Origin of the sequence: Micromonospora sp. C41, from assembly GCF_018070485.1 — a bacterium.
Lineage (GTDB): Bacteria > Actinomycetota > Actinomycetes > Mycobacteriales > Micromonosporaceae > Micromonospora > Micromonospora chalcea.
The window spans coordinates 1-56,628 of sequence record NZ_JAGPXP010000026.1 but is presented as its reverse complement, the minus strand read 5'-3'; the positions used below and the strand labels follow the sequence as shown (position 1 = coordinate 56,628).

Genomic DNA, 56,628 nt, shown 5'->3' with positions numbered 1-56,628 from the left:
CACCAGCTCCAGCCAGCACTGCTCGGCGCGGGCCGCCTCGCCGAGCCGCCAGCGGGCCTCGGCCGGCACCGGGTCCGGCCAGAACGGCGCGCGGTTGCTGAACCGGCGGCTGATCGCCCCGTACAGGCTCTGCTCGGTCGGGGTGGGGCGGCGCGGCACGTCCGGCACGAGCCGGGCCACGACGTCCGGGTCGGAGGGGTACGGGCGCAGCCGCACCGTGGCCGGGGTGCCCGCCACGGCGAGCGCGAGCCGCAGGTTGAACAGCGCCGCGCCGGCCGCCATGCGCGCGCCCCAGCCGGTCGGGTCGGTGGCGGGCAGGCCGCGCAGCGGGTCGACGGACACCTCGATGCCGCCGTCGACCACCCGGAACCGCCACGGCTGGGTGTTGTGCAGCGACGGCGCCCGGACCGCGTCGGCGACCGCGGCCCGCAGGTCCGCGGTGGTGTATTCGGTCGTCATGGTGGTGCTCCCTCTCGTGCGGCGCCGGCTCCCCCGTCCGGTACACCACTACGGTGCGTCAGCGGGCGGCGCGGTGAGCAGGGCCGGAGGTCCCCACCTGGGCCCGGCCGTCGGTCCCGGCCGGCGCGTGCAGGACGGGACTTTCGACCCGTGCTACTGACGCGGGAAAGCGGGTAGAAAGGACTGATGATCCGGGTGTTCCTGCTCGACGACCACGAGGTCGTCCGTCGTGGCCTTGCCGACCTGCTGCAGAGCAGCGGCGACATCGAGGTGGTCGGCGAGTCCGGCCTGGCCCAGGAGGCGGCGCGCCGCATCCCCGCGCTGCGCCCCGACGTGGCGATCCTCGACGCCCGGCTGCCCGACGGCAACGGCATCGACGTGTGCCGGGACGTCCGCGCCGTGGACTCCTCGATCAAGGGGTTGATCCTCACCTCGTACGAGGACGACGAGGCGCTGTTCGCGGCGATCATGGCGGGCGCCGCCGGGTACGTGCTCAAGCAGATCCGCGGCACCGACCTGGTGGACGCGGTCCGCCGGGTGGCGGCCGGGCAGTCCCTGCTCGACCCGGCGATCACCACCCGCGTGCTGGAGCGCATCCGCAGCGGCGTGGAGCAGCCCCGGGAGCTGAAGTCGCTCACCGAGCAGGAGCGGCGGATCCTGGAGTACGTGGCGGAGGGGCTCACCAACCGGGAGATCGCCGGGAAGATGTTCCTGGCCGAGAAGACGGTGAAGAACTACGTCTCCAGCGTGCTGGCGAAGCTCGGCCTGGAGCGGCGCACCCAGGCGGCGGTGCTGGCGACCCGGTTGCTCGGCAAGAACACCTGACGCCGCCTCAGCCGAGCGGGACGCTCCAGCGCACCTCGGTGCCGCGCGGCTCGGCCCGGCGCAGCGAGAACTCGCCGCCCAGCCGCTCGGCCCGCTCCCGCAGGTTGACCAGACCGCTGCGGGCCGCCTCCGGGTCGCAGCCGATCCCGTCGTCGGTGACGGTGATCTCGACCCGGCCGGAGTCGACGCGTACGCGCACCGACACCCGGTCGGCCTGCGCGTGGCGTACCGCGTTGGACAGCGCCTCGCGCAGCACGGCGGTGAGTTCGCCGCGCAGCTCGTCCGGCACGGCGCTGTCGATCGGGCCGACCAGCTCCAGGTCGGGCCGGTAGCCGAGCGACTCGGCGGCCACTTCGATGGCCTCGCGGATCTCGGTGCGCAGCGCCGCGCTCATCGGGGTGCGCAGCTCGAAGATGGTGCGGCGGATGTCGCGGATGGTGGCGTCCAGGTCGTCGACCGCCTGGTTGATCCGCTTGGCGGCCTCGGGGCGGGCGTTCATCGCGCCGCTCTGCAGTTGCAGACCGGTGGCGAACAGCCGCTGGATCACCACGTCGTGCAGGTCGCGGGCGATGCGTTCGCGGTCCTCCAGGACCACCAGCAGTTCCCGCTCCTCCTGCCCGCGGGCCCGTTCCATGGCCAGCGCGGCCTGCCCGGCAAAGCTGGCCAGCAGCGCGAGGTCGTCGTCGGCGGCGGGGCCGTGGTCGGGCCGGTAGCCGATCACCAGGACGCCGTGCAGCGTGTCGGCGGCGGCGAGGGGGGAGACCACTGCCGGGCCGGCGACCACGGGCCGGGGCCAGGGCGCCGCGGCGGCGAGGTTCTCCACCTGGTCGTGCCGGCCCGACGTGGCGGACGCGGCGAAACTGGTCTCGGCGGCCGGCAGCACCGCGCCGACCAGTTCCCGGGTGACCGGGTCGGCGCCGTCGACCACCTCGACGGTGAACTGCGCCTCGTCCTCGTCGTAGAGCAGCACCAGCGCCAGCTCGGCCTCGGCGACCTCGCGGGCGCGGCGGGCCACCAGCGTCAGCGCGTCGGTACGGCGTACCTCGCCGAGCAGCACCGAGGTGATCTCGGCGGCGGCGGCGAGCCAGCGTTCGCGCCGGTGCGCCAGCGCGTAGAGGCGGGCGTTCTCGATCGCCACGCCGGCCGCGGCGGCCAGCGCCACCACGATCTCCTCGTCGTCCTCGGTGAACTCGGCGGCGCCCTGCTTCTCGGCCAGGTAGAGATTGCCCCAGACGTGGTCGCGGATGCGCACCGGCACGCCGAGGAAGCTGTGCATCGGCGGGTGGTGCGGCGGGAAGCCGTACGAGTTGGGGTGCTTGGTGATGTCCGGCATGCGTACCGGCTTCGGCTCGTCGATGAGCAGGCCCAGCACGCCGCGGCCGTGCGGCAGCTCGCCGATCTTCGCGTGCAGTTCGGGGCTGATGCCGTGGACGATGAAGTCGTGCAGCATCCGGTCGGGGCCGATCACGCCCAGCGCGCCGTAGCGGGCGCCGGCCAGCTCGCACGCCGACTGCACGATCCGCTGCAGCGTGCTGCGCAGGTCGAGGTCGGAACCGATGCCGACGACGGCGTCCAGCAGCGCCCGGAGCCGCTCCCGGCTGGTCACCACCTCGCCGACGCGGTCGAGCATCTCCTGGAGCAGTTCGTCCAGGCGGACGCGGGACAGCGGGGTCAGCCCGAGCGACGGCGCGACGTGCTCGTGCTGGGGCTGGGGTGCGGCGGCCACCGGGCGATGGTATCGCCCGGCGGCCGCCCTGATCGAGACCGGTCAGGTGAGCCGGTCGCGGACCGCCGAGGTGTCGACGGTCTGCGCGACGTCCAGCCGGGGGGTGTGCGGCGGGCCGGCGTGGTTCGGGTCGGCCACACCCAGCCGCATGCTGATGTACGGGAACCCCAGGCCGGCGAGCATCTGGCGCAGCACCTCGCGGGTGCCTTCGACCTCCACCACGCCGGACAGCGGCACCAGCGACACCCCGTGCCGGGTGGCGGTGAGCCAGGCGGCGGAAAGCGCCTCACCGGCGCGCAGCCAGCTCATCAGCTCGTCGTCGGCGCCCCAGAGGATCCCGTACACGGCGGTCTTGTCGTGGCCGGGGCCGATCGGCAGCGATCCGGCGCGGCCGAAGTCGCGGGCCGGAACGGTCGTCTGGGGGGCCTGCTCGGGCAGCACCTCCGGCGGCAGCCCGGTGCCGGTGCCGGCCCGGCTGGTCCAGTACGCCAGTTCCTCGCGCAGTTCCGGGCTGTCCGCCTCGACGGCGGCGGCCTGCTGGGCGGCGGCGGCGAGCTGGATCTTCTGGGTGTCGTCGAGCAGTTGCAGGTTCACGCCTTCGCGGGTGGCGGCCCGGTCGATGTCATCGAGCGCGGCGGTCGGGATCGGCTCGTCGCTGACCGGCCGCCGGTCGGTGTGCCGGACCTGCATGCACTGCACGACGCGCATGGCGTCGGGGTCGGCGCCGGTGTGCTTCAGGCTGGTGATCCGGGCCAGCAGGTCGGGTTCGGCCGGGTCGGGCAGCCGCTCCACCACCGGGGTCCAGCCCTCGGCGGCCAGCGCCACCCGGGCGTGGTGCAGCGCGGCGCCGCAGCTCACCACCAGCAGGTGACCCTCCGGGTCCATGGCGCTGAGGTGCCGTTCGCGTACCACCCGCAGCTCCAGCGCGTCGGGCAGGACCGTCCAGTGCCACGGCTGCGTGTTGTGCACCGAGGGAGCGTGGCCGGCCATTCCGGCGGCCTCCGCGAGCGCGGTGGTCAACGGGCGATCGCCGGCCGGCGTCTCGTGGCTCATCGTCACGACCTTTCCTGTTTTCCCCATCGTGCCCCACGCCCGGGTGGGGACGCCGTTCCATCCCCCGGATTACCCGTGTCGGCCCGCCCGCCCCACGTCCGGCTGAGACGATCCACACGTGGGAAGCGAACCACGCGAGTGCGTACCCGAGCAGCCGGCCCGTGCCCGGCGGTGGGCGTGGGCCGAGTGGGCGCCGCTGGTGCTGCTCACCGCGGCCGTGCTGGCCGGGGCGGCGCTGTGGTTCGTGGGCGCGCACGACGCCGCCCGGCTGGTCTGGGCGGCGGTCACGGTGGTCGCGCTCGTCCCGGCCGCCTGGACCACGCTGCGCCAGCTCTGGCTGCGGCAGTTCGGCGTGGACGTCATCGCGGTGCTGGCGCTGCTCGGCGCGCTGCTGGTGCGGGAGTTCCTGGCCGGCGCCGTGATCGCGGTGATGGTCGCGACCGGGCGGGCGCTGGAAGAGTACGCCCAGCGCCGCGCCACCCGTGACCTGCGGGCGCTGCTGGAACGCGCGCCCCGGCAGGCGCGGCGGCGGACCCCGGACGGCGGGATCGAGGTGGTGCCGCTGGACCGCGTCGAGGTGGGGGACCGCCTCGTGGTCGGGCCGGGCGACGTGGTGCCTGTCGACGGCGTGGTCGAGGAGGCGGCCACGCTCGACGAGTCGGTGGTCACCGGCGAGTCGCAGCTGGTCACCCGCGCGGCGGGCGACGAGGTCGCCAGCGGGGTGGTCAACGCGGGCGCCGGGTTCGGGCTGCGGGCCCGCCGCAACGCGGCGGAGAGCACCTACGCCGGCATCGTCCGCCTGGCCGGCGAGGCCACCGCCCGCAAGGCGCCGATGGTACGGCTCGCCGACCGGTACGCCGCCGCGTTCGTGCCGTTCACGCTGGTGCTGGCGGGGCTGGCATGGCTGCTGTCCGGCGAGTTCACCAGGGCGGTGGCGGTGCTCGTGGTGGCCACCCCGTGCCCGCTGCTGCTGGCGACCCCGATCGCCGTGGTGTCCGGCCTGTCCCGGGTGGCCCGGCGCGGCGTGCTGGTGCGTGACGGTGGCTCGCTGGAGCAGCTCGGCCGCGCTCGTACGCTGCTGCTGGACAAGACCGGGACGCTCACCGCCGGGCGGCCCCGGGCGGCCGAGGTGGTGGTGGCGCCGGGCGGCGACCGGGACGAGGTGCTGCGGCTGGCCGCCTCGGTCGAGCAGCTCTCCCCGCACGTGCTGGCCGCCGCGCTGGTCCGGCAGGCCCGCGAGCGCGGGCTGCCGCTGGCCGAGCCGACCGATGTCACCGAGGAGCCGGGGCACGGCGTGAGCGGGCGCGTCGACGGGCGGACGGTGCACGTCGGGCAGTTCGCGGGCGAGCCGCCGGAGTGGGCGGGCCGGCTCGGTGAGCGCGCCGAACGGGCCGGGCGTTCCGCGGTCTGGGTCAGCGACGACCACGGGCCGCTGGGCGCGATCCTGCTGGAGGACCCGGTGCGCCCGGACGCCCGGCGGACCGTGCGGCGGCTGCGCGAGGCGGGCCTGACCCGGCTGGTGATGGTGACCGGCGACCGTCCGGGCACGGCCCGCCAGGTGGCGCAGATCGTGGGCGTGGACGACGTGATCGCGCGCTGCTCGCCGCAGGAGAAGGCCGAGCGGGTACGCGAGGAGTCGGCGCAGGCGGTGACAGTGATGGTCGGCGACGGCGTGAACGACGCGCCCGCGCTGGCCGAGGCGCACGTCGGGGTGGCGATGGGCGCGACCGGGGCGACCGCCTCGGCCGACGTGGCCGACGCGGTGCTCACCGTGGACCGCCTGGACCGGCTCGCGGACGCGGTCGAGATCGCCCGGTACGCCCGCCGCATCGCGGTGCAGAGCGCCACCGTCGGGATGGGCCTGGCGGTGCTGGCGATGCTGGTGGCGGCCGCCGGCCGGCTGCCCCCGGTGGCCGGCGCGTTCCTGCAGGAGGGCATCGACGTCCTGGTGATCCTCAATGCGCTGCGCGCGCTCGGCGGTGGCCTGCGGCGGCGGGACCTGCCCCCGCACACGGCGGAGCTGATCGACAGGTACGCGGGCGAGCACGGTGGCATCCGGGACGTGCTGGCCCGGCTGCGGGACACCGCCGACATGGTGGCGACCCGACCGGACGACCCGGCGTGCCTGCCGGCGCTGCGGGAGGTGCACCGGCGTCTGGTCGACGAGGTGCTGCCGCACGAGGCGGCCGAGGACCGGCAGCTGTACCCGGCGCTGGCCGGGCCGCTCGGCAGCGACGAGGCGACCTCCACGATGAGCCGGGCGCACGTGGAGATCGTGCGGCTGGTGGAGCGGATCGGCGGGCATCTCACGGCGCAGCCGGACGGGCGGCTGCGCCGTGACGAGGTGCCGGATCTGCTCGCCGCGCTCTACGGCCTGGACGCGGTGCTGCGCCTGCACCTCGCCCAGGAGGAGGAGGACTACTTCTCGCTCAACCCGGAGGACGGCTCGACCGCGCCCGGCCGCTGACCACCGTCCTCGCGGCAGGTGCTCCACGAGCCAAGCGCGCCCGTCTGGTCAGCGCTCGCGTACCACGGCGACCGGGCAGTGCGAGTGCTGGATGAGCTGCTGGCTGACCGAGCCGAGCAGCATGCCGCGCAACCCGCCGCGGCCCCGGCTGCCGACCACCACGAGCTGCGCCGACCGGCTCGCCTCCACCAGCAGCGCCGACGGGCTGCCGGGAACGGCCTCGACCTCCATCGGCACGTCGGGGAAGCTCTCCCGCCAGGTGGCCAGCTCCGCCTCGGCAGCGGCCCGCTCGGCGGCGGCGGTCTCCTCCGGGTCGAAGCCCGGCGGCACCCACCTGTCGCCGGGCCGCTCCCAGGCCCGCAGCACCCGCAGCGGCACGTCCCGCTGGGCGGCCCGCTCGACCGCGAAGCCGAGCGCCCGCAGCGCCGTCTCCGAGCCGTCCGAGCCGACCACCACCGGCCCGGACGTGGCGGCCTGACCGTCGCGGACCACCACCACCGGGCAGTGGGCGTGCGCTGTCACCGAGACCGCTGTGGAGCCGGCGAGCAGCCCGCCGAAGCCGCCGTGGCCGCGGCTGCCGAGCACCAGCATCCCGGCCTCGGCGGACCGTTCCTGCAGCACCAGCGCGGGCGGGCCGTCGAACACCTCGCCGTGCACGGTGAGGCCGGGCCGGTCGGCGGCGGCGTCCGCCGCCGCCTTGCGGACCAGTTCCTCGACCTGCCGGCGGGCGGCCTCGTCCGGCCACACCCCCGGGGCCACCCCGGGACCGATCCAGCCGGTCACCGTCAACCACTCGAAGACGTACGCCAGCCGCACCGGCCAGCCCGAGCGGCCCGCCTCGTCCAGCGCCCAGTTCAGGGCGACAGCCGCGTCAGGGGAGCCGTCGTAGCCGACGAGGATCTCCTCGTTCATTCGCCACTCCTTACCGCCGGATCGTTCTCGCGGACCCAGCGCCACTCGGCGACGCGGGGGTCGTCCTCGCCGTAGCGCCGGGTGTAGTCGCGGCAGGACTGGCGGGCGTCCACCATGTCCTGACGCAGGTGCGCGGCCCGCGACCGCAGCCCAGGTACCCGGTCGATCACGTCGATGACCAGGTGGAAGCGGTCCAGGTCGTTGAGCATCACCATGTCGAACGGCGTCGTGGTGGTGCCCTCCTCCTTGTAGCCGCGTACGTGCAGGTTCTCGTGGTTGGTCCGGCGGTAGGTGAGCCGGTGGATCAGCCACGGGTAGCCGTGGTAGGCGAAGATGACCGGCTTGTCGCGGGTGAAGATGGTGTCGAACTCGTTGTCCGGCAGGCCGTGCGGGTGCTCCGACGGCGGTTGCAGGCGCATCAGGTCGACCACGTTGACCACCCGCACCTTCAGGTCCGGCAGGTGCCGGCGCAGCAGGTCGACAGCGGCGAGCGTCTCCAGCGTCGGCACGTCGCCGGCGCAGGCGAGCACCACGTCCGGCTCGACGCCGTCGTCGGTGCTGGCCCAGTCCCAGATGCCCAGGCCGCGGCGGCAGTGCTGGATCGCCTCGTCCATGGTCAGCCAGTTCGGCGCGGGCTGCTTGCCGGCCACCACCACGTTGATGTACTGCCGGCTGCGCAGACAGTGGTCCATGGTGGACAGCAGCGTGTTGCCGTCCGGCGGCAGGTAGACGCGGACCACCTCGGCCTTCTTGTTCATTACGTGGTCGATGAAGCCCGGGTCCTGGTGCGAGAAGCCGTTGTGGTCCTGCCGCCACACGTGGCTGGACAGCAGGTAGTTCAGCGAGGCCACCGGCTCCCGCCACGGGATGCCCCGGGTCACCTTCAGCCACTTGGCGTGCTGGTTGACCATCGAGTCGACGATGTGGATGAACGCCTCGTAGCTGGTGAAGATGCCGTGTCGGCCGGTCAGCAGGTAGCCCTCCAGCCAGCCCTGGCACAGGTGCTCGGAGAGCACCTCCATCACCCGGCCGTCGGGGGAGAGATGGTCGTCACCGGGCACCTCCGCGCCGATGAACGCGCGGCCGGTCACCTCGAACGCCGCGCCGAGCCGGTTCGAGGCGACCTCGTCCGGGCCGAACAGGCGGAACGTCTCCGGGTTACGCGCGATCACGTCGCGGACCCAGGGGCCGAGCACACCGGTCGCGCCGGCCATCGGCTCGCCCGGCTTCGGCACGTCGACCGCGTAGTCGCGGAAGTCGGGCAGCTCCAGGTCGCGCAGCAGCCGGCCGCCGTTGGCCACCGGGTTCGCGCTCATCCGGCGGTCACCGGTCGGCGGCAGGTCGGCCACCTCGGCGACCGGGCCGCCGGTGGCGTCGAACAGCTCCTCCGGACGGTAGCTGCGCAGCCAGCGCTCCAGCTCGGCCAGGTGCTCCGGGTTGTCCCGGACGCCGGAGATCGGCACCTGGTGGGCGCGGAACGTGCCCTCGACCTGCTTGCCGTCGACCCGGGACGGCCCGGTCCAGCCCTTCGGCGTACGCAGGACGATCATCGGCCAGCGCGGGCGTTCCACGCGTCCGCCGGAGCGGGCGCGGCGCTGGATCTCGCCGATCTCGTCGACCGCCCGGTCCAGCGTGGCGGCGAGCGACTGGTGCACTGTCGCCGGGTCGTCGCCCTCCACCACGTACGGCTGGTAGCCGAAGCCGCGCATCATCTCGCGCAGATCCGCACGGGGGATCCGGTCCAGCACGGTCGGGTTGGCGATCTTGTAGCCGTTGAGGTGCAGGATCGGCAGCACCGCGCCGTCGCGGGCCGGGTTGAGGAACACGTTCGACAGCCAGCTCCCGGCCAGCGGGCCGGTCTCCGCCTCGCCGTCGCCGATCACGCAGGCCACCAGCAGGTCCGGGTTGTCGAACGCGGCGCCGTACGCGTGGCTCAGCGCGTACCCCAGCTCGCCGCCCTCGTGGATCGAACCCGGCACCTCCGGCGCCACGTGGCTCGGGATCCCGCCCGGGAAGGAGAACTGGCGGAACAGCCGCTGCATGCCGGTCTCGTCGCGGGGGATGTGGTGGTACAGCTCGCTGTAGGTGCCCTCCAGCCAGGTGTTCGCGACCAGCGCCGGGCCGCCGTGGCCGGGACCGGTGACGAAGATGGCGGACAGGTCCCGGTCGACGATGACCCGGTTGAGGTGCGTGTAGAGCAGGTTGAGCCCGGGGCTGGTGCCCCAGTGGCCCAGCAGGCGCGGCTTGACGTGCTCGGGTCTGAGCGGTTCGCGCAGCAGCGGATTGTCGAGCAGGTAGATCTGGCCGACGGTCAGGTAGTTCGCCGCCCGCCAGTAGGCGTCCAGCCGGCGCAACTCGTCCTCGGTCAGGGGGCTGTGCAGGTTCACCGCGGTGTCCATGCTGCCTTAGCCTCTCGTGGCTCGGGATCTGCTGCCACTCGGGGACCACGTCTTCTTCCCCGGCGGGTTCAGCTTCGCCCCGGTCCGGGGCCGCCGGTCAGGGCCGTAGGTCCCGCCTCGGGTGGGCGTCACGATCCGTCCCCGGCGCCCGTGTCGAGTCCCCGTACGACGATCAGCGGGGCCGGCGAATGGTAGAGCAGGGACTGGCTGACCGCGCCCAGAGTCGACCGTACCGGCCCGTCGCCCCGGGCGGCGACGACTGCGAGCTGCGCCGCGCGGGACCGGTCGAGCAGGACGGATGTCGGCTCACCGTGGACGGTGAGGCAGTCGGTGGTGACCCGGGGGTGCCGGACGGCGTGCCGGTTCACCGCCTCCTCCAGCAGCCCGTCGTCGCCGTCGCCGCACCCGGGCTCGATCACCCGGACGGCGAGCAGGCGGGCGCCGCGGCTCTCCGCGCAGTCGAAGGCGTATCCGAGTGCGGCGCGGGAGCTGGCCGACCCGTCGAAGCCGACGACCAACGGTCCGGGCGGGGCCGGCTCGGCGCGGCCGACCAGCACCGGGCAGCCCGCCCGGGCGGCCACCTCCACGGCCGGCGTGTCGGTGGGTACCGAGTGTGGGCGGGTCGACATGCCGCCGTCACCGAGCGCGATCAGGAACGCGGTGTCGGCGGCCCGCAACAACGCCTCGACCGGTGAGCCCTCGACGATCTCGCCGCTGACCGGCACCTCCGGCGCGCACTCGGCGGCTGCCTGCCCGGCGGCCTCCAGCAGGTTCTCCGCGTCCGTGCGGGTACCGCCGGCCGGGGCGGGCCCGGGCGTCGCGGCCCAGTTGAACGCGTGCAGCAGATGCAGCGGCCGGTGGTGGGCGGCGGCCTCGGCGGCGGCGGTGCGGACCACCGCCAGATCCTCCGCCGACCGGCCCACGCCGACCACCACCGAACCGTGGCTGGGTGCGGCCACCCCGGCTCACCTCCCGACCCCGCTTTTCACTCACCGTAGTCGCGGGACCGGGTGCGCCGGACCGGGTCGGCGGAAACCGGCGGTCAGCGCGGGGCGGGCAGGGCGGGGTGGACGCGCAGCACGACGACTGTGGCGTTGTCCTCGCCGCCCTCGTCGAGGCTGGCGGCGAGCAGGGCCTCGGCGGTGCGCGCCGGGTCGCGCCGGGCGGCGAGCAGGTCGCGCAGCCGGTGGTAGCCGAGCTGGTCGCTGACCCCGTCGGTGCACAGCAGCCAGGTGTCGCCCCGGCGCAGCGGCACGGCGAGCAGGTCCGGCTCGGGCCGGTCCGGGTGTCCGACGTAGCGCAGCAGCTGGTAGCGGGCCCGGGCCGCCTCCGGCGAGTCCGGCGGCCACCAGCCGTGCAGCAGACCCAGCCAGGCCATGGTGTGGTCGACCGTCACCAGCTCCAGCAGCCCGTCGCGCAGCCGGTACGCCCGCGAGTCGCCGAGCTGGACCAGCCAGCCCTGGTCGCCGTCGGGCTGGACGACGAGCGCGGTGAGCGTGCATCCGGTCAGGCCGGGCTGCGCCGCTCCGGCCTGGCGTACCCGCCGTTGGGTTTCGGCGACGGCGGCGCGCAGCCCGGTGGGGCCGACGGCGGGCCAGTCGGCGCGGACCCGCGCCACGAACGTCTCGGCGGCGGTGGTGCCGGCGATCCGGCTGCCCTCGCCGTCGCCCATGCCGTCGCAGACCACCGCCAGCGGCAGCTCCGGGTCGACGTGCAGCACGTCGTAGTTCTCCGGGTAGCGGTGCCCGACGACGCTGCCCCCGGCGATCTCCAGGGTGAGGCGGCCGGCGGTGAGCCGGCGCGCGGGCTCGACCGGCCGGTCCAGCGGACGGCGGCGGAACACCAGCGGACCGTAGCACCGCCGCGGGCCGCGGGTGGCAGGCCACGGCGGGTGTCAACCAGGGTTGACACCCGTCGTGCTGTCAACCTACATTGACAGCATGAGTCAGGCGACGGAACTCGCGGCGGCGGCCGGCAGCACCGACCCCAAGGTCGGCCTGCGTGCCGTGCTCGCCCTGCGCCGGCTGCTGGAGCGGCTGGAGGTGATCCAGGTGGACAACGCCCGGCGACAGGGCTGGTCCTGGCAGGAGATCGCCGACGCCCTCGAGGTCAGCCGGCAGGCGGTCCACAAGAAGCACGCCGGGCGACCGGCGGTACGCGACAGCTGGGAGGCGTGATGTTCGAACGATTCACCGACCGGGCCCGTGCCGTGGTGCACCACGCGCTCGACGAGGCCCGCACCGAGGGACGGCGGCCGGTCGGCACCGAGCACCTGCTGCTGGGCGTGCTCGCCGACCGCGACAACCTGGCGGTACGGCTGCTCGCGGCCGGTGGCGTCGAGGCCGACGCCCTGCGCGCCGCGGTGGCCCGCCACACCGCGCAGGGCGTGGACGGGCTCGGCGCGGCGGACGCCGCGGCACTGCGCGAGATCGGCATCGACCTCGCCGCGATAGTGGCCCGGATCGAGGAGTCCTTCGGCCCGGACGCGCTGCGTGAGGCGACCCCGCGCCCGCGCCGGTGGTGGCGTCGCGGGACGCACCACGGCACGTTCTCGCCCCGCGCCAAGAAGGTGCTGGAGCTGTCGCTGCGCGAGGCGCTGCGGCTGCGCCACCGGCACATCGGCACCGAACACATCCTGCTCGGCCTGCTGCGCGAGGGCGACGGCCTGGCCGCCGCGGTGCTCACCGAGGCCGGGGTGGACATCGACGACCTGCGACGCCGCATCGACACGGCGCTGCGCGAGGCCGCCTGACCCGTACCCGGTTTTCAAACCTGTTTGCGGTCATCGCAACGTCCCGCTGCGCCGGGTCGCCGTCACGCCCCGTGTCCTGCACACTGACGCCGTGGACGGTGCAGACGACAAGCGCCCGGTGAACGCGGAGAACCGCACCCCGCGCTCGGCAGTGGTGGTCAACCCGGTCAAGGTGGCCGACCTGGACGAGTTCCGCCGGACCGTGGAGGGCGCGCTCGCCGCCGCCGGCTGGCCGGCCCCGACCTGGTACGAGACGACAGTCGAGGACCCGGGCCGCGGGCAGACGGAACAGGCGGTGAAGGCGGGCGCGGAGGTCGTCTTCGCCTGCGGCGGCGACGGCACGGTGATGGCGTGCGTGACCGCGCTGGCCGGCACCGACGTGGCGCTGGCGGTGCTGCCCCAGGGCACCGGAAACCTCCTCGCCGCCAACCTCGGCCTCTCGAACGACCTGGCCGCCGGGCTCCAGGTCGCCGTCGAACGCGGGATGCGCCGCCTCGACGTCGGCGTGGTCGGCGACCAGTGCTTCGCGGTGATGGCCGGGATGGGCTTCGACGCCCAGATGCTCGACTCCACCTCCGAGACCACCAAGAAGCGGATCGGCTGGCCGGCGTACCTGATGGGCGCCGCCCGCCACCTGCGCGACCGGCCGATGCGGGTCTCGGTGCGCATCGACGGCCGCCCGCCGCTGCGCCGCCGGGCCCGGTCGGTCCTGGTCGCCAACGTCGGGCGCCTGCAGGGCGGGGTACGCCTGCTCACCGACGCCGAGCCGGACGACGGCTGGCTCGACGTGGCGGTGCTGACACCGCGCGCGCTGCGTCACTGGCTCGCCATGGGCTGGGCGGTGCTGCGCCGCCGCGACAGCGTGCCCCGGATGGAGGTGTTCCGGGCCCGCTCGGTCGAGATCACCAGCACCCGGGCGCAGCCCCGGCAGCTCGACGGCGACCTGATCGAGCCGGGCCGCTCGCTGAAGGCCACCATCCGCCCCGAGTCGCTCTGGCTCTGCGTACCGCGCCCCGAGGAGCACCCCGACCTGGCGGTGGACGCCGACGCGGTCGGCGAGCGCGGCGAGCACCTGGTCGAGGAGGCCCGCCGTGAGTAGCACCAAGCTGGTCCCCGAGACCCGGTTGATGACCGAGAACGAGCTGTCCGCCGACGACGCCTGGCACACGCTGCGCCGGCACGGCGGCTGGTGCCTGCTGCGGGACGCGTTCGTCCGGTTCCGCTACGGCGACGGATTCAGCCACTCCCGGGCGCTGGGGTTGCAGCTCTGCCTGGCGGTGGTGCCGTTCCTGATCGCGCTCACCGGCCTGATCACCGACCTGGGGGTGGACGAGGGCGGCAAGGTCGTCGCGGACACCGTACTGGCCATCACGCCCGGCCAGAGCGAGGCGATGGTGCAGGACCTGCTGACCGACAGCGAGCGCAGCGAGGACGCCGGCGAGCTGGCGCTGACCCTCGGCCTGCTCACCGGGCTGGTCGCGCTGACCACCACGATGGCGCAGATCGAGCGGGGCGCGAACCGGATCTACGGCGTCGAGCGGGACCGCCCGGCGCTGGCCAAGTACCTGCGCGCCACGGTCCTCGCGGTGGTCGCCGGCGTACCCGCGCTGGCCGGCTTCCTCATCCTGGTCGGCGGCCGGGCGATGGGCGAGTCGGTACGGCGGCACTACGAGTGGGGCGACGCCGCGATGGCCGGATGGGACGTGATCCGCTGGCCGCTGAGCCTCGGCCTGACGGTGATCGCCGTCGCGGTGCTGTTCCGGCACGCGCCGCGACGCCGGCAGCCCGGCCTGTCCTGGCTCGTCTTCGGCGCGGCCATCGCCATCGCGATCTGGTGGCTGGCCAGCCTGCTGCTGGCCGCCTACGTGAAGTACAGCGGCGGATTCGGCCAGACCTACGGCGCGTTGACCGGCATGATGGCGCTGTTGCTCTGGGCCAACCTCACCGGCATGGCGCTCTTCGGCGGGCTGGCCTTCGCCGCCCAGCTGGAGGCGATGCGCATCGGCGTGGAGGAGCCGGCCCAGCCGGATCTGTGGCAGCCGGAGGCGCACCGCGAGGACCTGTTCGACACCGGTGAGATGACCTCGCTCTGACGCCGCGCCGGTCCGGCGTGTACGGGACACGCCGATCGGGTACAGCGCGCCTCGCAGAGGAACGAGGGAGGTGCGGTGTGACCGCGGTCAAGGAAGCCGGGCGCCGGCCGCTGGGCCATTTCGCCGAGCGGAGTCTGGCGGGCCTGCTCGCCGTGGCCGGTGCGGGAGTCGGGTTCGGGCTGCTCCTGATGCTCGTCCGGTTCCGCTGGAGCCCGCTGCGCGACGCCGATCATGCGGCGGCCGAGTGGTTCAACGGCCTGGTGGCGCCGCACGGCCCGCTGGTCACGGTGCTCCAGGCGATCACCGACCTGGGCGGCCGGCCGGTGCTGATCTGGCTGGTCACCATCGCGGTGGTGGGTCTGCTGATCCGCCGCCAGTCCCGGCTGGCGGTCTACCTGATCGTCACCGGCGTGGGCGGGCTGATCCTCGACCCGTCGCTCAAGGCGCTCGTCGGCCGGCTGCGCCCGGTGGTGGACGTGCCGATCGCCGACGCCCCCGGCAACAGCTTCCCCAGCGGGCACGCGCTCGGCTCGTTCGTCGCGTACGGGGCGCTGCTGCTGGTGTTCCTGCCGGCCATGTCGCCGCGCTGGCGCAAGCCCGCCATCGCCGTCGCCGCCGTGCTGGTCTTCCTGGTCGGGCTGACCCGGATCGCGCTGGGCGTGCACTTCGTCTCCGACGTGATCGGCGGCTGGCTGCTCGGCGCGGCCTGGCTGGGCGTCACCGCGTACGCCTTCCGGTTGTGGCGGCGCGAGCGCGGCCGGCCGGTGCCGCCGCTGCGCGAGGGCCTGGAACCGGAGGCGGGCGAGGAGCTGGCGCTCGCGCCGGACGAGGAGAAGGTGCTGGAGCACCCCCGCTCCGCGGTGGCCGAGCTGCTGGTCGGCTGGGTGCTCGTCTTCGGCGCGCTCTACGCGTTCGGCATGTTCGTCAGCTACCACGCCAAGGGCACGTTCTTCGACACGCTCGACACGAAGGTGCCGCGCTGGTTCGCCGAGCGGCACACCGACGCGCTCACCGACCTGAGCTGGTGGTGGAGCAAGTTCGGCGACACGCACGCCATCCTGCTGGTGTCGCTGGTGTTCTGCCCGATCGTGCTGGCCGTGTGGCGGCGCTGGCGGCCGGTGCTGTACGTGGTGCTGGCGATGTTCGGCGAGCTGAGCCTGTTCCTGGCCAGCGCCCGGGTGGTGGACCGGCCCCGGCCGCCGGTGGAGAACCTGGACGGGCAGATGCCCACCTCGTCGTTCCCCTCGGGGCACATCGCGGCCACCATCTGCCTCTGGGCGGCCATGGCGGTCATCGTGTTCCCGCGTACCGACAGGTGGTGGCGGTGGCTGTTCGTGGGCATGGCCGTGCTGATGCCGGTCGGCGTGGCCACCTCCCGGATGTACCGGGGCATGCACCACCCGACCGACTTCATGGGCGCGATCCTGCTCGGCGCGCTCTGGCTGTCGCTGCTGTACTGGGTGATCAAGCCGAACGCCGACGTGGACGAGGGCAACCAGCCGGCGATCGAGTCCGAACAGGTGGACGAGCTGGACGACGAGCTGGCCAAGGCCGCGCGGCCGGACTGAGCCGATGCTGCGGGTGATGACCTGGAACATCCGGACCGGCGGGCGGGACGCGGGCGGCGCCGACCGCCGGGACCGGATCGTCTCGGTCGTCACCGCGCAGCGCCCCGACGTGCTGGCGTTGCAGGAGCTGCGCGGCATGGACGCCACGCTGGGCGGGCTGGCCGAGCGGCTCGGGATGGCGGCGTACCTGGCCCGGTCCTGTCTCGGCCAGCCGGTGGCGGTGCTGGTCCGCCCGCCGCTGCGGGTGCTGCGCGCCGGCCGGGTCCGCCGCCCGTTCCACCACGCCGCCGCCCGGGTGCAGGTCGCCACCGGCGCGGGACCGCTGACCGTGCTGAGCACGCACCTGTACCCCTACTCGGGTGGGCGGCGGCGGATGGAGGCGGACTGGCTCGCCGCCGCGCTGCGGCGGACCGGGGGAGAGCTGGCGCTGCTGGCCGGGGACCTGAACACGCTGGAGCCCACCGTCGACCACACCGCCCGGCTGGCCGGGCTGGCCACTCCGTACCGGCGGCGGCACCTGCGCCGCGACGGCCGTACCGTGGACACCCGCGCGGTGGCCCGGCTGCTCGACGCCGGGCTGGTGGACCTGTGGCCGCGTTCCGGCGGCGACGAGCCCGGCGGCCGGACCGTGCCGACCCGGCACGGCGGCGCCGAGTTCGCCGGGATGCGGCTGGACTATCTGCTCGCCACCCCGGCGCTGGCCGACCGGGTACGCGCGGTGCGGGTGGTCCGCGACGGTGACGCCGACTCGGCGTCGGACCACTATCCGGTGCTGGCCGAGGTGGACCTCACGGCCGGCTGAACGACGCGCCAGCCCAGACCGAAGGCGTACGTGGGCCGGGGGCGCAGCCACCCCGTTCTGGTGCCGCCGCCGAGCGCGCCGGGCCGGGTGCTACAGGACCAGGTTGAGCAGCACGGTGAGCACCACCGAGGCGACGATCGAGAAGAGGATCATCAGCAGGCAGCCGAGCCCGCCCCCGGCGGGCCGGATCTCGGTGTTCCCGATACGCATGGCGTCAACTCCTCAGCGGTCACAGCTCCCGCAGCCGGGGCAGCAGCTCCTCCTGGGCCCAGTCGAGGAACATCGGCTGGGTGTCGCCGCCCACCTGGACCAGCGCGACGTGGGTGAAGCCCGCCTCGACGAACTTCTTGAACGCCTCGACGTGCCGGTCGGTGTCCGGGCCGCAGGAGATGCCCTCGGCCACGTCCTCCTCCCGGACGAACCGGGTGGCCGCCTCGAACGACTCCGGGCCGGGCAGGTCGGCGTTGACCTTCCAGCCCAGGCCGAACCAGCGGAACTGGTCGTGCACGATCTTGCGGCACTCGTCCTCGTCCGGGCCGTAGCAGATGGCCACCTGCCCGTAGCGGGGGCGGCCCGCGCCACCGGCCTCCTCGTACATGTCGATCAGGTGCGACAGCGGGTCGGTGGCGATCATCGCGTCGGCGTACTCGGCGGCAAGCGTGGCCGACTGTCGCCCGGACGCGGCCACCGCCATCGGCACCGGCCGGTCCGGGCGGTCCCAGACGTACGCGTCGGGCACGTCGAAGTGGTTGCCGGAGAACGTCAGCGTCTCGCCGTTGAGCAGCGGCCGGATGATCTGCAACGCCTCCTCGAACATCTCGTGCCGCTGCTGCACGTGCGGCCATCCGCCCACCACGTGCTCGTTGAGGTTCTCCCCGGCGCCGAGGCCCAGCGTGAAGCGGCCGTCCGAGAGCACCCCGATGGTGCTGGCCTTCTGCGCCACCACGGCCGGGTGGTACCGCCGGATCGGGCAGGTCACGAACGACATCAGCTCCGCCCGGCTGGTGGCGTGCGCGACCGCGCCGAGCACCGACCAGGCGTACGGGGAGTGGCCCTGCGATTCCAGCCAGGGGTAGTAGTGGTCGGACATGACCAGATGGTCGAAGCCGGCGGCCTCGGCGCGTACGGCGTGGTCGACCAGTTCCTTCGGGCCGGCCTGCTCGCACATGAGGGTGTAACCGACGTTGACCATGGCACGTCTCCTTCCCGGGCGGATCGTCCCCGGATACCCCGCCCGGCGCGGGTCAACCCTGCTGTCCGCTTTCGCATTCGTCTCTTAACCGGTTCAGCTCATACAGCGCGTCAAGCGGTGTCGCCTCCCGGCTGATCCTGCTTAACCGGTTGCCTCACGCCTTCCATCGTCCTACGCTGATGCCTGCGTCCGTTCGGGAACCGGGCGGCGGCTACCGGGCTCAGTCGCCACCACCCTCTCACCGTCACCGCACCCCCGCTCGGGCACGGGGGATCCTTCCCCTGAGGACAGCCATGAAGAAACTGCTCTCCGTCGCGGGCGCCGCCCTGCTGACGGCCCTCGCCGCCGTCTTCGCCCTCGGGCAGCCGGCCCAGGCGGCCACCGGCTTCTCCGTCTCCAACGGGCGTCTCTACGACGCCAACGGTGTCGAGTTCGTCATGCGTGGCGTCAACCACGCGCACACCTGGTACCCGCAGCAGACCAGCTCGTTCGCCAACATCAAGGCGCTCGGCGCGAACACCGTCCGGGTGGTGCTGTCCAGCGGCGACCGCTGGACGAAGAACAGCGCCGCCGACGTGGCCAACGTGATCTCCCTGTGCAAGAGCAACCGGATGATCTGCGTGCTGGAGGTGCACGACACCACCGGGTACGGCGAGGACGGCGCCGCCACCACGCTGGCCAAGGCCACCGACTACTGGCTGAGCATCGCCGACGTGCTCAAGGGCCAGGAGAGGTACGTCATCGTCAACATCGGCAACGAGCCGTTCGGCAACCAGGGCTACAGCGCCTGGACCACCGACACGTCGAACGCGATCAAGCGGCTGCGCGCCGCCGGCCTGACCCACACGATCATGGTGGACGCGCCGAACTGGGGCCAGGACTGGTCGTTCACCATGCGCGACAACGCCGGCACCGTGTTCGCCGCCGATCCGCAGCGCAACACCGTCTTCAGCATCCACATGTACGGCGTGTTCGACACCGCCGCCGAGATCAGCGACTACCTGGGCCGCTTCCGTACCGCCGGGCTGCCCATCGTGGTCGGCGAGTTCGGGTTCAACCACTCCGACGGCAACCCGGACGAGGACGCCATCATGGCGTACGCCCAGGCCAACGGCATCGGCTACCTCGGCTGGTCGTGGAGCGGCAACGGCGGCGGCGTGGAGTACCTGGACATGACCACGTCGTTCAACCCGGCCCAGCTCACCAGCTGGGGGCAGCGCATCTTCAACGGCGCCAACGGCATCGCCGCCACCTCCCGTGAGGCGTCGGTGTACGCGAGCACCACCCCGACCGCCAGCCCGACGGTCAGCCCCACCGTGAGCCCGACGACCAGCCCGACCGTCAGCCCGACCCCGCCGCCGCCCACCACGCCCCCGCCGTCCGGTGGCTGCACCGCCACCTACACCGTCGCGAACTCGTGGCAGGGCGGCTTCCAGGGCGAGGTCAAGGTGACCGCCGGAGCGGCCGCGATCACCGGCTGGACGGTGCGCTGGACGTACGCCAACGGCCAGTCCGTCACCCAGGCGTGGAACGCGAGCGTCAGCAACAGCGGGTCGGCGTACACCGCCCGCAACGTCGACTACAACGGCCGCCTCGGCGCGGGCGCGAGCACCACCTTCGGCTTCATCGGCAGCTGGCAGGGCACGAATTCCACCCCCGCCGTGACCTGCACCCCCGCCTGACCCTCTCGTGCGTGATCAAGGAGTTTGTGTCCCGTTCGGACGCCTGCGGTGACACAAACTCCTTGATCACCGGGGTGGGGCGCGGGGTCAGGCCGCGACCACCTCCAGGAGGAGGGCCTGTTCGGGGTGCAGAGCCGGCAGTTGCAGGCCGACCGAGGTCAGCACCGAACCGGTCACCGTGATGCCGTCGCCCGGCCAGGCCAGCCAGCCCGGCGGGGACAGCTCCAGCATCGCCGGCTCCGGCGCCTCGGCGGGCGGACGGACCCGGTAGCGCCGGGCCGGGTCCAGCCCTGGGAGCCGCACCGCGCCCGGCACCTGCGCCGCCGAGGTGGCGACCCGGCTGACCGCGTACACCGCGTGGTCGCGGTCGTGGGCGACCACGCCGTGGGCCTGCACGGCCGGGTCCGGGTGGTCGACCCGGACCACCCGGCCGCCGTGCAGCAGCGGGCGCAGCCGCTTGTGCAGCGCCACCCAGGCGGCGAGCTCGGCCCGCTCGGTCGCGTCGATCGCGGTGATGTCCCACTCGATGCCCTGGTGGCCGAACAGCGCGGTGACCGCCCGGAAACCCAGGTCGTGCACGCGGTGCGTGGTGTGCGAGCGCTGCGGCCCGATGTGCGTGCCGATCAGCTCCGGCGGCAGCAGCAGGCCGGTCCAGCGCTGGATGGACAGCCGTTCCAGCGCGTCGTTGCAGTCGCTGGCCCACACCCGGTCGGTGCGGCGCAGGATCTCCAGGTCGACCCGGGCGCCGCCGGACGAGCAGCTCTCGATCTCGACGCCCGGGTGCCGGGCGCGCAGCTCGTCCAGCAGCCGGTAGACCGCCCGGGTCTGCGCGTGCACCCCGGGCCGTCCGGCGTGCCCGGCCTCGGTGAGGTCGCGGTTGTGGTCCCACTTCAGGTACGCGATCCCGTCGTGCTCGCTCAGCACCGCGTCGAGCCGTTCGAGCAGGTACGCGTACGCGTCCGGGTTGGCCAGGTCGAGCACCTGCTGATGCCGCCACGGTGGCGGCAGTCGGTCCGGCGCCTGGAGCACCCAGTCCGGGTGGGCGCGGAACAGGTCGGAGTCGGGGTTGACCATCTCCGGCTCCACCCAGAGCCCGAACTGCATGCCGTGCCCGCGTACGTGGTCGATCAGCGGCTGCAACCCGTCCGGCCAGACCTCGCCGTCGACCCACCAGTCACCGAGCCCGGCCTGGTCGTGCCGCCGGCCCCGGAACCAGCCGTCGTCGAGCACGAAGCGTTCCACGCCGACCTCGGCGGCCGCGTCGGCGAGCGCCCGCAGCCGGTCCAGGTCGTGGTCGAAGTAGACCGCCTCCCACACGTTCAGCGTCACCGGCCGCGGTGTGCGCGGGTGCGACGGGCGGGCCCGCAGGTGCGTGTGCAGCGCCTCGCTGAGCCCGTCCAGCCCGTCGGTGGAGTGTGCCGCGTAGAGCAGGGGAGTGGCGTACTCCTCGCCCGGCCCGAGCACCACTTCGCCGGGCGCCAGCAGCTCACCGCCGCCGAGCGTGGACTCGCCTGTCGGGCGGCGCTCGGCGGCGGTGACGTGGTCGCCGCTCCACGCGGTGTGCACCGCCCACACCTCGCCGTGCCGGAAGCCGAACCCGGCGGTGCCCGCGACCAGCAGCAGCGTGGCGTCGTGGCCGGTGCGGCCGTGCCGCCCCTCGCGCACCCACGCGCCCATCGGCCACGGGTGCCGCTGCGGCGCGCGTTCCCGGCACCACCGTCCGGTCAGGTCGAGCAGTTCGGTGGCGACCGCCGGCACCGGCAGCACGGGCGTCAGTTCCCGCAGCTCGTACCGGCCGTCGCCGTCGTTGCGCAGCCGGTGCCGCAGCGTGAGCACGCCCGCCGGGTCCAACGTGATCTCGACGGTCAGGCTCAGCGCCGCGCCCGGGTCCGCCGCCCGCACCACCACCCGCCCGGAGGAAAGGAAGGGCCCCTTGTTAACGCGTGGTGCATGTAAAGGGGCCCCTCCTAACAGGTCGGGCGACTGCGCTGCGGGCTCGTCGTGCACGTCGAGGCCGGTGAGGCGGAACGCGGTGGACCAGTCCCGGCCGTCGCGGTGACCGGCGAGACCGGGCCGCCCGCTCCACCCGGCGCTCGCCTCGGGCAGCAGCGACAGCACAGTGGGCGCGTCGAAGCTGCTCGGCACCACCGGCGGAACCGTGGCGTCGACGAGCGCCGGCAGGTCCTCGTCGGGCAGCGGGCCGAGGTCGGCGCCCCAGTGCACGACCCGGGGCAGTCCCGGGCCGCGTGCGTCGAGCACCAGGCTGGTCCGCGCGCGGCGCAGGTGGACGATCGTCATCCCTTGGAGGCTCCCAGCGTCAGACCCCGGACGAACTGCTTCTGCAGCAGGAAGAAGATCACCAGGGTGGGGATCGCGACCAGCACCGAGCCGGCCGAGACCAGGTTGTTGTCGGTGAAGAACTCGCCGCGCAGGTTGTTCAGCGAGCTGGTGACCGGGAACTTGTCGCCGGTACGCATGAGCACAGTGGCCCAGAAGAACTCGTTGTAGATCCAGGTGACCTCCAGCGTGGCGAGCGCGGCGAGCGCCGGCCGGCACAGCGGCATCGTCACCTGCCAGTACTGCCGCCACACGTTCGCCCCGTCGACCATCGCTGCCTCGTACAGCTCGTGCGGCAGCGCCTTCATGTAGTTGCTGAGCACGAACACGCAGAAGCCGCACTGGAACGCGACGTTGACCAGGATCAGTCCCCAGTAGCTGTCGTACAGCAGCTCCGAGTCGCTCATCCAGGCCGGCAGCGGGATCTCGGTGAACATCCGGAACAGTGGGATGAGCAGCGCCTGCTGCGGCAGCAGGTTCGCCGCGGTGAACAGGCCGAGCAGCGCGATGTTGAGTTTCCAGCTGAACCGGGCGATCACGAACGCCACGCAGGAGGCGAGGAAGAGCGTGAGCAGCACCGCCGGGACCGTGATGTACGCCGAGTTGAGGAAGTGCTTGCCGAACTCGGCGGTGCGCCAGGCGGTGACGTAGTTGTCGACGGTCCAGCCGCCGAGCGACACGTAGCCGTTGGCGGCGGTGTACTCGTAGGAGCGGAACGAGGTGAGCACGGCCCACAGGATCGGGAACAGCCAGCCCACTGCGACCGTACCCAGGAAGAGGTGCAGGACGACCCGGGCGGGCCGCACGGGGCGGCGGCGGCCGGCGGAGACGGCGGTCATCGCTTGTCCTCCCGCATCACGGTCCAGAGGTAGATGGTGATGAAGACGAGCGAGACGGCCAGCATGATCGTCGCCAGCGCGGAGCCGAAGCCGATCCGGCTGGCCTCGCCGACCACGTTCTGGGTGACCAGCGCGGAGATCAGCTCCAGCCCGTTGCGGCCCTTGTTGATGACCCAGACCAGGTCGAACGCGCGCAGCGACTCGATCACCGTCACCACCAGCACGATGATGTTGATGGGGCGCATCACCGGGAAGACGACCCGGAAGAACGTGCTGGTCTCCGAGGAGCCGTCGACCGCGGCGGCCTCCCGCAGGGACGGGTCGACGCCCTTGAGGCCGGCCAGGTAGAGCAGCATGATGTAGCCGACGTGCCGCCAGCCGGCCGCGACCAGCACGGCCCAGATGTTGACGTTCGGGTCGCCGTACCAGTCGGTCTCGCCGCCGAACACGCCGTTGAGCAGCCCCTGGTCACGGCTGTAGATGAGCTGCCAGACGAAGCCGATGAGCGCCAGCGACAGCACCACCGGCAGGTAGAGCGCGGTCTGGTAGAAGCGGCTGCCGCGAATCTCCTTGTCCAGCAGCACGGCGAGGAACATGCCGAACGGGGTGGCCACCACGAACAGCGCGGCCAGCCAGAGCAGGTTGTTCTGCACCGCGGGGACGAACGGCGGGTAGATGTTCACCACGTCGTCGTAGTTCTTGAGGCCGACCCACTCGATCTCGGAGACCGGGCCGATGCCGTCCCAGTTCGTGCCGGAGAGCAGCACCGTCGCCACCGCGGGCAGCCAGACCAGGCCGGCGACGAGCAGCAGGGGTACCAGCACCATGAGCGTGATGACCACGCGGTCGGTGCGGGACAGGAGCCGTAGCCGGCGACCGCGACCACCGTTGCTGGTGGTCGCGGCCGGCGGCGGCACGGCGCGATCCGCTTGGATCAGGGGCAGGTCGGACATGATGTCCTTCCCCCTTCCGCCGTCAGCTGGTGAAGATCGACTTCTTCTGGTTCTCGATGCTGGTGAGCAGCCCGCCGATGTCCTTCGGGTCCTTGATGAACTGCTGCAACGCCGGGATCATCACGGTGGAGGCGAAGTCCGGCCGGGTGTCGCGGTCGAGGAACTGGGCGATCTCGGTGGCGGAGCCGACCAGCTCGGCGGCCTTCTTCTGCAGCGCGGTGTAGGCACCGGTGTCCGCGCCGCTGTTGGCGACGAGCGTGCTCGGGTCGTTCTTCACAGTGATGTCCGCGGCCTCCTTCGAGCCCAGGTACGTCAGCAGCTTCTCCGCCGCGTCCTTGGACTTCGGCTTGCGGGCCATCATGTAGCCGTCGATCGGGGCGTCCAGGGCCTTCGCGCCGATGGTGGAGTCGATCTCGGGGAACGTGAAGAAGTCCAAGTCCTCCAGGTCGGCGCCGCTGAACTGCTGGCCGACGAACAGGCCGAGCAGGTACATGCCGCTCTTCTTCTGCTGCAGCGACTGGGCGGCCTCCTGCCAGGTGCGGCCGAGCGAGTCCGGCTGGTGCAGGGGGAGCAGCCCGGCCCAGGTGTCGAAGACCTTCTTCACCTTGTCGGAGGTCCACGCCTCCTTGCCGGCCATCAGGTCGATGTGGAACTGGTAGCCGTTGATCCGCAGGTTGAGGATGTCGAACGTGCCCATCGCCGGCCAGCCGTCCTTGTCGGCGAACGCGATCGGGTTCAGCCCGTCCTTCTTCATCTGCGCGCCGAGCGTGTTCAGGTCGTCCAGCGTCTTCGGCACCTCGTAGCCGCGCTGCTGCCACACCGACTTGCGGTAGAAGACGGCCCACGGGTAGTACGACGCGGGCACGAAGTACTGCTTGCCGTCGTCGCCGGTGGACGCCTTCTTGAACGCGTCGGAGTAGCCGTCGAGCTTGCCCCACACGTCGCTGAGGTCACCGGCCAGGCCCTTTGCCGCGAAGAACCGCATCCGGTAGCCGGCGAACCAGGTGAACACGTCGTCCGGCTTGCCCTGCAGGTAGTTGTTGATGTTCTCCTGGAACGTGTTGTGGTCGACCGTGTTGATGTTGACCGTCACCCCGGAGGACGTCTTGAAGCCGTCCATCACCTTCGCGACGACGTCCTTGGGCTTCGGGTCCGACTGGTTCGAGCCGACCGAGACGCTCTTGGCGTCACCGCCGGATCCGGAGTCCGAGTCGCCGCAGCCGGCGAGCAGACCGGTGCCGAGCAGCGCTCCCGCGCCGGCCGCGCCGGCGAGCAGCGAGCGCCGGTTCAGGCCGGCGACGGACGGGGGTACGAGCCGGGCGAGGTATTCGGCTTGCGAGCGGGGACGGGACATGGTGCCTCCTGCGTGGAAGAGGTGCGCTGCGCTCATGGACCGTGATCGTTGGCGGTGAGCGGTGTCGTGTCGGTCGCGGTAGATCCACCGAGAATCCACACGTCCGAACACAAACAGCCGGTGGCGCTTGAAGCTACCCCTTGGCGCGGCGCTGTCAAGAGGGCAAAAAGGCGACGCCGTTGGTGGTAAGGCAGGGCAAAGAGCCGGTAAACGTTGGAACTTCAGTCGATGTTGGAAAGTGTTGACTTGGGTGCTGTTCGGGGGGCAACCTCTGCTGTCATGCGGAACTGGCACGGCGAGGGCATCTGGTACGGCGCCGACTACAACCCGGAGCAGTGGCCCGAGCAGACGTGGACCGAGGACGTCGAACTCATGCGACGGGCCGGCGTCAATCTGGTCTCGGTCGGCATCTTCTCCTGGGCCCTGCTGGAGCCCACCCCCGGTCGGTACGTCTTCGACTGGCTGGACCGGGCGATCGACCTGCTGCACGACGGCGGCATCAGCGTCGACCTGGCCACCGCCACCGCCAGCCCGCCACCGTGGCTGGCGCACCGGCACCCGGAGACGCTGCCCCGCCGCGCCGACGGCACGGTGCTCTGGCCCGGCGGCCGGCAGGCGTACTGCCCCAGCTCGCCGGTGTTCCGGGACCACTCGCTCGCCCTGGTCGAGGCGGTCGCCCGGCGGTACGCGCGGCACCCCGCCGTCGTGCTCTGGCACGTCTCCAACGAACTCGGCTGCCACAACGTGCACTGCTACTGCGACGTCAGCGCCGAGGCGTTCCGCGGCTGGCTGCGCGAGCGCTACGGCGACCTCGACTCGCTCAACGCCGCCTGGGGCACCGCGTTCTGGAGCCAGCGCTACCACGACTGGGCCGAGATCAACCCGCCGCGTACCGCGCCGACGTTCGCCAACCCGACCCAGCAGCTGGACTTCCTGCGGTTCTCCTCCGACGAGCAGCGCGCCCAGCTGCGCGCCGAGCGGGAACTGCTGAACCGGCTCGTCCCGCAGCCGGTCACCACGAACTTCATGATCGGCACCGGCATCAAGTACCTGGACTACCACTCCTGGGCCGCCGACGTGGACGTGGTCGCCAACGACCACTACCTCACCGCCGCCGACCCGCAGCCGCAGGTCAACCTGGCGCTCGCGGCCGACCACACCCGGGGCGTGGCAGGCGGCGCGCCGTGGCTGTTGATGGAGCACTCCACCAGCGCCGTCAACTGGCAGCCCCGCAACGTGGCGAAGACACCCGGTCAGATGCGCCGCAACAGCCTCGCCCACGTCGCGCGCGGCGCCGACGGCGTGCTGTTCTTCCAGTGGCGGGCCTCCCGGGCCGGCGCGGAGAAGTTCCACTCCGCGCTGGTGCCGCACGCCGGCCCGGACACCAAGGTGTTCCGCGAGGTCTGCCGGCTCGGCGCCGACCTGCGCGCGCTCGCCGAGGTACGCGGCAGCCGCGTCGACGCCGACGTGGCCATCCTCTTCGACTACGAGGCGTGGTGGGGCGCCGAACTCGACTCCCACCCGAGCGTCGACGTCACCTACACCGACCGGTTGTCCGCGCTTCACTCCGCGCTCTGGCGGGCCGGGATCACCGCCGACGTGGTGCACCCCTCGGCCGACCTGTCCCGCTACCGGCTCGTCGTGGTGCCCACGCTCTACCTCGTCCGCGACGCCGACGCCGACGCGCTGCGCCGGTTCGTGGAGGCCGGCGGCACCGCTGTGGTCACCTACTTCAGCGGCATCGTCGACGAGCACGACCACATCCGGCTCGGCGGCTACCCCGGCGCGTACCGCGACCTGCTCGGCGTACACGTCGAGGAGTTCTTCCCGCTGCGGGCCGGCGAGACGGTACGCCTCGACGACGGCGCCCGCGCCGACGTGTGGACCGAGTGGCTGCACGCCGACGGCGTGGAGGTGCTGGCCGCGTACGCCGACGGGCCCCTGCCCGGCGTGCCGGCGCTGACCCGCAACACCGTCGGCGCGGGCGCGGCCTGGTACGTCGGCACCCGGCTCGACGACGAGGCCACCGACCGGCTGGTGGCCCGGTTGCTGGCCGAGACCGGCGTCCGGCCGCCGGTGAGCGCGCCGACCGGGGTGGAGGTGGTCCGCCGCCGCGCGGAGGACCGGAGCTGGCTCTTCCTGATCAACCACACCACCGAGCCGGTACGGTTGCCGGTCACCGGCGTCGAGCTGCTCGGCGGCGCCCGCTGCGACGGCGAGCTGGAGGTGCCGGCGGGGGAGGTGGCGGTGGTCCGCGAGGAGCCCGCGCCGGCGCCCGTGAGCGCCTGACCGCAACCCTGCCGTTCGCGCCGATGGAGGTCCACATGCTCGCCCAGCAACGGCAGAGCGCCATCCTGGAGTTGATCCGCCAGAGTGGCGGCGTCCGGGTCAGTCACCTGGTCAGCCGCTTCGGGGTGTCCGACATGACGATCCGCCGCGACCTGGAGGTGCTGGCCGAACGCGGCCTGATCGACAAGGTGCACGGCGGCGCGACGCTCGCCGGTCCCGGCTCCACCGAGGAGCCCGGCTTCGCCGCCAAGTCGGTCCGCCAGCAGGCCGAGAAACGCGCCATCGTGGAGCGGGCCGCCGGCCTGGTCGAGCCGGGGATGGCGGTGGCGCTGTCCGCCGGCACCACCACCGCCGCGCTGGCCGCGCGGCTGGCCGAGGTACGCGGGATCACTGTGGTCACCAACTCGATACCGGTGGCCGACGCGCTCTACCAGAACCCCCGCGCCGATCAGACAGTCGTGCTGACCGGCGGCATCCGTACCCCGTCGGACGCGCTGACCGGCCCGGTCGCCGAGGCGGCGATAGCCGCGCTCAACGTCGACCTGCTCTTCCTCGGCGTGCACGGGATGAGCCCGCGTACCGGGTTCACCACGCCGAACCTGCTGGAGGCGGCGGTGAACCGGCGGCTGATCGGTTCCGCCCGGCGGCTGGTGGTGCTGGCCGACCACACCAAGTGGGAGACGATCGGCATCGCCACCATCGCGCCGCTGGAGGAGGCCGACATGCTGATCACCGACAGCGGCCTGTTGCCGGAGGCCCGACGCCAACTCGGCGAGCAGGTCGGCGAACTGGTGGTGGTCCGGGCGGACTGAACGCCGGTCCGAGTGTCACTAAGCCGACTGACCGTCGGCGGGATGATCAATAGCAGACTCGTCCGGCGTTGGCCGGCTGCGAAGCACGCCGGCGAGAAGGTAGATCGAGATGCCGGTGGCCACGAGTCCCACCGCCCAGACGGCGCCCAGGCCGACGACCGTCGCCAGGTGCGGGTGGGTGAACGTCGGCCGGAGCGTCCAGCCCAGGGCCAGGACGGCGGCGCCGGGAAAGCAGATCAACAGCGGAATGAACCAGTCCAGGACCCGGTCCGGCCGCCGATTCGCCTGTGACCAGGCGGCCCAGCCGAGTCCGCCCGGAATCCGGGGCGAAAGTTCCTCGTTGATGTACCGCGTCGTCCAGCGCATCGCCGTCCGCTGCCCCACATATCTCCCGCAGAGTAGATATGAGCTGAGCGGCACGATGAGCAGTACCGGTAGCAGGCCCGGACTCGACAGGGCGAAAGCGACGATTGCGCTCGTCAACGTCAGTTGAAGGGCCAGGATCTGTTGCTGAAACTTCGCCCGCGAATCTATCTCCGCGCGAAGCGACTGGTACTCGGCCAATGCTCCGTTGACGTCAGAATCGGTCACCCTTTGTCCTCTCGCCCGCAGTGACCGCGCGGCGGTCGCCACGCACCGTTCACCAACTTGTCACCGCTTCGATTCATCCCGGTAGTGTGGCGGAAAGTCTCCACGCGGGCGATCGAGCGGAGATGAGGCATGATTCTCCTCAACTTTGGCACGCGACTCAATGCCCGGTCCTGGGTGAACGCCCTGAACGCGCACGCCGACTTCCTCGCCGAGGCCACTGTCTCACCAGGTAATTTCGCAGGTCAGCGCATTGTCGTAGATCTCTCAGAAGTCGGTTTTGCCGATTTCGTGAGCTTGGGCCACCTGCTCATCTTCCTCCGGGCCGCGACCAATGCGGGCGCGCAGTTCTCGGTTGTGCCGCCCCATCCGGGTACGCTGGCGCACGAGTCCTCCGGCGACGCCGCAGCCGGCCTGCGGAGGCTGGCCCGGCGCAACTGCCAGCTGTACCTGGAGCAGACCGGATTCCAGGCCGCCTTCACCGAATTGCGCGGCCGGGTCGAATTCGATTCGTCGCGTGATGCCCGGCTCCTCCCCATCACCGACAGTTCACAGCCTGCGGAGGGGGATGAACTCGGGCAACTGCCGAAACGGCGTCGGCGTATCCTGCCCTATCGCTGGGTGGCGGTCGAGGGCGCCCGCGGCTTGACCGAGTCGGATGCAGCATCGCGCTGGGTGGGCGACCTCAAAGACCTGGGCCTTTCCGAGGAACAAGCGGCGGCCTTCGGCACCGGAATCATCGCCGAACTGCTGGAGAATGCGGCCGAGCATTCCGAGTTGGTGGCCGACGGCCTGGACCAGCCGCAGATTCTCCTGGGTGGCGTGATCGTGCCTCCGGAGACCTACCAGGACCGTGGCGGGGACCTCGACGAGAGCCTGGGGGATCTGGTGACCAGGGCTGCCGCGGTTCCGAGCCCGCTGGTGCGACTGGTCGTCGCGGACGCCGGCGTCGGCATGGTCGGTGAACTCGTGGTCGGCTCCGATCCCGGTCCGGCGACCGTGCAGCGGGCCATCCTGACCACGCTGGACCGCCGGCAACCTGCGCGGACACCGAACGGATCGATTGATCACCACGCCCGGGGACTATGGAAGGTCGCCCGCCTCGCCCGCGGTTACCAGGGCGGCCTGCTGATCGCGTCGGGCGGTCAGGTGGTCACCCGGACGTTCGGGAACCAGCCGAGCCACCAGGACTCGGCTCGCAGTCAGGCCGCCGCCATCGCCGGCACGCTCGTCGAGTGCGCGGTGCTGCTGCAACCGGACGACCGCCGGCTCGGCGCGGAGGAGGTGGCGACCCCGCCGCGAACCACCGGTCGCGAGGACGGTCGTCCTGACCTGCACTGCGTGATCGCGTCGCTGCGCCGCCGCCGCGGGCTCACCGGCGCCGATCTACAGAGCGTGCGGCGGGAGTTGAGCCGTCGGCCCACCGCCACCAGCGGCCTGGTCATCGCCATCACCACCCCGGACGGCGACGTGCCGCCCGACGATGTCGACATCGGCGCCGCGATCGCCCAGGTCCTGACGGTGGCGAACACCCAGGACGACCTCGGCGTGGTGGTCCTGGCCTTTCCCGGCGTCAATCGGCAGATGATGTCCGTCGCCGTGGAGTTCCTCAACGCCGGCTGCGGTCCCCGGGCGGTCGACGTCCCGGCCGACCGGCGGTCACCGATCCTGGTGCTCGGGCCGGACAACCGGCACTTTTGGGTGGGCGGCAGCGAGACCGGTCGGCAGATTCTCCGCCGCCTGTCGGGCGCGCAGCGGCCCGTGCACCTGCACGACCTGGCGGACGGCGGGAGCCCGGCCGACGTGTTGCCCGCGATCCGCGAGCTGCAGAACCGGACCGGTGCCCTGCACGCCGAGCACGACGTGCTCCGCCTGCGGATCAAGCCGCAGGACGCGATGAGCGCCCTGGCGAACTACGTCGGCCAGGAGCTGCGTACCGCCATCCAGGACGCCACCACCGACGGTGTGGTCCAGGGCGTGTTCCTGACCCCGAACCTCAGGGTGACGAACCGCTGGTGCGACCTCGGGCGCGTCCTCGCGGGGCTGGATCTCGGCGGCCTGGCCGGCTACGCGCTCGCCGCCCTGATGGAGGACCGCATCGGCCGCTTCGACCGGAAGACCGCGCCGCTCGTGGTACGGGTCGGCAACGCGCCCCACGCGATGGTCGCGGCGTTCGCCCGCTCGTTCACCGGCCACGACCGATACCTCAACTCCCTGGAGGACGTACGGCTGGAGCGAGCCCGCCGAGGCACGGAGGGCGCGCCCCGGGTGTTGCTGATAACCGACCTCGCGTCCAGCCGACGGACCCTCAAGCACGCGCTGCTGGAGGTCGTCGACCGCGACATGGTGCCCGTCGCCGCCGCTGTCGCCGTCGACACCGGCGCGCACGAGGACCCGGGGGAGCCGGGCGGGGTTCTCTTCCTCAACCGCCGGATGCCCATGATCAGCCTGGCGCAGGTGGACATGAGGGTGGCGGACCCGCCTCCGCGTACGCCGGACCCGATCGACCCGGTGCTGCGCCGGCCCACCACCGGTCACCGCGTCATGCCCCGGGCGCTGGTCGACCAGGACACGTACGTCTGCGCCATGGAGCGGGCCAACGCCGCCCGGCTCGGTCACATCGAACGTCCGGCCGAGCGGCACTACACGGCGTACGTGGACCCCACCCGCCTGTTCCGGCAGCGGGACTGGGCCGAGATGGTGAACAGGCACATCACCCGGCGGGTCAAGGACATGGATCGGGTGGCCTTCGGCGGCGCCGCGGCCCCCGCGCCGGTGTGCGTCCTCTACCCTGAGGGTACGGTCGACGACCTGCCGCAGGTCGCCGGGATCGTCGCCGACGCGCTGACCCGGGCGGGCGTTCCCGTCGTGGCGATGCTGGGCGTTCCCCGGGCCCCGCTCGGCGAGCGGTGGTGGTATCCGGGCACGGTCAAGCTACCCGCCGGGGCGCAGCATGCGGTGATCATCGACGCCGGCGCGGGCAGTACCCGCACGATTGGTCACCTTCAGCGCATCGCCACGAGTGAGGGCATCTCGGCGATCAGCGGATTCCTGCTGCTCAACGGCCTGCCGCACGACGACGCGCTGGTGCTGCACCAGCCCAGCAGCATCTCCCGCGCGCGGGGCGGATCCCGGCGGGAGCGAGTCCCGGTCGCCCTGCACTACGTGGCCCGGACGGCGATGAGCGGTCTGGGGCGCTGGTCGTGCGACATCTGCTCGTTGCGCCGGACCTACGACGAACTCGCCATGCTGGTGCCGATCCCGGTCCGGCTGGAAGCGCACCGGAACTGGCTGCTGCGGCTGCTGGAGCCGCGTTCCAAGCGGTCCGCGTTCGAGGAGCAGGCCACCGACCTCTTCGGCGCCCACGTGGGACCCCGGGACTGCACCGAGTACCTGCGCTGGCGATTCGAGCTGCGCGAGGCGAACGTGGACACCCTCCAGCGCCGTGCGGTCACCGTCAAGCTGGAGGCGGCCCGCGTGGAGACGGTGGTCAGGGACGCGCTGATCCGCCTCCTGGTCGCCGAGGCCCACTGGCTGGGTTCGGCGCCGCTGTGGTTCCCGGAGTGCAGGGACACCATCGCCGAACTGGCGCTCTCGCTGCTGACCAGCGACTCCGCGCGATCGGACGACGCGATGCTGCGGGTGCAGGCGGTGATCCTCCTGGCCAAGGTCTCGGTGATCACGTTCGCCGACCAGCTCAGCCGGATCCTGCACGACAACCGCTACGACGAGCCCGTCGTCCTGCAGGTGATGCTCGAGGCGCTTCGCCTCGTGGCCGCCGTCCGGTCGCCGAACCGGTACTCCCGGGATCTGGTGATCAATCCGATCGTGCAGCGACTCGTACGGCTGGAGGACGAACTGCGCGGGTACGGCTCGGACCGCGCCGAAAGGCCGTCAGTGCTGACGCCCAACCTGGTGCGCTACGTCCTGTCACACGGGCAGCGCATCGTCGCCCCCGAGCCGGCCGACCCGCAGACCGCCTGGGCCGCGCTGCGGGGCAACAGGCGCTCGGTGGCCGACCACGACTATGAGAACGCGATGTGGCGCGTCATCCAGAACGTCACGCTGGTCGGCCGGGGACGCCTGCCCGAGGATCTCGACGGCGTCCGGGAGGACTGGGCGATCTGCAGCAACTTCCTCAACCTCGACGTGCTGCCGAACATCTACCTGCTGCGCAACGCGCTGTTGACCCGTGACACCGCGGCGGGACTAAGCCGGGACGACGCGGACCGCTTCGCGGAGGTGGTCAACACCGCGTTCGGGCGCAGCGCGGTGGACGAGACCACAGTGCAGCTGGACGCTCTGGTGGATCGGGCGAGGGCCAGCGTCGGACGGGCGCCGCACGACGTCGACCAACTGCTCCGCGACCTGCAGTGGTGGCACGACTTCTTCCTTCCGGCCACCGGCGCCGGCATCCATCAGGTGGTCGACCGGTGCCCGACCGATCTCGTACGGGTCCTGCGCGGCACCTTCCCCGACCATCAGGTGCTGCTTCCGGACGGCGAACGGCTCCTCCAGGTCTTCTGCACCCGGCGGCTCGTCAAGGACGTGTTCACGCACATTCACATGAACGCCGCCAAGGTGCACCGGGTCGAAGGCAGCGAACAGCGTATCGAGGTCGCCGTCGAGATCCGGGATCCCCGGTTCGTGACCGTGTCGGTCCGCAACGACGGCAGCCGGCCGTCGCGTCGGGGCGGGGGACGCGGCCTGAGTTCTCTCAAGGACGAACTCGCCGCCTTCGGCGGGCGGATCCAGCCGGTCGATCCCCCGGCGGAGTGGGCGACGTTCTGTGTCGAGGTCACGTTCGAGCGGTGGAGGCTGTCGACATGACGTTGGAGATCCGAGGGCTGCTGGTCGACGACGAAGCCGGCAACACGCCCGTCATCCGCGACTCCATGAACCTGGAGTTCGAGGAGATCGGGATGAGGGTCAGCTGGACAGTCGCCTCGGACGCGACCTCCGCCCGGAAGAAGATCCGGGACGAGCCCGCGTTCGAGTTCGCCATCGTCGACTACGGCCTGGGTGAGGGGCAGCAGAACGGCATCGCCGTGGTGGAGGCGCTGCGGGCGCGGGGCGCGGACACCTACGTCCTCGTCATCACCGGTCTCGGAAACCACTATCCGAACTTCCGAGAGGAGGCGATCAGAGCCGGCGCGGACGAGGCGGTCATCCGGTCCATCCTCAACATGGGCCGCCAGGGCGGCATGACCTTCCGCGACCTGGCGAACAAGGTGCGCCTGCATGTGGCCCGCAAACGCGACTTCGAAGGACTGAAGGTCACCTTCACCGACGACGATCTTGCGTTGGAATCGACTCTGCACCAGGTCGGCAGCCCGAATCCGCCGGGAGCGGACTCGGTGGCCATCGGCAAGGACATCGTGCGCAGTCTGGCCCTGGACTGCCTCGCCCCCGACTACCGGCCCGGCGCCACGGCGCTCGCCGTCGGCTACCTGGCGCCTGGGCGGTCCGGCGCGTACGTGTGCCGGGTCGACCACCAGGAGGGGTTGGCCACCACCTCGTACGTCCTGAAGATCGGCCTCGACCGGCGCGCGCTCGAGTTCGAGCTCGCCGCCAACAAGAAGGCGTTGCATCTGCTCGGCGCCGGTGACCTGGTCGGCTTCTCCGGTCAGATCCGCAGCCACCAGGAGTCCGGCTATCACGCCATCGCCGCCCGGCTGGCGACCGGCGCGCAGACCCTGGCCGACTGGCTGGACGACGCCACCGCGGAAGAGGCGGGACACGTCGCCCGTATCCTCTTCGGCTCTCAGCTGATCAAGTTGTTCGCCCCCGGGCAGCGAGAGACGAGACCGTTCGACGAATGGCTGGCGGCGACGCCGGTCCTGCGCCTGCGGGTGCTCGACACGCTGACCCTGTACGGCGACATTTTGGCGACGGTGCGGGCGGAGGCGGGCGAGGTGCCCGGCGAGTCGGCGGCCTGCGACGTCCTCACCACCTTCGTCAACCACGGGCTCCTGCCCGGCGGGCTACGTCCCGAAGGGACGACGACCTACATCGACGCCTTCGGCGACCTGCACTCCACCAACGTGCTCGTGTATCCGGCGCCGGACAACCGGCCCGTGCTGGTTGACGCCTCCATGTACGGGCCGCACCACTGGGCCACCGACGCGGCCCGGCTGGCGGTGGACCTCGTCCTCTCCGTGCGGCGGGCGGGGGTGGCCTCGCTGGACTGGGCGGACACGGTCGAAGTGTCGGCATACGTTGCCGGCCTGTGCCGGACCGCCAGGTCCGGGCGCCAAATTCCGCCGGAAGATTCGGTCGACGCCTTCATCGGTCACGTGGTCGACAACCTGCCGACATACGTCAACGCGGAGAAGCTGCAGATGACCAGTGAACAGTGGCACTGGCAGTGGCACGCCGCGTTGGCCAAGGAGCTGATCCGCCAGGGCACCCGGGCCGGGCTGCCCGCTCCGCGGGCGGTGGCGGCGCTGAGCGCCGCGGTGCGGCAGCTGACCTACGCGGCGGACGCCTTCCGCCGGATCGACTACGCCGGCCGGACCGCCGCCGGGCCGCCGCCCGCCTGCGCGGCGACCGAGCCAGACGCCACAGTGCCCCGGCCGAGAGCAGGCGGGTCCGGGGTCGAGCAGGGAACGGACGCACCACCCCCACGGTCCTGATCGACGTGCCATTCCGACCGGGTGCCCCTCACAGCCACTTCTCAGTCGCGGCATTTAGGGTGCCCTGACGAAGCGTCCGACGGTCCATGTCGGAATGCAGTTCAGCGGGAGTGACCGATGGTCTTCAAGAAGATGTTGAGCGCGTTCGGCGTGGGCGGTCCGAGCGTCGACACGGTGCTCACCAACCCGAACACCCGGCCCGGGCTGACCCTGGACGGTCACGTCAACCTGGTCGGTGGCGACAGCCCGGCGCGGATCGAGCAGATCAACCTCGGCCTGGTCACCCGCGTCGAGATCGAGAGCGGCAACCACGAGTACGCGGGCGTCATGGAGTTCCACCGGCTGCCCGTCAGCGGCGCGTTCGATCTGGCGCCGAAGCAGCAGCTGTCGATCCCGTTCCAGATGCCGGTGCCGTGGGAGACCCCGATCACCGACGTCTACGGCCAGCGGCTGCACGGCATGACCATGGGCCTGCGTACCGAGCTGGCGGTGGCCCGCGCCGTCGACAAGTCCGACCTGGACCAGGTGTCCGTGCACCCGCTGCCGGTCCACGAGCGCATCCTGGAGGCGTTCCAGGCGCTCGGTTTCCGGTTCAAGCACGCCGACCTGGAGCGGGGCCACATCTACGGCGTGCCGCAGACGCTGCCGTTCTACCAGGAGATCGAGTTCTTCGCCGCGCCGCAGTACGCGCAGACGGTCAACGAGGTCGAGCTGACGTTCGTGACCAGCCCGCAGGGCGTCGAGGTGATCCTGGAGTGCGACAAGCGGGGCGGCTTCCTCAGCCCCGGGCACGACGTGATCGGCCGCTACTCGGTCCCGCACACCGACGCCGCCCGTACCGACTGGGTGCAGGTCGTCGACGGCTGGCTGCGGGAGACCACCGGCCGCTACGGCAGCATGCGCGCCCAGGGCTTCGGCATGCCGCACCACGGCGGCCACGGCTACCCGGGTCACCACGGCTACGCCGGCCACGGGCGGCGCGGCCCGGGCATGGGCGGCGTCATCGCGGGCGCCGCGCTCGGCGTCGCCGGCGGCATGATCGCCGGCGAGATGCTCGACGACGCCTTCGACGGCGGCGGTGACGACTTCGGGGACTTCGGCGAGGAGTGAGCAGACGCGACGACGCCCCCGGGACGGATCCCGAGGGCGTCGCCGTTCGCGCGGCGTCGGATCAACGTCCGCGGCGCTCCTTGCCGGAGCGGCGCGCGCTGCCCGCCTTCGACAGGCCACGGCTGACCAGGTACGCGCCGGTCAGCGCGGTCAGGTACCACCAGGCCTGGTTCGGGTTGTTGATGTTCAGGCCGTTGGCGGTGGTGCCCTTCCAGAACGCGGCGATCACCACGAGCGCGACCGCTGCGGCGTACACCCAGAACTCGGTGGTCAGGAACGCCTGCTTCGTCTCCGTACCCGGGGACGGCATGTTCTCCCGGTGACCGTCGTGCATCGACGGCATGTGCCGGGTCGACGTGTCCTGCATGCTCGACCGGTTCTGGACGTCGGACATCGGCCGGTTCATCGGCCTGGTGGATGCAGCCTGCGTGCTCATCTGGTCCTCCTCAGGATTTGATGAGTCGTTAACCTGCACACCCTCGCCCCGCTACCGCAGGTCGGCCACGGCGCGGTTCGCGCTCTGTGGCGGGGGCACCCTGGGTCTACCCGAGGCCGGAGACAAGGTAACCGCCGGTCGCCGTCGAATGGCCACCACGCTCGGCCTTGCAGCCGGAACCGGACACGAGGGCGCACACCGGTCCTCCCGCCGCCGGTTCCGGTTTCAGCCACCCACCCTCGGGCACGCAACACCGATACCCCGAGAGCTGCGAGGTGGTTGACGTGCGTGAGGACGACATGCGGCAGGACGCCGCCCGGCGGGCCGAGCAGCGGGTCGCCGGCGGCGTGTACGGCGACGGCGCGCTGGACGAGATCACCGTGCCGCAGACCGACGTGGAACGGATGCGGCAGGAACTCGACCCGGACGACCCGGCGGACGTACCCGTCGACCCGACGGTGCTGCGCGACGGCGGACCGACCCGGGGTCAGGGCGCGGTGACCACGACCGGTGGCACGGCCGGCCCGGCCAGTGTGCGCCGGTTGGCCCGGCAGCCCGAGAAGCACCCGGGCAAGGTGGCCCCGACGACGACCGGGGACGCGGGTACGGGTGGCCTGAGCACCCCGGCCGGTGGCTCCACGAGCGACAATTCGGCCACCGGCGCGCAGGTGGGCAACTTCACCAACAATCGCCCTAATCCGGGCTGACCGAGGCAGCACGCGAGGGCGGGGGCGGCCTCCGGCCACCCCCGCCCTCGCGCACCCGCGTCTTGACTGCGCCACTTCGCCGAAGTGGCGTGGTCAGCGCGGCCATGATGTAGCAACTTCCCCGTTCTGGTGCGAGGGTCGCCAGTTCGGCGGGGTGGTGTGGTCGGGGCGGGTGTGATGCAGCAACTTCCCCGATCTGGTGCGCGTGACCGCCACTCCGGCGAACTGGCGCGAACAGGCCACCCGGACACACGCCCCCGTCCGCCGCCCTCAAGCCCGCACTCGCCGATCTTGCACTTCCGACCCGAAAAATATCCGTTTGATGGCGCTTTTCCGGGGCCGCAACTCCATGATCGCGGAGCGGGGCGAGGGGCGAGAGTGGGCGCGGCGGGACGTGAGGCAGCACGTGCTCGGCCCGGTCGATCATGAAGTTGGCGGCTGATTTGAAGATCGACAACGCCGCCAACTTCATGATCAACGGGGCGGAGGCGGAGGCGGTCAGGGGGTGCGGAGGATGCCGAGGCGCTGGGTGGCTCTTGTCAGGGCCACGTAGAGGTCGCTGTGGCCCCTCGGGGACTCGGACACGATGCGGGCCGGGTCGACCACCAGCACCGAGTCGAACTCCAGGCCCTTGGCCTGCTCGGTGGTCAGCACCACCACCCGGTTCGCCAGCTCGGGCTGCTCACCCACTGTCGCCTCCGGCAGCGCCGCCACCACCGCGCCGCCCAGCTCGTCCACCCGCCCGGTGGGCACCAGCACGCCGAGCCGCCCGTCGCCGAGCGACGCGGCCTCCCGGGCGGTCGCCTCGACCAGTTCGGTCACGAGGCGGTCCGCCGGCACGGTCCGGTCCCACGGCGGTACGCCGGTGGCGCGTACCGAGCGGGGTGGCCGCAGCGCCGGGTCGATCTCGGCGAGCACGTCGGCGGCGACCGCCATGATCTCGGCCGGGGTGCGGTAGCTGACCGTGAGCTCCTCCAGCCGCCACCGGTCCGCCACGTACGGGGCGAGCGCCTCGCCCCACGACGGCGTGCCGGCGAGCGCGCCGGTCTGCGCCACGTCGCCGACGATCGTCATGGACCGGCTGGGGCAGCGGCGCATCAGCAGCCGCCACGCCATCGGCGACAGCTCCTGCGCCTCGTCCACGATGACGTGCCCGAACGCCCACGTCCGGTCGGCGGCGGCGCGCTGGGCGGTGGTGAGCCGGTCGGACTCCTCCTGCCGTTCGGAGAGCCGGTCGGCGTCGATCAGGTCGGTGACGCCGAGGATCTCGCCGCCGTCTGCCTCGTCCTCGACGTCGATGGAGCGGGAGCCGCGCCAGATCTCCAGCACGCCCTCGGCGTACTCGCGTTCCAGCGCCCGGATCCGCTCCCGCCGGGCGACGGCGGCGCGTTCGTCCTCGCCGAGCAGTTCGGCGGCCTCGTCCAGCAGCGGTACGTCGGCGGGCGTCCAGCCGCCCGGCTCGCGGTGCAGCGCGGCCCGTTCGGCGTCGGTGAGCATGGGCGCGGCGGTGGCGATCCGCTCCGGCGAGGCGTACAGGTCGGCGAGCAGGCGTTGCGGGGTGAGCACCGGCCACAGCTCGTCCAGCGCCGCGCGGATCTCCGGCTCCTCGCGCAGCTCACGGCGGATCTCCGCGCGGTCGGCCTCGGAGAGCAGGTTCTCCCCGCCGAGCGGGTCGGCGCCGATCCGCTCGGCCACCTGGTCGGCGAGCGCGTGGACGATCTCCACGTCGAACAGGGCGCGGGCCAGGTTGTGCGGGCGGCCGGTGCGGCGTACCCGGTCGCGGGCCTGCCGCACGGTGTCCGGGTCGAGCGTCAGCACCTCCCGCTGCGGCAGTTCGATGGTGACCGGCTCGTCGGGCACCCACTGCCGGTCGCGGACCGCGGCGGCGAGCACGTCGGCCAGCACCGCGCGGCCTTTCAGCGCGGCGGTGGTGGCGGGCTCCGCGCGGCGCGCGTGCACGCCGGGGAACAGGTCTGCCTGGGTACGCAGCAGCACGCCGGTCTCGGCCAGCGTGGGCAGCACCTGGGAGATGTAGCGCAGGAACGTGGCGTTCGGGCCGACCAGCAGCACACCGCGGGTGGAGAGCTGCTGGCGGTGGGTGTAGAGCAGGTACGCGGCGCGGTGCAGCGCCACCGCCGTCTTGCCGGTGCCGGGCCCGCCCTGCACCACCATCACGCCGGGCAGGTCGGCGCGGATGATCCGGTCCTGTTCGGCCTGGATGGTCTCGACGATGTCGCGCATCCGGCCGGTCCGCCCGGCGTTGAGCGCGGCGAGCAGTGACGCCTCGCCGGTCAGTTCCTCGTGCGCGGTGGGGGAGGCGGCGGTGATGTCCAGCACCTCGTCGTTGAGCCCGGTCACCTTCCGGTCGCGGGTACGCAGGTGCCGACGGCGGCGTACGCCCTGCGGGTTGGCGGCGGTGGCCAGGTAGAACGGCCGGGCGGCGGGGGCGCGCCAGTCCATCAGCAGCGGGTCGTAGTCGCCGGAGGAGTCGAAGATCCCGATCCGGCCGATGTAGCGGACCGCGCCGTCGTCGCCGTCGAGGCGGCCGAAGCACAGGCCGCTCTCCACGGCGGAGAACTGCTCGACCTGGTCGGCGTACATCGCCACTGTCGAGTCGCGCTGGGAGCGGGCCTGCTGCGTGCCGCCGGTGTGACGCAACTCCTCGTCGAGCCGCCGGGCGGCCTGTTCCCGCATGCCGTCCAGCCGGTCGTACAGCATCGAGACGTATTCCTGCTCGCGGCCGATCTCGTCGTCCTGGCGCAGGTCAGCCGACACGTCGGAGTGCGTTGACAATCCGGCTCCTCATTGACTAAAATTGCCGCAGGAATGGCATTCAGAAGCCATTCCTTTTTTGTGCCTGAACTGAGAAAGATAGCGCGTCGGCCGGCACCCGACCAAGCCCGGACACGACTCGGGGCCCGGTCGACGTCAGCCGACCGGGCCCCGGGCACGGCGATTCTCAGCCCTTGGCCGCCTGGTAGAGCCGCTCCGGCGTGACCAGACCGGCGATCACCCGGCCGTCGTCGGTCAGCAGCACGCTGAACAGCTTGCCGCTGAGCAGCCGGCCGCTGCCCCAGTCGCCGCTGACCTTCGGCAGGTCACCGAGCACCTGGGCGAGCATCTGGGCGTCCGGCGCGTCCGCGCCGGGCTTCGCGCCGTCGCCGGTCGCCGCATCGCCGATCTTGGCGACCACCACGGTGGTCCAGCCGGTGCCGACGGTACGCACGTCCGGCTTCTCGGCGTCCTTGCGATCGAACCGCTTACCCGCCGGTCCGGGCCGCTCGCCCTCGGTCGCCTCGGTGACCTTCACGCCGGGCGGCGGGTTGAACCGGAACTGGTCGGCCTCCGGCGTGCGAAAGTCGACCTGGGTGAACGCCACCTGGAACGCGGGCTCGTCCTGCCCGTCGGCGAGCACCTGCAGACGCAGCGGCACGTGCTCCTTCGCGTCCAGCGCGATCCGGACCTGGTGAACCAGGGACGCCTTGTCGCGCGGCGTGAGCACCAGCTCGTACGCGTCCCGCCCGGCCACTGTGGCGGTGCGGCCGACGGTGACCGCGGTGGTCGGGTCGATCGCCTCCAGCGCCCGGTCCGCGGCGTCGGCCGGGGTGGCCGGCGCGGTGGCCCGGTCCGGCGCGTCGGCCGGCAACACCCGGTGCGTGGCGGTGTTCTCCCGGCTGTTCCAGGTCCACACGTCGCGGCCGTTGCGCAGGATGTCCTGCTCGCCGAGCGTGTCGACCAGCGCGAGCCGCTGCCGGTCCTCGCCGCCGTACCAGACGCGCAGCGTGTGCGTACCGGAGACCAGGCCGGCCAGGTCGTTGCCGGTGGCCCGGCCGGCGAGCGCGGCGATCGGCGGCAGGCCGAGGTCGGCGCGCTGCACCACGGTGCCGGAGAGCCCGTCCAGGCGGGACGTGCGCAGGTCTTCCAGGAGCTGGGCGGCGCTGCGCGGCGGCAGCGCCGGGTCGGCGCCGGCGGCGAACGTGCCGACGGCGGCGCCACCGCCGATCACGGCGACCCCCGCGGTCACCGGGACCAGCCAGCGCAGCACGGCGCGGTTCTTCATCACGGACATAGTGTGCACCTCCTGCGCACCATGCTGCGCGAGCGTCGCTGTGACCACGCTGAGGAGATCCCCTACGGGTGACCCCATGGTGGCACCCTGGACCGGTGCGGTTGCTGGTGGTGGAGGACGAGACGCGGCTCGCGGCGGCGCTGCGCCGTGGTCTGTCGGCGGAGGGTTTCGCGGTGGACGTGGCGGCGACCGGCCCGGCCGGGCTGGACGCGGCCCGGCACGGCGAGTACGACGCGATGATCCTCGACGTGATGCTGCCCGGCCTGTCCGGCTACGAGGTGGTGCGCCGGCTGCGCGCCGAGCAGCGCTGGCTGCCGGTGCTGATGCTGTCGGCCAAGGACGGCGAGTACGACCAGGCCGACGGCCTGGACTGCGGCGCCGACGACTACCTGACCAAACCCTTCTCGTACGTGGTGCTGCTGGCCCGGCTGCGGGCGCTGCTGCGTCGCGGCGCGCCCCGCCGGCCCACCGTGCTCACCGTCGGCGACCTGCGCCTCGATCCGGCCCGCCGCCGGGTCACCCGGGCCGACGCCGAGGTGGTGCTGACCAGTCGCGAGTACGCGCTGCTGGACTATCTGATGCGCCGCCCCGGCGAGGTGGTCTCCAAGACCGAGCTGCTGGACCACGTCTGGGACGCCTCGGTCGACACCGCCCCGAACGCGGTGGAGGTCTACGTCGGCTACCTGCGCCGCAAGATCGGCCGGGAACGGCTGGAGACGGTACGCGGCGCGGGCTACCGGCTGGCCACGTGAGCCGCTGGGTACGCGGGCCGCTGCCGCGCCTCGGCCTGCGGGCCCGGCTGCTCGCGCTGGGTGTGCTGGGGCTGGCGGTCGGGTTCGCGTTCGGCGGGACGCTGCTGGTCGGCGCGCTGGGCTGGACTCTGCAGCGCTCGGTGGACGAGGAGGCGCTGCGTACCGCCGACGCGGTGGCGCTGCTCACCGCCGAGGACGCGCTGCCGGACCCGCTGCCGGTGGCCGGCGGGCAGTTGCGGGTGCAGGTGGTCGACGTCCAGGGCCGGATCCGGGCCGCCTCGATCGACGCGGACCGCCTGGTGCCGATGCTCGGCCCGGACGAGCTGCGGCCCGGGCAGCGGCAGCGGCTGGTGGTGGACGGGCGGCGCGCCGGCATGCCCGGCCCGGTCCGGGTGGTCACGGTGCCGGCCGGCACGCCGCAGGAGCCGCGTACGGTGCTGGTCGCCAAGTCGCTCACCGACGTGCGGCACAGCCTGCGCGTGGTCCGCAACCTGCTGCTGGTGGGCTTCCCGCTGCTGGTTGCCGGGCTGGGCGTGGTGGCTTGGCGGGTGGTGGGCGCGACGCTGCGACCGGTCGAGCAGTTGCGCAGCGGCGCGGCCGAGATCACCGGGCGGGCCGGGGCGGAGCGGCTGCCCGTACCGGCCGGGCAGGACGAGATCCACCGGCTCGCGGTCACGCTCAACGACATGCTGGACCGGCTGGCCGCGTCCCGGGACCGGCAGCGGGCGTTCGTCGCCGACGCCGCGCACGAGCTGCGCAGCCCGCTGACGAACATGCGTACCGAGCTGGAGGTGGCGCGGCGGCTCGGCGACGACACCGACTGGCCGGCGGTCGCCGACGACCTGCTAGCCGACACCGAGCGGCTCAGCCGCCTGGTGGACGACCTGCTGCTGCTGGCTCGCCTGGACGAGCAGGACGCCCGGCCGGCGCCGGTGGGCCCGGTGGAGCTGGGCGAGCTGGCGCGCGCGGTGGCGGCCCGCTACCCGTCGCCGCCGCTGCGGCTGACGCTCCCGGACGGGCCGCTGTGGGTCGAGGGGGACGCGGGGGAGTTGCGCCGGGTGCTGGTGAACCTGGTGGACAACGCGCTGCGGCACGCGCGTACCGGCGTGGAGCTGGCCGTGAGCGGGCCGGACGGGGCGTACCACCTGGTCACGGTGACCGACGACGGGCCGGGCGTCCCGGCGGCGGACCGGGAGCGGGTGTTCGCCCGGTTCACCCGGCTCGACGACGCGCGGGCCCGCGACGCGGGCGGCGCGGGCCTGGGCCTGGCGATCGTGCGTGAGCTGGTGCGCCGGGCCGGCGGCACGGTGGAGCTGGCCGACGCGACGCCCGGCGCCGCCGCGCCGGGGCTGCGGGCGACGGTACGGCTGCCCGCGCTGGCCGAGCCGGACGCGGAGTGAACGGTCAGCGGCGGCGCTTGGTGCAGACCGGGCCGGTGCGCGCGACGGTGTCGGTGGACCACACGAGCGCGACGGTGAAGCAGTAGTCGGTGGTGCGGTCGAGCCCGTAGGCGATGTAGTCGGCCGACCCGGCGGGCAGCGTGGCGAACGTGCCCTGCGGCTGCCCGGCACGGCCGCCGGCGACCACCACCGGTCCTTCCGCGCCCGGCGGGTACGTCCAGCTCAGCACGATGCTGTCGCGGCGGTCGGTAAGCGTGAAGCTGCCGGGCGGGGTGCCGGGCTTGGCGGCGGCGGGAGTGGACGGCGCGGGACCGGCGGAGGTGGGCGGAGGCGCGCTGGACGCCGGTGCGCCGGTGGCCGGTGGCGGGGTGTCGCGGCGGTCGTCCACCCGGGACACCCCGGCGATCACCGCGATGGTGCCGAGCAGCAGCGCCACCACCACGCCGAGCACCACGAGCGGCAGCCAGGGCAGTGTGCGCCGCTCGGCGGCCGGTGGCCGGGGCACGTGCACCGGCAGGTAGCGCGACGGCGGCTCGGGCGGGGCCGGTGGCACCCGGCGTACGCCGTCCGGCTCGTCGCCGGTGAGCCCGACCACAGTGGGCGGCAGCGGGTCCGCGCCGGGGCGCCACAGCGGCTCGGCCGGCTCGTCGGGCGGCCACGGGTAGTCGTCGAGCGCGTCGGCGTCGGCGTCGGGCGCGGTACGCGGCGTCGGCACGTGCGCGGTCTCGGCGGCCCGGCCGGGCGGGTGGTAGAGCGGCGTCTCGACCGGCTCGTCCAGCGCGGGCGGGCTGTACGGCGGCAGGTCGTGCGGCCCTTCGTCCTGCGGGGGGACCCGCGCGGCGGGCACCACCGGCGTGGTGCGGGCGGGCGGCGGCTCGGGAGCGGGCGCGGGCGGGGGCGCGGGGCAGACGTGGTCCGGGTCGGCGGCGGCGCGGGCCAGCCCGGCCACCTGGGCGGCGAGCGGGTCGTCGGGGTCCAGGTGCAGGCGGCACAGCTCCTCTGCGAGCGTCAGGTGCTCGTGCGCCTCGGCGTACCGGCCGCAGTCGCGTTCCATCGCGCCGAGCTTCGCCAGCATCTTGATGCCGCTGGGGTGGCCGTCGCCGTAGACCTCCCGGTGCAGCTCCCAGGCGTCCTGCAACCGGTCGCGCGCCACCTCGCACTGGCCGCGCGCGTACTCCACGGTGGCCAGGTCGGCGTGCGCGGCGAGCACCCGCTGCGATTCCGGGCCGTCGCGGGCGGTCAGCTCGATGATGACGTCGGAGTAGAGCCGGGCGGCCCGGGCGTCGCTGCCGACCCGGTGCAGCACCGCGGCGAGCGTCGCGGCGGCGGTGACGGTGCGCTCGTCGGAGCGGCCGAACAGCCGGGTGGCGGCCGCGTACGCGAACGCGGCCCAGCCGCGGGCGGAGTGCGGCTCGCCGAGCGCGACGAGCACCCGGGCCTGGAGTCCGGCCGCCTCGGCCAGTTCGGGGGAGGCGTTGTCGGGGCGGGGATCGGCGTCGCTGAGCGCGTCGGCGAGCAGCCGCTCCGCGCCGGTGAGGTCGCCTTCGGACACCAGTTGGTGCGCCTGGACGGTCAGGTCAGCGAAGCCGGAGGACACGCCCCATCGTGCTCGTCCGGCGACGGTATGTACAAGACCCGGAGTGGATCAGTTTGGTCCCGAATCCGTCAAGTGTTCGGCGAGCGTCTCGCTGATCCGGCGTAGCTGGTCGACCTGGGCCGGGCTGAGCGCGTCGAACAGGTGCCGGCGTACCCCCTCGACGTGGCCGGGCGCGGCGGCGGCCAGGGTGGCGAAGCCGGTGTCGGTGAGCACGGCGATCTGCCCGCGCCGGTCGGTGGGGCAGTCCTCGCGGCGGATCCACCCGGACGCCTCCAGCCGGGCGGCGGCGTGCGAGAGCCGGCTGCGCGAGGAGCCGGTGAGCTCGGCCAGTTCGCTCATCCGCAGCCGCCGGTCCGGGGCCTCGGAGAGGCGGACCAGGATCTCGTAGTACGCGTGCGGCATGCCCGCGTCGCGTTGCAGCTCGCGGTCGAGCGCGTCCATCAGCGCCCGGGAGGCGGTCAGGAAGGCGCGCCAGGTCCGCTGCTCGTCGGGGTCCAGCCACCGGGTCATGACGCCCATCATAGCGCCGATAGTTGAACGCTCAACAAAACCGGGGTACGGTCGGTGGCATGGGCATCCACCGACTCAACCACGCCGTCCTCTACGTCAGTGACCTGGAGCGCAGCGTCGCCTTCTACCGCGACGTGCTGGGCTTCCGGCGGGTCCCGATGACGCCCGAGGGCTTCCGCGGCGCCGCGTTCCTCCAGGCGCCCGACTCCACCAACGACCACGACCTCGGGCTGTTCGAGATCGGCGCGGCGGCCGGGGCGTCCCAGGCCGGCCGGGCCACCGTCGGCCTCTACCACCTGGCCTGGGAGCTGGACACGCTCGACGAGCTGGGCGCCACCGCCGAGCGGCTGGCCGCCGCCGGAGCGCTGGTCGGCGCGTCCGACCACGGCACCACCAAGAGCCTCTACGGCCGCGACCCGGACGGGCTGGAGTTCGAGATCGTCTGGATCGTCCCGGCCGAGCTGCTCGACGACGCAGCGCTGGCCGCGCGTACCCGCATCGGGCGGCTCGACCTGGACCGCGAGCGGCAGCGCTACGGCGGGCAGACCCGCGGCGGCGTGGGCATCTCCGTCCCGGTCTGAGCGGGGTTCACGGCCGGTCCCGCCGCGCCGTGCGGTAGAAACGGCACCATGTCGACCGACGCCGTCCTGCGCGAGCTGCTCGTCCGCCAGCTCGACCACTGGCTCCCCGCCGCGCTGCACCGGGCGCGGCGGGCCACGCTCGCGCTCGCGTACGCCGGGGGTGACGCCACCGGCGCGGAGGAGGCGTTGCGGGTGGTGGCCGAGTTCGCCGACCGGCTGCGCGGGCGGCGGCTGACCGTGCTGGTGGTGGCCGACGACGGCACCGACCTGGCGACGCGGCTCGGCGCCGCCGAGGCCGCACTGCCGGCCGACGTCGCCGTGCACCTGGTGCCCGGCGGACCGGACCGGCTGCCGGTGGCGCTCAAGGCCGCGGGCGCGGCCGGCGCGCCGCTGCTCACCGTGGCCGACGGCGCCGACCCGGACCCGGCCCTGCTCGCCGCCGCCGCGTCCGGCCGCCCGGCCGAGCTGCTGCTGGTCACCGTGCCCGGCCGGTCGCTGCGCCCGGCGCTGAGCGCCGCCGGGTTCCCGCTCGCCACCGAGGTCGAGCTGGTGCCCGACGGGGACGCCCCGGCGCGGCTGCTCGGCTACGCCACCGGCTCCGACAAGGGGCTGGAGACGGTCAAGGAGGCGCTCTGGGCGGTCGACGAGTACGCCGGGGTGCGCTACCGCGACCCGGCCGACCCGCAGGGGCGGCTGCTCGACATCTCGCTCGAACCCGAGCCCGGCCCGCTGCGCCGGGAACTGCTGGCCGAGCTGGCCCGCTCCGGTCCGCGTACGGTCACCGAGCTGCGCCGCTTCGCCACCACGGCGACCGTCTACCGGGCCGCCGACGCCAACCGGGCGCTGGCCTCGCTGCTCGCCTCCGGCGCGGCGACCCGCGATCCCGAGCACGGCCGGCTCGGCGGGGACGTGCTGATCAGCGCCGCCCCGAACGCTGGGTCATCTGCTTGACCACTATCGAGGCTCCGGTGGCGACCACACCGATGCTGAACACCATCTGCGCGCACACCGCGATGCGGGCGATCTGGCCCTGGGCGTGTACGTCGCCGTAGCCGACAGTGGTGAGGGTGGCCAGCGCGAAGTAGAGCGCGTCGACCCGGGTGCGCAGGCCGACGAACTCGCCGGGCCGGGTGTTCGCCACCACGTAGTCGCCGAGCGCGAAGACCAGCAGTCCGGCGATCAGCGCGACCGCGAGCCGGGTGAGCGCCCGGTCCTCGTCCCGGCCGGTCGGCTGGTCCTTGACGAGCTGGCGGCGGACCTGACCGGTGACCAGGAACGCGATCACGGCCACCAGGATCGCCGTGCCGATCGAGCGCAGGGCCAGCCGCAGGCCGTTCGGGTCGGCCTCGACCGGCACGAGGAAGTAGCCGACCAGCATGAGCGCGCAGGCCGCCACGGCCCGCCGTCGTATCCGCCGCAGGGACAGGTCCGTCATGCGGCGATTCTCCGGTCACGGGGACGCCGTGGCGGGCGGAACCGCGAACCCGGCCCGCAGACGACGAGCGGGGTGCCGGCACGTCGCCGGCACCCCGCTCGTCGCCTGGGAAGGTCAGGCCTTGTCCTGCTTCCACGACAGTGGCCCCGGAAGGTCCACGCGGTGGGCGCGGGTGTTCGAGTTCCAGGACCAGCGGCCGATCTTGATGCTCCACGACGAGAAGCCGTTCTGGGTGAAGTGGAGGATCAGCGGCCCGTACTTCTTACGCTTGCGGAACTGGACGCCCATCGGGGGTGCCTCCTTCTCTCCCTGCCTCTGCAGTCGTCTGCATGCCTTCGCGGCATCGAACATGCCCGGATCGACGATTCGCGAAACCCTGCCCGGTCCGCTCTGGACGGTGGGACTGCCGCCCGGCAAAATCTCTATCCAACGGGTAGGTGTTAAGGAGTCGTAAATGCTGGTGGGGGTGGGTCGTAACAAAGCCAGCGATGAAAGTCTCACTGAATGGAAGGGCATTGACCGGCGTGGAGAACGGTCGGCAGCATGAGGGCATGTCGCAGCGGGACGAGCTTCTCCTCACCGCTCGCGTGCACGTCGACCTGGTCCGGCACGCGAGCGCGCTCTGTTGAGCCGAGCGCTCGTCGTTCCCTCTCCGCCCGTCCGTTCCCGCAGCCGGCGCACCGTGGCCCGGCGCGGCACGGCGTGCTCCCCGGCCCCGCGCGGGCCCCCTCCACCGCATCGTGGACAGATCAGGAGACTCCGCCATGCCCTCGACCCGATCACCGCGGCGTGCCCTCACCGCCGCCGTCGCCCTGCTCGCCCTCACCACCGCCACCGCGTGCGGCGCCGACGCCGCCGCCGGCGCACAGACCAAGGAACTGCGCTACCAGGGTTCGGTGGGCCAGGTGACCCTCCCCGAACTCGCCGCCGACCTCGGCTACCTCGGCGACGTCACGCTCAACTGGATCGGCAACGTCACCGGCGGCCCGGCCGACATCCAGGCCACCGCCACCGGCCAGAGCGACTTCGGCGGCGCGTTCAACGGCGCGATCGTCAAGCTCCAGGCCGCCAACGCCCCGATCACCGCGGTGGTCAGCTACTACGGCTCCGACGCGCAGACGTTCCAGGGCTACTACGTGCTCGACGGCAGCCCGATCCGCGGCCCGCGCGACCTGATCGGCAAGCGGGTCGGCATGAACACGCTCGGCGCGCACGCCGAGGCCGTCCTGCGCACCTGGCTGGCCCGGGGCGGCCTCACCGCCGCCGAGATCGGCAAGGTCGAGTTGGTCGCGCTCCCGCCGGTGAACACCGAGCAGTCGCTGCGCGCCCGGCAGATCGACGTCGCCGTGCTCGGCGGCGTGATCCGCGACAAGGCGGTCGCGAACGGCGGCATCCGCACCGTCTTCACCGACTACGAACTCCTCGGCGCGTTCAGCGCCGGCAGCTACGTCTTCCGCGACGACTTCCTCACCCGTAACCCGGACACCGTCCGGACGTTCGTCACCGCAGTGGGCAAGGCGATCGAGTGGGCGCGCACCCAGCCGCGCGAGACGGTGGTGGCCCGGCTCAAGGCGATCATCGCCAAGCGCGGACGCAACGAGGACACCACGCTCGTGGAGTACTGGAAGTCCAGCGGCGTCGCCGAACCCGGCGGCCTCATCACCGACCGGGAGTTCGCCACCTGGATCGACTGGCTGGCCGACACCGGCGAACTCAAGGGCGAGCGGCCGAAACCGTCCGACCTCTACACCAACCGGTTCAACGCCGCCGCGGCCACAGGCGGTGGCGCATGAGCACCGACAAGATCCGCTTCGACCGGGTGCGCAAGGTCTTCCCCGGGCGGCGTGGCGGCGGCGGCGCGGTCACCGCGCTCGACGACCTCACCCTCGGGGTACGCCCCGGCGAGTTCCTGGTCGTCGTCGGCCCCAGCGGCTGCGGCAAGTCCACACTGCTCGACCTGCTCGGCGGGCTGGCCACCCCGACAGCCGGGCAGGTGCTCGTGGACGGCCGCCCGGTCACCGGGCCCGGCCTGGACCGGGGCATCGTCTTCCAGCAGTACGCGCTGCTGCCCTGGCGTACCGCCGCCGGCAACGTCGCGTTCGGACTGGAGGCCAAGGGCCTGCCCCGCGCCGAGCGCGCCGAGCGGGTCGCGTACCACCTCGACCTGGTCGGGCTGACCGGCTTCGCCGACCGCTACCCGCTCGAGCTGTCCGGCGGCATGAAGCAGCGCGTCGCCATCGCCCGCAGCCTCGCGTACGACCCGGACGTGCTGCTCATGGACGAGCCGTTCGCCGCGCTCGACGCGCAGACCCGCGACTCGCTGCAGGACGAGCTGGTGCGGATCTGGCAGGCCACCGGCAAGACGATCGTGTTCATCACGCACGGCATCGACGAAGCGGTGCACCTCGGTCAGCGGGTCGCCGTGATGACGTCCCGGCCCGGCCGGATCAAGCAGGTCATCGACATCGAGCTGGGCGACCGGGAGGCCGAGGAGGACGTCCGCTCCACCGGCGCGTTCCGCCACCACCGGCACCAGATCTGGACGCTGCTGCGCGACGAGGTACGCGCCGCGCAGTCCGCCGTACGCGAGGAGGCCCGCGTTGGTTGACGTCGCCGCACCGCCGGCCCGGCCGGTGGCCGCCCCGCCCGCTCCGGCCGTCGCGCCCGGCCGGCCCGCACGCCTGCTCGGCCTCGGCGGCCGGGCGCTGCACCGCAGCGCCGCGCTGCTGGCGCTGGCCGCGATCTGGGAGACGGTGCCCCGCGCCGGGCTGGTCGACCGGGTCTTCCTGCCCCCGCTGTCCGAAGTGCTCGCCGCCTGGTGGGAGCTGCTGCGCACCGGCCAGCTCGCCGACCACGTCGGCGCCAGTCTCACCCGCTCACTGACCGGGCTCGCGCTCGCCGTCGTCACCGCCATCCCGCTCGGCCTGCTGATCGGCTGGTACCGGCCGCTCGCGGACCTGCTCAGCCCGCTGCTGGAGGTGTTCCGCAACACCGCCGCGCTGGCGCTGCTGCCGGTCTTCGTGCTCATCCTCGGGCTCGGCGAGACGTCGAAGATCGCCCTGGTGGTCTACGCCTGCTCCTGGCCGATCCTGCTCAACACCGTCGCCGGCGTGAAGGGCGTCGACCCGCTGCTGATCCGCTCGGCCCGCTCGATGGGGCTCAACCACCTGCGGCTGTTCCAGAAGGTGATCCTGCCGGCGGCCGTGCCGACCGTGTTCACCGGCGTCCGGCTCGCCGGGGCGTACTCGATCCTGGTGCTCGTCGCCGCCGAGATGGTCGGCGCCAAGGCCGGGCTCGGCTACCTCGTGAACTACGCGCAGTACAACTTCGCGATCCCCGACATGTACGCCGGGATCATCACCATCTCCGCCATCGGGCTGGTGGTCAACCAGCTCCTCGTCGCCGGGGAACGCCGCTTCTCCACCTGGCGCGTCGACGTCACCACCGCCTGAGAGGAACCGCCATGTCCCGGACCCTGCACCTCAACGCCTTCCTGATGGGAGTCGGCCACCACGAGGCGGCCTGGCGGCACCCCCGCGCCGACCCGAGCCGCCTGGCCGACGTACGCCACTTCCAGAACCTGGCCCGCATCGCCGAGCGGGGCACGCTCGACTCGGTGTTCCTCGCCGACGGGCTCGCCGTCGGACCGGCCGTACGGCACAACATCCAGGCCGTCTTCGAGCCGATCACGCTGCTCGCCGCGATCGCCACCGCGACCGAGCACATCGGCCTGATCGCCACCGCCTCCACCACGTACACCGAACCGTTCAACCTGGCCCGCGCGTTCGCGTCGCTGGACCACCTCAGCGGCGGCCGGGCCGGCTGGAACATCGTCACCTCCGCCCAGGCCCGGGAGGCCCGCAACTTCAACCTCGACGACCACCCGGCGCACGCCGACCGCTACCGGCGGGCCGCCGAGTACGTCGACGTGGCGATCAAGCTCTGGGACAGCTGGGAGGACGACGCGCTGGTCCTGGACGCCGCCGCGGGCGTCTTCGCCGACACCGCCCGGGTGCACGAGATCGACCACGCCGGGGAGCGGTTCCGGGTCCGCGGGCCGCTGAACACGCCCCGCGCGCCGCAGGGCCGGCCGCTGCTGGTGCAGGCCGGCTCGTCCGCCGACGGGATCGCGTTCGCCGCCCGGTACGCCGAGGCCGTGTTCACCGCCCAGCAGACGCTCGCCGACGGCCAGGCGTTCTACGCCGCGCTGAAACGGGCCACCGCCGACGCCGGACGTGATCCCGACCTGGTCAAGGTGCTGCCCGGTATCGCGCCGGTCATCGGGGGTACGGAGAAGGAGGCCCGCGACCTCGCCGACGAACTGGAGGCCCTGATCGTGCCCGAGCACGCGCTCGCCCAGCTCTCCGGCATGACCGGCCTCGACCTGACCGGGCTGCCGCTGGACGGCCCGCTGCCCGACCCGCCCGACGCCGGCACGGTGCAGTCGCACCAGAGCCGCTACCAGCTCGTCGTCGAGCTGGCCCGGCGGGAACGGCTCACGCTCCGGCAGCTCATCGGCCGCCTCGGCGGTGGACGCGGACACCGCGTCGTGGTCGGCACCCCGGAACAGATCGCCGACCAGATCGAGCTCTGGTTCACCCAGGGCGCCGCCGACGGCTTCAACGTCATGCCACCGCTGCTCCCCGACGGACTGGAGGACTTCGTGGACCACGTCGTACCACTGCTGCGCCGGCGCGGGCTGTTCCGGTCCGCGTACACCGGGCGCACGCTGCGCGAGCACTACGGCCTGCCCCGGCCGGCCAGCGTCTACGCGACCCGTGAGCTGGTGGCGTCGTGACCACCGTGGACCGGCCCGGCGCCGGAACGGTCGAGCTGCGCCCGGTCGACGTCGACTCGTTCCGCGGCCTGCTGCGCCGCCAGGCGTCCACCGTCACCGTGGTCACCACCCCCGGCCTGCGCGGCAACCGGATGCGGCCGGACCTGCCGCCGGCCGGCTTCACCGCCACCTCGTTCACCTCGGTGTCGCTGGACCCGCCGCTGGTCTCGGTCTGCCTGGGCCGCGCCTCGTCGAGCTGGCCCACCGTCGAGCAGGCCGAGCACGTCGCCGTGCACCTGCTCGCCTCCGGCCAGCAGGAGATCGCGCAGATCTTCGCCACCAGCGGCATCGACCGATTCAGCGCCCACCCGGGCTGGACCACCGGGCCGTTCGGCGTGCCGCTGATCGGCGACGCGCTCGCCGTGCTGCTGTGCCGGGTGGTGCGCCGGATCGAGGCCGGCGACCACACCATCCTGCTCGGCGAGCCGCTCGCGCTCGGCGCGGGCGAGGACGGCGACCCGCTGCTGCACCACCGCGGCGGCTACACCACCACGCTCGGCGACTGGCCCGAGGCGTGGTGACCACCGCCGCCGACGAGCTGATCGCGCTCGACCGGGCCGCCCAGGACCTGCTGTTCCGGGCGGCCCGCACGGCCAACGCGTTCACCGACCAACCGGTCGGCGACGAGCAGGTACGCGCCATCCACGACCTGGTCCGGTACGGCCCGACCGCGATGAACGCCCAGCCGCTGCGGGTGCTGCTGCTGCGCTCGGCGGCGGCCCGGGCGCGGCTGCTGCCGTACGTCAGCGCCGGCAACCGGAACAAGACGGCCGGCGCGCCGCTGACCGCGGTGCTCGCCGCCGACGTGGACTGGCACGACCGGCTGCCCGAACTGTTCCCGCACCGCCCCGGCGCGCGGGACTGGTTCACCGGCGACCCGGCCGGACGGGAGGCCCAGGCCCGGTTCAACGCCGCGCTCCAGATCGGCTACCTGCTCGTCGGGGTACGCGCCGCCGGGCTGGCCGCCGGGCCGATGGCCGGGTTCGACGCGGCCGCTGTGGAACGGGAGTTCTTCCCGGACGGGCGGCACCGGGTGCTGCTGCTGATGAACATCGGCCGCCCGGCGCCGGACGCCTGGCGGGAGCGGCTGCCGCGCCTGCCCTACGAGGAGGTGGTCAGCACGCTGTGATCAGCGCGGCTCCCACGCGTCCGGCTGGGCGGTCAGCTTGCGCACGTGCGCCGGCAGCCGGCCGCTGACCAGCTCGTCCAGGCTCACCTCGTCGACCACCCGGCGCACCGAGGCGCGTACCGCCACCCAGAGGCGGGGCAGGTTCTCCGCCGCCCCCTCGTACCGCGTCTCCTCGGGGCGCAGCCCGCGTACCCCGGCGAGCGGGCCGTCGACGGCGCGCAACACGTGCCCGATGGTGATCTCGCGCGGCGGCCGGGCCAGCGTGTAGCCGCCCTCGGCGCCGCGCTGGGCCCGGACGACCCCGGCCCGGCGCAGGTCGGCCAGGACCGCCTCGAGGAACTTGCGCGGCATGTCCTGCTCCGCCGCGATGGCCTGGGTGGACAGCAGGGTGGGGTACGCGGTGGCCAGGCTCAGGGCTGCCCGGACCGCGTAGTCGCCGCGCGCGGAGATCTGCACAGTGCCATCATGCCTGGCCGGTGGGTGCGGGGGAGTCGGCGGGCGGCCGTGGTCGCACCAGACGGACGGGTAGCGGGCGCTCCCGGTTGGCCCGGAACGTCCCCGGGCTCACCCCGACCTCCCGGGTGAAGAAGCGGCCGAAGTTCGTCGGCTCGGGAAAACCCAGGTCCCGGCCGATCCGGGCGATCGACTCGTCGGTGGCGGCCAGCAGCCGGCACGCCTGCAACGCGACCCGCTCGTCGATGACCTGCTTGGCGCTGCGCCCGGTCACCGCCAGGCAGGCCCGGGTCAGCGTACGCACCGAACAGCCCAGCTGGGCGGCGTAGTCCTCCACCCGGCGGGTGTGCCGGTAGCCGCGTTCCACCTCGCGGCACAGCCGCCGGAACGTGTCGGTCTCGGCCCGGGGCGCGGCCCCGTTCTCCGGGTGCGGCAGCAGGCTCAGCCGCAGCAGCAGCACGGCGAGCTGGTGACGCAGCAGCGCCGCGGCGGGAGGCACCATCGCGTGCCGTTCGGCGTCCACCGCCAGCTGGCTCACCTCGCTGATCACCGCGTCCTCGTCCTCGCCGGCGAGCTGACGGTGGGCGGGCACCGCGTCCGGGTCGACGTCGAGGCCGGCCAGCGCGTCCGGCCGCCAGCTCACCACTGTCGCGTCGAGCTGCGCGCCGACGCACCGCAACACCTGACCGGGGTACGCGCGCAGCAGTGTGCCGGGCCGGCAGGGCACCGGCCGGAAGTCCAGCTCGGCGGTGCCATGACCGTGCGTGACCAGGATCAGCACGTCGCGGTCGAGCAGGACCGGCCGGGGCCAGCCGGGCTCGGTGGCGAGGTCGCCGAGCGCACCGGTGAGGATCTCGTCGGCGCCGGGGCGCGACTCCGGCGGGCCGGTGCGGGTGGCCGGGGAGGGCTGACCGGTAGTGACCATCTCCCCGACGGTAACCGGCCCGGCCGCACGTTGCATCTCGACGGTTTCGCCCGCACGGAGGCGGTCTTGTCGGCACGCACGGCCGACGGTTAGGTTACCGATCGGTAAGCCCCGGGTCGGCCGACCGGCCCGCGGCCGGGCGACGGCGATGGGATGAGCATGACGGAACTGTTCTCGGTCGACGGCAAGACGGTACTGGTCACCGGCGGTTCGCGGGGGATCGGACTGATGATCGCGCAGGGCTTCGTACGGGCCGGCGCAAAGGTGATCATCTCCTCGCGCAAGGCCGACGTGTGCGAGTCGGTCGCCAAGGAACTCTCCGCCGAAGGGCACTGCGAGGCGATCCCGGCCGACCTCGGCAGCGACGCGGGCGCGCTGGCGCTCGCCGAAGCCGTGCGGGAGCGCCACGACCGGCTGCACGTACTGGTGAACAACGCGGGCGCCACCTGGGGCGCGCCGCTGGAGGAGTACCCGGAGGGCGCCTTCGACAAGCTCTGGGCGGTCAACGTCAAGGCCGTCTTCCGGCTCACCACCGCGCTGCTGCCGCAACTGCGCGCCGCGGCCGGCGCCGACGACCCCGCCCGCGTGATCAACATCGGGTCGGTCGACGGCATCCGGGTGCCGTGGATGGAGGTGTACGCGTACTCGGCCACCAAGGCCGCCGTGCACATGCTCACCCGCAGCCTCGCCCACCAGCTCGCCGGCGAGCGGATCACCGTCAACGCGATCGCGCCCGGCCCGTTCGAGAGCAAGATGATGGCGTTCGCGCTCGACAACCCCGAGTCGCGCTCGGCGATCGAGCAGCAGGTGCCGCTGGGCCGGATCGGACGGCCCGAGGACATGGCGGGCACGGCGATCTACCTGGCGTCGCGCGCCGGCGCGTACCTGACCGGCGCGGTCATCCCGGTCGACGGCGGAATCACCACGCGCGGCTGAGGCGTACCCCGGTG

The 56,628-nt window shown here is 72.8% G+C and carries 49 protein-coding genes (1 of these 49 only partly in view); 27 read left to right on the top strand and 22 right to left on the bottom strand.

Features of this window, described 5'->3' with window-relative positions:
• Positions 1-459: the start of a nitroreductase gene (locus KBX43_RS24085; protein WP_030501785.1), read on the bottom strand. 516 nt of this gene lie to the left of the window's left edge; the window shows 459 of its 975 coding nt (coding positions 1-459); it begins with the start codon at positions 457-459; its stop codon lies beyond the left edge, outside the window.
• Positions 460-645: 186 nt separating this feature from the next.
• Between KBX43_RS24085 and KBX43_RS24080 the strand changes: the two genes are divergently transcribed.
• The gene (locus KBX43_RS24080) at positions 646-1,284 is read left to right on the top strand and encodes a response regulator transcription factor (RefSeq protein ID WP_013284884.1); all 639 of its coding nucleotides are present in this window, start codon (positions 646-648) and stop codon (positions 1,282-1,284) included.
• 7 nt (positions 1,285-1,291) lie between these two features.
• Here the strand turns inward: KBX43_RS24080 and KBX43_RS24075 are convergent, their stop codons facing one another.
• Both KBX43_RS24075 and KBX43_RS24070 read right to left on the bottom strand, forming a co-directional pair.
• A complete protein-coding gene (locus tag KBX43_RS24075) occupies positions 1,292-2,959 on the bottom strand; it encodes a GAF domain-containing sensor histidine kinase (RefSeq protein WP_176722880.1) in 1,668 nt (555 codons plus the stop codon).
• A 93-nt stretch (positions 2,960-3,052) separates the two neighbouring features.
• Positions 3,053-4,090 (bottom strand): nitroreductase, encoded by a 1,038-nt coding sequence (locus tag KBX43_RS24070; protein WP_245254686.1) that lies wholly within the window; start codon positions 4,088-4,090, stop codon positions 3,053-3,055.
• A gap of 91 nt (positions 4,091-4,181) precedes the next feature.
• Here KBX43_RS24070 and KBX43_RS24065 point away from each other — a divergent pair, with 91 nt between their 5' ends.
• Positions 4,182-6,530 (top strand): heavy metal translocating P-type ATPase, encoded by a 2,349-nt coding sequence (locus tag KBX43_RS24065; protein ID WP_210887253.1) that lies wholly within the window; start codon positions 4,182-4,184, stop codon positions 6,528-6,530.
• 48 nt (positions 6,531-6,578) lie between these two features.
• On the opposite strand, the gene KBX43_RS24060 is transcribed toward KBX43_RS24065, so the two are convergent.
• The 4 genes from KBX43_RS24060 to KBX43_RS24045 form a co-directional block, all read right to left on the bottom strand.
• Entirely contained in the window at positions 6,579-7,442 is an 864-nt protein-coding gene (locus tag KBX43_RS24060; RefSeq protein ID WP_064447205.1) for a universal stress protein, read from the bottom strand.
• Positions 7,439-9,841, bottom strand: coding sequence for a phosphoketolase (locus tag KBX43_RS24055; protein WP_210887252.1), 2,403 nt, complete (start codon positions 9,839-9,841; stop codon positions 7,439-7,441). The genes KBX43_RS24060 and KBX43_RS24055 overlap by 4 nt, the downstream gene beginning before the upstream one ends.
• A gap of 128 nt (positions 9,842-9,969) precedes the next feature.
• Positions 9,970-10,800, bottom strand: coding sequence for a universal stress protein (locus KBX43_RS24050; RefSeq protein WP_210887251.1), 831 nt, complete (start codon positions 10,798-10,800; stop codon positions 9,970-9,972).
• A gap of 83 nt (positions 10,801-10,883) precedes the next feature.
• Complete coding sequence (locus tag KBX43_RS24045; RefSeq protein WP_043325565.1) at positions 10,884-11,684, bottom strand: PP2C family serine/threonine-protein phosphatase; 801 nt, start codon at positions 11,682-11,684, stop codon at positions 10,884-10,886.
• 97 nt (positions 11,685-11,781) lie between these two features.
• On the opposite strand from KBX43_RS24045, the gene KBX43_RS24040 reads away from it, so the two are divergent.
• The 6 genes from KBX43_RS24040 to KBX43_RS24015 all read left to right on the top strand — a co-directional run bounded on the left by KBX43_RS24040 (position 11,782) and on the right by KBX43_RS24015 (position 17,056).
• Complete coding sequence (locus tag KBX43_RS24040) at positions 11,782-12,018, top strand: HTH domain-containing protein (RefSeq protein ID WP_043325563.1); 237 nt, start codon at positions 11,782-11,784, stop codon at positions 12,016-12,018.
• Positions 12,018-12,593, top strand: coding sequence for a Clp protease N-terminal domain-containing protein (locus KBX43_RS24035; RefSeq protein WP_064447209.1), 576 nt, complete (start codon positions 12,018-12,020; stop codon positions 12,591-12,593). Before KBX43_RS24040 ends, KBX43_RS24035 begins: the two co-directional genes overlap by 1 nt.
• A 91-nt stretch (positions 12,594-12,684) precedes the next feature.
• Positions 12,685-13,692 carry a diacylglycerol kinase family protein gene (locus tag KBX43_RS24030; RefSeq protein WP_043325560.1) on the top strand — a complete coding sequence of 336 codons (1,008 nt, stop codon included), beginning with the start codon at positions 12,685-12,687 and terminating at the stop codon, positions 13,690-13,692.
• On the top strand, positions 13,685-14,686 hold the full coding sequence (locus tag KBX43_RS24025) for a YihY/virulence factor BrkB family protein (RefSeq protein WP_043325557.1): 1,002 nt from the start codon (positions 13,685-13,687) through the stop codon (positions 14,684-14,686). Before KBX43_RS24030 ends, KBX43_RS24025 begins: the two co-directional genes overlap by 8 nt.
• 77 nt (positions 14,687-14,763) lie before the next feature.
• Positions 14,764-16,254, top strand: a complete 1,491-nt coding sequence (locus tag KBX43_RS24020; RefSeq protein ID WP_113973381.1) for a phosphatase PAP2 family protein — start codon at positions 14,764-14,766, stop codon at positions 16,252-16,254.
• Positions 16,255-16,258: 4 nt separating this feature from the next.
• The gene (locus KBX43_RS24015; protein WP_064447211.1) at positions 16,259-17,056 is read left to right on the top strand and encodes an endonuclease/exonuclease/phosphatase family protein; all 798 of its coding nucleotides are present in this window, start codon (positions 16,259-16,261) and stop codon (positions 17,054-17,056) included.
• Positions 17,057-17,285: 229 nt separating this feature from the next.
• Here KBX43_RS24015 and KBX43_RS24010 read toward each other — a convergent pair whose 3' ends face one another.
• Positions 17,286-18,248 carry a TIGR03557 family F420-dependent LLM class oxidoreductase gene (locus KBX43_RS24010; RefSeq protein ID WP_043325553.1) on the bottom strand — a complete coding sequence of 321 codons (963 nt, stop codon included), beginning with the start codon at positions 18,246-18,248 and terminating at the stop codon, positions 17,286-17,288.
• Positions 18,249-18,541: 293 nt separating this feature from the next.
• Here KBX43_RS24010 and KBX43_RS24005 point away from each other — a divergent pair, with 293 nt between their 5' ends.
• Entirely contained in the window at positions 18,542-19,930 is a 1,389-nt protein-coding gene (locus tag KBX43_RS24005; RefSeq protein WP_210887250.1) for a cellulase family glycosylhydrolase, read from the top strand.
• Positions 19,931-20,017: 87 nt separating this feature from the next.
• On the opposite strand, the gene KBX43_RS24000 is transcribed toward KBX43_RS24005, so the two are convergent.
• The 4 genes from KBX43_RS24000 to KBX43_RS23985 are packed head-to-tail and all read right to left on the bottom strand — an operon-like array spanning position 20,018 to position 25,449.
• Complete coding sequence (locus KBX43_RS24000; RefSeq protein WP_210887249.1) at positions 20,018-22,228, bottom strand: alpha-galactosidase; 2,211 nt, start codon at positions 22,226-22,228, stop codon at positions 20,018-20,020.
• The gene (locus tag KBX43_RS23995; RefSeq protein ID WP_013284905.1) at positions 22,225-23,106 is read right to left on the bottom strand and encodes a carbohydrate ABC transporter permease; all 882 of its coding nucleotides are present in this window, start codon (positions 23,104-23,106) and stop codon (positions 22,225-22,227) included. Before KBX43_RS23995 ends, KBX43_RS24000 begins: the two co-directional genes overlap by 4 nt.
• Positions 23,103-24,059 (bottom strand): carbohydrate ABC transporter permease, encoded by a 957-nt coding sequence (locus KBX43_RS23990; RefSeq protein WP_064447215.1) that lies wholly within the window; start codon positions 24,057-24,059, stop codon positions 23,103-23,105. Before KBX43_RS23990 ends, KBX43_RS23995 begins: the two co-directional genes overlap by 4 nt.
• A gap of 22 nt (positions 24,060-24,081) precedes the next feature.
• Positions 24,082-25,449, bottom strand: coding sequence for an ABC transporter substrate-binding protein (locus KBX43_RS23985; protein ID WP_247677678.1), 1,368 nt, complete (start codon positions 25,447-25,449; stop codon positions 24,082-24,084).
• A 243-nt stretch (positions 25,450-25,692) separates the two neighbouring features.
• Between KBX43_RS23985 and KBX43_RS23980 the strand changes: the two genes are divergently transcribed.
• Both KBX43_RS23980 and KBX43_RS23975 read left to right on the top strand, forming a co-directional pair.
• On the top strand, positions 25,693-27,702 hold the full coding sequence (locus KBX43_RS23980) for a beta-galactosidase (protein WP_210887248.1): 2,010 nt from the start codon (positions 25,693-25,695) through the stop codon (positions 27,700-27,702).
• A 35-nt stretch (positions 27,703-27,737) separates the two neighbouring features.
• Positions 27,738-28,514 (top strand): DeoR/GlpR family DNA-binding transcription regulator, encoded by a 777-nt coding sequence (locus KBX43_RS23975; protein ID WP_030501763.1) that lies wholly within the window; start codon positions 27,738-27,740, stop codon positions 28,512-28,514.
• A gap of 18 nt (positions 28,515-28,532) precedes the next feature.
• Here KBX43_RS23975 and KBX43_RS23970 read toward each other — a convergent pair whose 3' ends face one another.
• Positions 28,533-29,105 (bottom strand): hypothetical protein, encoded by a 573-nt coding sequence (locus KBX43_RS23970; RefSeq protein WP_210887246.1) that lies wholly within the window; start codon positions 29,103-29,105, stop codon positions 28,533-28,535.
• Between the two features lie 672 nt (positions 29,106-29,777).
• Between KBX43_RS23970 and KBX43_RS23965 the strand changes: the two genes are divergently transcribed.
• From KBX43_RS23965 to KBX43_RS23955, 3 genes are all read left to right on the top strand, one after another.
• A complete protein-coding gene (locus KBX43_RS23965) occupies positions 29,778-33,932 on the top strand; it encodes a hypothetical protein (protein WP_210887243.1) in 4,155 nt (1,384 codons plus the stop codon).
• The gene (locus tag KBX43_RS23960) at positions 33,929-35,737 is read left to right on the top strand and encodes a response regulator (protein WP_210887240.1); all 1,809 of its coding nucleotides are present in this window, start codon (positions 33,929-33,931) and stop codon (positions 35,735-35,737) included. Before KBX43_RS23965 ends, KBX43_RS23960 begins: the two co-directional genes overlap by 4 nt.
• Positions 35,738-35,854: 117 nt before the next feature.
• On the top strand, positions 35,855-36,847 hold the full coding sequence (locus KBX43_RS23955) for a sporulation protein (protein WP_064447217.1): 993 nt from the start codon (positions 35,855-35,857) through the stop codon (positions 36,845-36,847).
• Between the two features lie 61 nt (positions 36,848-36,908).
• On the opposite strand, the gene KBX43_RS23950 is transcribed toward KBX43_RS23955, so the two are convergent.
• Positions 36,909-37,283, bottom strand: coding sequence for a hypothetical protein (locus KBX43_RS23950; RefSeq protein WP_043325541.1), 375 nt, complete (start codon positions 37,281-37,283; stop codon positions 36,909-36,911).
• Positions 37,284-37,567: 284 nt separating this feature from the next.
• On the opposite strand from KBX43_RS23950, the gene KBX43_RS23945 reads away from it, so the two are divergent.
• Positions 37,568-37,990, top strand: a complete 423-nt coding sequence (locus KBX43_RS23945; RefSeq protein WP_043325539.1) for a hypothetical protein — start codon at positions 37,568-37,570, stop codon at positions 37,988-37,990.
• A 498-nt stretch (positions 37,991-38,488) separates the two neighbouring features.
• On the opposite strand, the gene KBX43_RS23940 is transcribed toward KBX43_RS23945, so the two are convergent.
• Positions 38,489-40,708, bottom strand: a complete 2,220-nt coding sequence (locus tag KBX43_RS23940) for an AAA family ATPase (RefSeq protein WP_233607708.1) — start codon at positions 40,706-40,708, stop codon at positions 38,489-38,491.
• Between the two features lie 241 nt (positions 40,709-40,949).
• Positions 40,950-42,059: a sigma-E factor regulatory protein RseB domain-containing protein gene (locus KBX43_RS23935; RefSeq protein ID WP_210887237.1), complete on the bottom strand. Its 1,110-nt coding sequence runs from the start codon at positions 42,057-42,059 to the stop codon at positions 40,950-40,952.
• Between the two features lie 95 nt (positions 42,060-42,154).
• Between KBX43_RS23935 and KBX43_RS23930 the strand changes: the two genes are divergently transcribed.
• Together KBX43_RS23930 and KBX43_RS23925 are read left to right on the top strand one after the other, a co-directional pair.
• Positions 42,155-42,811 carry a response regulator transcription factor gene (locus KBX43_RS23930; protein ID WP_043325535.1) on the top strand — a complete coding sequence of 219 codons (657 nt, stop codon included), beginning with the start codon at positions 42,155-42,157 and terminating at the stop codon, positions 42,809-42,811.
• Complete coding sequence (locus KBX43_RS23925; protein ID WP_210887234.1) at positions 42,808-44,211, top strand: cell wall metabolism sensor histidine kinase WalK; 1,404 nt, start codon at positions 42,808-42,810, stop codon at positions 44,209-44,211. Before KBX43_RS23930 ends, KBX43_RS23925 begins: the two co-directional genes overlap by 4 nt.
• Positions 44,212-44,215: 4 nt before the next feature.
• Here the strand turns inward: KBX43_RS23925 and KBX43_RS23920 are convergent, their stop codons facing one another.
• Both KBX43_RS23920 and KBX43_RS23915 read right to left on the bottom strand, forming a co-directional pair.
• Complete coding sequence (locus KBX43_RS23920; RefSeq protein WP_043325533.1) at positions 44,216-45,808, bottom strand: tetratricopeptide repeat protein; 1,593 nt, start codon at positions 45,806-45,808, stop codon at positions 44,216-44,218.
• Positions 45,809-45,856: 48 nt separating this feature from the next.
• A complete protein-coding gene (locus KBX43_RS23915) occupies positions 45,857-46,327 on the bottom strand; it encodes a MarR family winged helix-turn-helix transcriptional regulator (protein WP_064447222.1) in 471 nt (156 codons plus the stop codon).
• A 50-nt stretch (positions 46,328-46,377) separates the two neighbouring features.
• Here KBX43_RS23915 and KBX43_RS23910 point away from each other — a divergent pair, with 50 nt between their 5' ends.
• Together KBX43_RS23910 and KBX43_RS23905 are read left to right on the top strand one after the other, a co-directional pair.
• Positions 46,378-46,899 (top strand): VOC family protein, encoded by a 522-nt coding sequence (locus KBX43_RS23910; protein ID WP_043325531.1) that lies wholly within the window; start codon positions 46,378-46,380, stop codon positions 46,897-46,899.
• A gap of 48 nt (positions 46,900-46,947) precedes the next feature.
• Positions 46,948-47,850, top strand: a complete 903-nt coding sequence (locus KBX43_RS23905) for a hypothetical protein (RefSeq protein ID WP_064447223.1) — start codon at positions 46,948-46,950, stop codon at positions 47,848-47,850.
• On the opposite strand, the gene KBX43_RS23900 is transcribed toward KBX43_RS23905, so the two are convergent.
• Positions 47,816-48,334 (bottom strand): potassium channel family protein, encoded by a 519-nt coding sequence (locus KBX43_RS23900; RefSeq protein ID WP_064447224.1) that lies wholly within the window; start codon positions 48,332-48,334, stop codon positions 47,816-47,818. The genes KBX43_RS23905 and KBX43_RS23900 overlap by 35 nt on opposite strands.
• A gap of 114 nt (positions 48,335-48,448) precedes the next feature.
• The gene (locus tag KBX43_RS23895) at positions 48,449-48,622 is read right to left on the bottom strand and encodes a DUF4236 domain-containing protein (RefSeq protein ID WP_064498970.1); all 174 of its coding nucleotides are present in this window, start codon (positions 48,620-48,622) and stop codon (positions 48,449-48,451) included.
• Between the two features lie 200 nt (positions 48,623-48,822).
• Here KBX43_RS23895 and KBX43_RS32265 point away from each other — a divergent pair, with 200 nt between their 5' ends.
• The 7 genes from KBX43_RS32265 (at position 48,823) to KBX43_RS23865 (ending at position 54,300) form a co-directional block, all read left to right on the top strand.
• On the top strand, positions 48,823-48,963 hold the full coding sequence (locus KBX43_RS32265) for a putative leader peptide (RefSeq protein WP_157539073.1): 141 nt from the start codon (positions 48,823-48,825) through the stop codon (positions 48,961-48,963).
• A 135-nt stretch (positions 48,964-49,098) separates the two neighbouring features.
• Positions 49,099-50,127, top strand: coding sequence for an ABC transporter substrate-binding protein (locus KBX43_RS23890; protein WP_064447225.1), 1,029 nt, complete (start codon positions 49,099-49,101; stop codon positions 50,125-50,127).
• On the top strand, positions 50,124-50,942 hold the full coding sequence (locus KBX43_RS23885; RefSeq protein ID WP_064447226.1) for an ABC transporter ATP-binding protein: 819 nt from the start codon (positions 50,124-50,126) through the stop codon (positions 50,940-50,942). The genes KBX43_RS23890 and KBX43_RS23885 overlap by 4 nt, the downstream gene beginning before the upstream one ends.
• The gene (locus KBX43_RS23880) at positions 50,935-51,786 is read left to right on the top strand and encodes an ABC transporter permease (RefSeq protein WP_082931027.1); all 852 of its coding nucleotides are present in this window, start codon (positions 50,935-50,937) and stop codon (positions 51,784-51,786) included. The genes KBX43_RS23885 and KBX43_RS23880 overlap by 8 nt, the downstream gene beginning before the upstream one ends.
• Before the next feature lie 11 nt (positions 51,787-51,797).
• Positions 51,798-53,132: an LLM class flavin-dependent oxidoreductase gene (locus KBX43_RS23875; RefSeq protein WP_064447228.1), complete on the top strand. Its 1,335-nt coding sequence runs from the start codon at positions 51,798-51,800 to the stop codon at positions 53,130-53,132.
• Entirely contained in the window at positions 53,129-53,692 is a 564-nt protein-coding gene (locus KBX43_RS23870; protein ID WP_043325522.1) for a flavin reductase family protein, read from the top strand. The genes KBX43_RS23875 and KBX43_RS23870 overlap by 4 nt, the downstream gene beginning before the upstream one ends.
• Positions 53,689-54,300: a malonic semialdehyde reductase gene (locus KBX43_RS23865; RefSeq protein ID WP_064447272.1), complete on the top strand. Its 612-nt coding sequence runs from the start codon at positions 53,689-53,691 to the stop codon at positions 54,298-54,300. Before KBX43_RS23870 ends, KBX43_RS23865 begins: the two co-directional genes overlap by 4 nt.
• On the opposite strand, the gene KBX43_RS23860 is transcribed toward KBX43_RS23865, so the two are convergent.
• Positions 54,301-54,756: an Rrf2 family transcriptional regulator gene (locus KBX43_RS23860; RefSeq protein ID WP_013284925.1), complete on the bottom strand. Its 456-nt coding sequence runs from the start codon at positions 54,754-54,756 to the stop codon at positions 54,301-54,303.
• 7 nt (positions 54,757-54,763) lie between these two features.
• The gene (locus KBX43_RS23855; RefSeq protein ID WP_210887231.1) at positions 54,764-55,678 is read right to left on the bottom strand and encodes an AraC family transcriptional regulator; all 915 of its coding nucleotides are present in this window, start codon (positions 55,676-55,678) and stop codon (positions 54,764-54,766) included.
• 159 nt (positions 55,679-55,837) lie between these two features.
• Here KBX43_RS23855 and KBX43_RS23850 point away from each other — a divergent pair, with 159 nt between their 5' ends.
• Positions 55,838-56,614: a glucose 1-dehydrogenase gene (locus KBX43_RS23850; RefSeq protein ID WP_104114509.1), complete on the top strand. Its 777-nt coding sequence runs from the start codon at positions 55,838-55,840 to the stop codon at positions 56,612-56,614.
• Positions 56,615-56,628: the final 14 nt, after the last annotated feature.

Bases quoted from the DNA above. Each gene is read 5' to 3' on its own strand.
- KBX43_RS23885 (WP_064447226.1), top strand. From the start codon at position 50,124: ATGAGCACCGACAAGATCCGCTTCGACCGGGTGCGCAAGGTCTTCCCC.
- KBX43_RS23990 (WP_064447215.1), bottom strand. From the start codon at position 24,059: ATGTCCGACCTGCCCCTGATCCAAGCGGATCGCGCCGTGCCGCCGCCG.
- KBX43_RS23935 (WP_210887237.1), bottom strand. From the start codon at position 42,059: ATGTCCGTGATGAAGAACCGCGCCGTGCTGCGCTGGCTGGTCCCGGTG.
- KBX43_RS23985 (WP_247677678.1), bottom strand. From the start codon at position 25,449: ATGAGCGCAGCGCACCTCTTCCACGCAGGAGGCACCATGTCCCGTCCC.
- KBX43_RS24070 (WP_245254686.1), bottom strand. From the start codon at position 4,090: ATGGGGAAAACAGGAAAGGTCGTGACGATGAGCCACGAGACGCCGGCC.
- KBX43_RS24080 (WP_013284884.1), top strand. From the start codon at position 646: ATGATCCGGGTGTTCCTGCTCGACGACCACGAGGTCGTCCGTCGTGGC.
- KBX43_RS24000 (WP_210887249.1), bottom strand. From the start codon at position 22,228: ATGACGATCGTCCACCTGCGCCGCGCGCGGACCAGCCTGGTGCTCGAC.
- KBX43_RS23980 (WP_210887248.1), top strand. From the start codon at position 25,693: ATGCGGAACTGGCACGGCGAGGGCATCTGGTACGGCGCCGACTACAAC.
- KBX43_RS24060 (WP_064447205.1), bottom strand. From the start codon at position 7,442: ATGAACGAGGAGATCCTCGTCGGCTACGACGGCTCCCCTGACGCGGCT.
- KBX43_RS23950 (WP_043325541.1), bottom strand. From the start codon at position 37,283: ATGAGCACGCAGGCTGCATCCACCAGGCCGATGAACCGGCCGATGTCC.
- KBX43_RS23905 (WP_064447223.1), top strand. From the start codon at position 46,948: ATGTCGACCGACGCCGTCCTGCGCGAGCTGCTCGTCCGCCAGCTCGAC.
- KBX43_RS23960 (WP_210887240.1), top strand. From the start codon at position 33,929: ATGACGTTGGAGATCCGAGGGCTGCTGGTCGACGACGAAGCCGGCAAC.
- KBX43_RS23940 (WP_233607708.1), bottom strand. From the start codon at position 40,708: ATGCTGTACGACCGGCTGGACGGCATGCGGGAACAGGCCGCCCGGCGG.
- KBX43_RS23855 (WP_210887231.1), bottom strand. From the start codon at position 55,678: ATGGTCACTACCGGTCAGCCCTCCCCGGCCACCCGCACCGGCCCGCCG.
- KBX43_RS32265 (WP_157539073.1), top strand. From the start codon at position 48,823: ATGAAAGTCTCACTGAATGGAAGGGCATTGACCGGCGTGGAGAACGGT.
- KBX43_RS23875 (WP_064447228.1), top strand. From the start codon at position 51,798: ATGTCCCGGACCCTGCACCTCAACGCCTTCCTGATGGGAGTCGGCCAC.
- KBX43_RS24040 (WP_043325563.1), top strand. From the start codon at position 11,782: ATGAGTCAGGCGACGGAACTCGCGGCGGCGGCCGGCAGCACCGACCCC.
- KBX43_RS24010 (WP_043325553.1), bottom strand. From the start codon at position 18,248: ATGGTCAACGTCGGTTACACCCTCATGTGCGAGCAGGCCGGCCCGAAG.
- KBX43_RS23910 (WP_043325531.1), top strand. From the start codon at position 46,378: ATGGGCATCCACCGACTCAACCACGCCGTCCTCTACGTCAGTGACCTG.
- KBX43_RS23975 (WP_030501763.1), top strand. From the start codon at position 27,738: ATGCTCGCCCAGCAACGGCAGAGCGCCATCCTGGAGTTGATCCGCCAG.
- KBX43_RS24035 (WP_064447209.1), top strand. From the start codon at position 12,018: ATGTTCGAACGATTCACCGACCGGGCCCGTGCCGTGGTGCACCACGCG.
- KBX43_RS23900 (WP_064447224.1), bottom strand. From the start codon at position 48,334: ATGACGGACCTGTCCCTGCGGCGGATACGACGGCGGGCCGTGGCGGCC.
- KBX43_RS23915 (WP_064447222.1), bottom strand. From the start codon at position 46,327: ATGGGCGTCATGACCCGGTGGCTGGACCCCGACGAGCAGCGGACCTGG.
- KBX43_RS24005 (WP_210887250.1), top strand. From the start codon at position 18,542: ATGAAGAAACTGCTCTCCGTCGCGGGCGCCGCCCTGCTGACGGCCCTC.
- KBX43_RS23850 (WP_104114509.1), top strand. From the start codon at position 55,838: ATGACGGAACTGTTCTCGGTCGACGGCAAGACGGTACTGGTCACCGGC.
- KBX43_RS23890 (WP_064447225.1), top strand. From the start codon at position 49,099: ATGCCCTCGACCCGATCACCGCGGCGTGCCCTCACCGCCGCCGTCGCC.
- KBX43_RS23995 (WP_013284905.1), bottom strand. From the start codon at position 23,106: ATGACCGCCGTCTCCGCCGGCCGCCGCCGCCCCGTGCGGCCCGCCCGG.
- KBX43_RS24015 (WP_064447211.1), top strand. From the start codon at position 16,259: ATGCTGCGGGTGATGACCTGGAACATCCGGACCGGCGGGCGGGACGCG.
- KBX43_RS23955 (WP_064447217.1), top strand. From the start codon at position 35,855: ATGGTCTTCAAGAAGATGTTGAGCGCGTTCGGCGTGGGCGGTCCGAGC.
- KBX43_RS23895 (WP_064498970.1), bottom strand. From the start codon at position 48,622: ATGGGCGTCCAGTTCCGCAAGCGTAAGAAGTACGGGCCGCTGATCCTC.
- KBX43_RS24055 (WP_210887252.1), bottom strand. From the start codon at position 9,841: ATGGACACCGCGGTGAACCTGCACAGCCCCCTGACCGAGGACGAGTTG.